Source organism: Ectopseudomonas khazarica, assembly GCF_004521985.1.
Classification (GTDB): domain Bacteria; phylum Pseudomonadota; class Gammaproteobacteria; order Pseudomonadales; family Pseudomonadaceae; genus Aquipseudomonas; species Aquipseudomonas khazarica.
Genome location: NZ_SBHZ01000020.1, coordinates 1 through 55,577, shown reverse-complemented (window position 1 = coordinate 55,577; position 55,577 = coordinate 1). Strand labels below are relative to the sequence as shown.

At 67.2% G+C, this 55,577-nt stretch carries 56 protein-coding genes, 1 tRNA gene, 1 pseudogene and 1 riboswitch (1 of these 59 running past the window's edge); of the genes and pseudogenes, 16 read left to right on the top strand and 42 right to left on the bottom strand.

All coding sequences use genetic code 11. The annotated features are described in order from the left end of the window. From EPK82_RS21580 to EPK82_RS21565, 4 genes are all read left to right on the top strand, one after another. Nucleotides 1–621, top strand: the 3' end of a protein-coding gene (locus EPK82_RS21580) for a S9 family peptidase (RefSeq protein WP_134677973.1). Its footprint begins 1,416 nt before the window's first position; 621 of the gene's 2,037 nt are visible here — the last part of the coding sequence; its start codon lies off the left edge, out of view; the stop codon is at nt 619–621. Continuing rightward, nucleotides 621–1,985, top strand: a complete 1,365-nt coding sequence (locus EPK82_RS21575) for a TIGR01777 family oxidoreductase (protein WP_134677972.1) — start codon at nt 621–623, stop codon at nt 1,983–1,985. Before EPK82_RS21580 ends, EPK82_RS21575 begins: the two co-directional genes overlap by 1 nt. A gap of 240 nt (nt 1,986–2,225) precedes the next feature. Further along, on the top strand, nt 2,226–3,848 hold the full coding sequence (locus tag EPK82_RS21570; protein ID WP_134677971.1) for a methyl-accepting chemotaxis protein: 1,623 nt from the start codon (nt 2,226–2,228) through the stop codon (nt 3,846–3,848). 142 nt (nt 3,849–3,990) lie between these two features. Further along, nucleotides 3,991–4,461, top strand: a complete 471-nt coding sequence (locus tag EPK82_RS21565; RefSeq protein WP_037053474.1) for a Crp/Fnr family transcriptional regulator — start codon at nt 3,991–3,993, stop codon at nt 4,459–4,461. On the opposite strand, the gene EPK82_RS21560 is transcribed toward EPK82_RS21565, so the two are convergent. Continuing rightward, complete coding sequence (locus EPK82_RS21560) at nt 4,458–4,766, bottom strand: hypothetical protein (protein ID WP_134677970.1); 309 nt, start codon at nt 4,764–4,766, stop codon at nt 4,458–4,460. The two genes, EPK82_RS21565 and EPK82_RS21560, sit on opposite strands and share 4 nt — an antisense overlap. A gap of 75 nt (nt 4,767–4,841) precedes the next feature. On the opposite strand from EPK82_RS21560, the gene EPK82_RS21555 reads away from it, so the two are divergent. After that, nucleotides 4,842–5,192, top strand: coding sequence for a YajD family HNH nuclease (locus EPK82_RS21555; RefSeq protein WP_037053485.1), 351 nt, complete (start codon nt 4,842–4,844; stop codon nt 5,190–5,192). Between the two features lie 3 nt (nt 5,193–5,195). On the opposite strand, the gene EPK82_RS21550 is transcribed toward EPK82_RS21555, so the two are convergent. From EPK82_RS21550 to rnd, 8 genes are all read right to left on the bottom strand, one after another. Further along, entirely contained in the window at nt 5,196–7,733 is a 2,538-nt protein-coding gene (locus tag EPK82_RS21550) for a TonB-dependent receptor (RefSeq protein ID WP_037053488.1), read from the bottom strand. Between the two features lie 97 nt (nt 7,734–7,830). Beyond that, nucleotides 7,831–8,781, bottom strand: coding sequence for a FecR family protein (locus tag EPK82_RS21545; RefSeq protein WP_134677969.1), 951 nt, complete (start codon nt 8,779–8,781; stop codon nt 7,831–7,833). Next, nucleotides 8,778–9,302 (bottom strand): RNA polymerase sigma factor, encoded by a 525-nt coding sequence (locus EPK82_RS21540; protein ID WP_134677968.1) that lies wholly within the window; start codon nt 9,300–9,302, stop codon nt 8,778–8,780. Before EPK82_RS21540 ends, EPK82_RS21545 begins: the two co-directional genes overlap by 4 nt. Nucleotides 9,303–9,429: 127 nt before the next feature. Continuing rightward, nucleotides 9,430–10,656 carry a hypothetical protein gene (locus EPK82_RS21535; protein WP_134677967.1) on the bottom strand — a complete coding sequence of 409 codons (1,227 nt, stop codon included), beginning with the start codon at nt 10,654–10,656 and terminating at the stop codon, nt 9,430–9,432. 100 nt (nt 10,657–10,756) lie between these two features. Beyond that, the gene (locus EPK82_RS21530; RefSeq protein WP_134677966.1) at nt 10,757–11,206 is read right to left on the bottom strand and encodes a YcgN family cysteine cluster protein; all 450 of its coding nucleotides are present in this window, start codon (nt 11,204–11,206) and stop codon (nt 10,757–10,759) included. A gap of 86 nt (nt 11,207–11,292) precedes the next feature. Further along, nucleotides 11,293–12,225, bottom strand: coding sequence for a D-2-hydroxyacid dehydrogenase (locus EPK82_RS21525; RefSeq protein ID WP_134677965.1), 933 nt, complete (start codon nt 12,223–12,225; stop codon nt 11,293–11,295). Nucleotides 12,226–12,228: 3 nt separating this feature from the next. Next, the gene (locus EPK82_RS21520) at nt 12,229–12,522 is read right to left on the bottom strand and encodes a YcgL domain-containing protein (protein WP_047589720.1); all 294 of its coding nucleotides are present in this window, start codon (nt 12,520–12,522) and stop codon (nt 12,229–12,231) included. Then, the gene (rnd, locus tag EPK82_RS21515) at nt 12,519–13,652 is read right to left on the bottom strand and encodes a ribonuclease D (RefSeq protein WP_134677964.1); all 1,134 of its coding nucleotides are present in this window, start codon (nt 13,650–13,652) and stop codon (nt 12,519–12,521) included. Before rnd ends, EPK82_RS21520 begins: the two co-directional genes overlap by 4 nt. Nucleotides 13,653–13,783: 131 nt before the next feature. Between rnd and EPK82_RS21510 the strand changes: the two genes are divergently transcribed. Continuing rightward, complete coding sequence (locus EPK82_RS21510; protein ID WP_134677992.1) at nt 13,784–14,845, top strand: SMP-30/gluconolactonase/LRE family protein; 1,062 nt, start codon at nt 13,784–13,786, stop codon at nt 14,843–14,845. Nucleotides 14,846–14,887: 42 nt separating this feature from the next. On the opposite strand, the gene EPK82_RS21505 is transcribed toward EPK82_RS21510, so the two are convergent. Together EPK82_RS21505 and gdhA are read right to left on the bottom strand one after the other, a co-directional pair. After that, nucleotides 14,888–15,568: a spermidine synthase gene (locus EPK82_RS21505; RefSeq protein WP_134677963.1), complete on the bottom strand. Its 681-nt coding sequence runs from the start codon at nt 15,566–15,568 to the stop codon at nt 14,888–14,890. Nucleotides 15,569–15,660: 92 nt separating this feature from the next. After that, the gene (gene gdhA, locus EPK82_RS21500; protein ID WP_134677962.1) at nt 15,661–16,998 is read right to left on the bottom strand and encodes an NADP-specific glutamate dehydrogenase; all 1,338 of its coding nucleotides are present in this window, start codon (nt 16,996–16,998) and stop codon (nt 15,661–15,663) included. Nucleotides 16,999–17,356: 358 nt separating this feature from the next. On the opposite strand from gdhA, the gene EPK82_RS21495 reads away from it, so the two are divergent. From EPK82_RS21495 to EPK82_RS21480, 4 genes are all read left to right on the top strand, one after another. After that, complete coding sequence (locus EPK82_RS21495; protein WP_134677961.1) at nt 17,357–18,253, top strand: sulfurtransferase; 897 nt, start codon at nt 17,357–17,359, stop codon at nt 18,251–18,253. Nucleotides 18,254–18,410: 157 nt separating this feature from the next. Next, the gene (locus EPK82_RS21490; RefSeq protein WP_037053528.1) at nt 18,411–18,890 is read left to right on the top strand and encodes a hypothetical protein; all 480 of its coding nucleotides are present in this window, start codon (nt 18,411–18,413) and stop codon (nt 18,888–18,890) included. 152 nt (nt 18,891–19,042) lie between these two features. Continuing rightward, a complete protein-coding gene (locus tag EPK82_RS21485; protein ID WP_037053532.1) occupies nt 19,043–20,317 on the top strand; it encodes an OmpP1/FadL family transporter in 1,275 nt (424 codons plus the stop codon). A 63-nt stretch (nt 20,318–20,380) separates the two neighbouring features. Beyond that, nucleotides 20,381–20,992: a response regulator transcription factor gene (locus EPK82_RS21480; RefSeq protein WP_037053534.1), complete on the top strand. Its 612-nt coding sequence runs from the start codon at nt 20,381–20,383 to the stop codon at nt 20,990–20,992. Here EPK82_RS21480 and EPK82_RS21475 read toward each other — a convergent pair whose 3' ends face one another. From EPK82_RS21475 to moaB, 22 genes and pseudogenes are all read right to left on the bottom strand, one after another. Then, nucleotides 20,993–22,741: a hybrid sensor histidine kinase/response regulator gene (locus EPK82_RS21475; protein WP_134677960.1), complete on the bottom strand. Its 1,749-nt coding sequence runs from the start codon at nt 22,739–22,741 to the stop codon at nt 20,993–20,995. Between the two features lie 12 nt (nt 22,742–22,753). Continuing rightward, nucleotides 22,754–23,815 carry a lipase secretion chaperone gene (locus EPK82_RS21470; protein ID WP_134677959.1) on the bottom strand — a complete coding sequence of 354 codons (1,062 nt, stop codon included), beginning with the start codon at nt 23,813–23,815 and terminating at the stop codon, nt 22,754–22,756. 45 nt (nt 23,816–23,860) lie between these two features. Beyond that, nucleotides 23,861–24,790, bottom strand: coding sequence for an esterase/lipase family protein (locus EPK82_RS21465; RefSeq protein WP_134677958.1), 930 nt, complete (start codon nt 24,788–24,790; stop codon nt 23,861–23,863). A 126-nt stretch (nt 24,791–24,916) separates the two neighbouring features. Continuing rightward, a pseudogene (locus tag EPK82_RS21460) lies at nt 24,917–25,468 on the bottom strand (glutathione peroxidase). Nucleotides 25,469–25,530: 62 nt separating this feature from the next. Continuing rightward, nucleotides 25,531–25,656 (bottom strand): hypothetical protein, encoded by a 126-nt coding sequence (locus EPK82_RS25140; protein WP_256663111.1) that lies wholly within the window; start codon nt 25,654–25,656, stop codon nt 25,531–25,533. Continuing rightward, nucleotides 25,653–26,858, bottom strand: a complete 1,206-nt coding sequence (locus tag EPK82_RS21455) for an MFS transporter (protein WP_134677957.1) — start codon at nt 26,856–26,858, stop codon at nt 25,653–25,655. Before EPK82_RS21455 ends, EPK82_RS25140 begins: the two co-directional genes overlap by 4 nt. A gap of 58 nt (nt 26,859–26,916) precedes the next feature. Further along, nucleotides 26,917–27,321 (bottom strand): MarR family winged helix-turn-helix transcriptional regulator, encoded by a 405-nt coding sequence (locus tag EPK82_RS21450; protein WP_037053548.1) that lies wholly within the window; start codon nt 27,319–27,321, stop codon nt 26,917–26,919. Nucleotides 27,322–27,394: 73 nt separating this feature from the next. Next, nucleotides 27,395–28,126, bottom strand: coding sequence for an adenosylcobinamide-GDP ribazoletransferase (locus tag EPK82_RS21445; protein ID WP_134677956.1), 732 nt, complete (start codon nt 28,124–28,126; stop codon nt 27,395–27,397). Then, nucleotides 28,123–28,695, bottom strand: coding sequence for a histidine phosphatase family protein (locus EPK82_RS21440; protein ID WP_134677955.1), 573 nt, complete (start codon nt 28,693–28,695; stop codon nt 28,123–28,125). Before EPK82_RS21440 ends, EPK82_RS21445 begins: the two co-directional genes overlap by 4 nt. Further along, nucleotides 28,695–29,750 (bottom strand): nicotinate-nucleotide--dimethylbenzimidazole phosphoribosyltransferase, encoded by a 1,056-nt coding sequence (gene cobT, locus EPK82_RS21435; protein ID WP_134677954.1) that lies wholly within the window; start codon nt 29,748–29,750, stop codon nt 28,695–28,697. Before cobT ends, EPK82_RS21440 begins: the two co-directional genes overlap by 1 nt. Next, nucleotides 29,747–30,268 carry a bifunctional adenosylcobinamide kinase/adenosylcobinamide-phosphate guanylyltransferase gene (cobU, locus tag EPK82_RS21430; RefSeq protein WP_134677953.1) on the bottom strand — a complete coding sequence of 174 codons (522 nt, stop codon included), beginning with the start codon at nt 30,266–30,268 and terminating at the stop codon, nt 29,747–29,749. The genes cobT and cobU overlap by 4 nt, the downstream gene beginning before the upstream one ends. A gap of 54 nt (nt 30,269–30,322) precedes the next feature. Then, nucleotides 30,323–31,774, bottom strand: a complete 1,452-nt coding sequence (locus EPK82_RS21425; RefSeq protein WP_134677952.1) for a cobyric acid synthase — start codon at nt 31,772–31,774, stop codon at nt 30,323–30,325. Then, complete coding sequence (gene cobD, locus EPK82_RS21420; RefSeq protein WP_134677951.1) at nt 31,774–32,784, bottom strand: threonine-phosphate decarboxylase CobD; 1,011 nt, start codon at nt 32,782–32,784, stop codon at nt 31,774–31,776. The genes EPK82_RS21425 and cobD overlap by 1 nt, the downstream gene beginning before the upstream one ends. Further along, nucleotides 32,777–33,685: an adenosylcobinamide-phosphate synthase CbiB gene (gene cbiB, locus EPK82_RS21415; RefSeq protein ID WP_134677950.1), complete on the bottom strand. Its 909-nt coding sequence runs from the start codon at nt 33,683–33,685 to the stop codon at nt 32,777–32,779. The genes cobD and cbiB overlap by 8 nt, the downstream gene beginning before the upstream one ends. Before the next feature lie 3 nt (nt 33,686–33,688). Then, entirely contained in the window at nt 33,689–34,342 is a 654-nt protein-coding gene (gene bluB / locus EPK82_RS21410) for a 5,6-dimethylbenzimidazole synthase (RefSeq protein ID WP_134677949.1), read from the bottom strand. Next, the gene (locus EPK82_RS21405; RefSeq protein WP_134677948.1) at nt 34,339–35,631 is read right to left on the bottom strand and encodes a cobyrinate a,c-diamide synthase; all 1,293 of its coding nucleotides are present in this window, start codon (nt 35,629–35,631) and stop codon (nt 34,339–34,341) included. The genes bluB and EPK82_RS21405 overlap by 4 nt, the downstream gene beginning before the upstream one ends. Continuing rightward, nucleotides 35,631–36,242, bottom strand: coding sequence for a cob(I)yrinic acid a,c-diamide adenosyltransferase (gene cobO, locus EPK82_RS21400; RefSeq protein ID WP_134677947.1), 612 nt, complete (start codon nt 36,240–36,242; stop codon nt 35,631–35,633). Before cobO ends, EPK82_RS21405 begins: the two co-directional genes overlap by 1 nt. A gap of 180 nt (nt 36,243–36,422) precedes the next feature. After that, a riboswitch (cobalamin riboswitch) is annotated at nt 36,423–36,632 on the bottom strand. Between the two features lie 39 nt (nt 36,633–36,671). Then, nucleotides 36,672–36,992, bottom strand: a complete 321-nt coding sequence (locus tag EPK82_RS21395) for a hypothetical protein (RefSeq protein ID WP_037053569.1) — start codon at nt 36,990–36,992, stop codon at nt 36,672–36,674. A 9-nt stretch (nt 36,993–37,001) separates the two neighbouring features. Next, a complete protein-coding gene (locus EPK82_RS21390; protein WP_134677946.1) occupies nt 37,002–37,526 on the bottom strand; it encodes a C40 family peptidase in 525 nt (174 codons plus the stop codon). A gap of 82 nt (nt 37,527–37,608) precedes the next feature. Continuing rightward, nucleotides 37,609–38,232, bottom strand: a complete 624-nt coding sequence (locus tag EPK82_RS21385) for a C40 family peptidase (RefSeq protein WP_134677945.1) — start codon at nt 38,230–38,232, stop codon at nt 37,609–37,611. A gap of 149 nt (nt 38,233–38,381) precedes the next feature. Then, a complete protein-coding gene (locus EPK82_RS21380) occupies nt 38,382–39,596 on the bottom strand; it encodes a molybdopterin molybdotransferase MoeA (protein ID WP_134677944.1) in 1,215 nt (404 codons plus the stop codon). Next, nucleotides 39,593–40,132, bottom strand: a complete 540-nt coding sequence (gene moaB, locus EPK82_RS21375) for a molybdenum cofactor biosynthesis protein B (RefSeq protein WP_037053578.1) — start codon at nt 40,130–40,132, stop codon at nt 39,593–39,595. Before moaB ends, EPK82_RS21380 begins: the two co-directional genes overlap by 4 nt. Before the next feature lie 66 nt (nt 40,133–40,198). Here moaB and mobA point away from each other — a divergent pair, with 66 nt between their 5' ends. The 3 genes from mobA to EPK82_RS21360 all read left to right on the top strand — a co-directional run bounded on the left by mobA (nt 40,199) and on the right by EPK82_RS21360 (nt 41,295). Further along, nucleotides 40,199–40,783 carry a molybdenum cofactor guanylyltransferase MobA gene (gene mobA, locus EPK82_RS21370; RefSeq protein ID WP_134677943.1) on the top strand — a complete coding sequence of 195 codons (585 nt, stop codon included), beginning with the start codon at nt 40,199–40,201 and terminating at the stop codon, nt 40,781–40,783. A gap of 91 nt (nt 40,784–40,874) precedes the next feature. After that, the gene (locus EPK82_RS21365; RefSeq protein WP_037053581.1) at nt 40,875–41,096 is read left to right on the top strand and encodes a YgdI/YgdR family lipoprotein; all 222 of its coding nucleotides are present in this window, start codon (nt 40,875–40,877) and stop codon (nt 41,094–41,096) included. A gap of 122 nt (nt 41,097–41,218) precedes the next feature. Then, a tRNA-Pro gene (locus EPK82_RS21360) sits at nt 41,219–41,295 on the top strand. Between the two features lie 84 nt (nt 41,296–41,379). Here EPK82_RS21360 and EPK82_RS21355 read toward each other — a convergent pair. Continuing rightward, nucleotides 41,380–41,616, bottom strand: coding sequence for a glutaredoxin family protein (locus EPK82_RS21355; RefSeq protein WP_134677942.1), 237 nt, complete (start codon nt 41,614–41,616; stop codon nt 41,380–41,382). Between the two features lie 48 nt (nt 41,617–41,664). After that, on the bottom strand, nt 41,665–42,807 hold the full coding sequence (locus EPK82_RS21350) for a DUF5610 domain-containing protein (RefSeq protein WP_134677941.1): 1,143 nt from the start codon (nt 42,805–42,807) through the stop codon (nt 41,665–41,667). A gap of 321 nt (nt 42,808–43,128) precedes the next feature. On the opposite strand from EPK82_RS21350, the gene EPK82_RS21345 reads away from it, so the two are divergent. Next, the gene (locus tag EPK82_RS21345) at nt 43,129–44,376 is read left to right on the top strand and encodes an OprD family porin (protein WP_134677940.1); all 1,248 of its coding nucleotides are present in this window, start codon (nt 43,129–43,131) and stop codon (nt 44,374–44,376) included. A 129-nt stretch (nt 44,377–44,505) separates the two neighbouring features. Further along, a complete protein-coding gene (locus EPK82_RS21340) occupies nt 44,506–44,778 on the top strand; it encodes a Rho-binding antiterminator (RefSeq protein WP_037053586.1) in 273 nt (90 codons plus the stop codon). A 32-nt stretch (nt 44,779–44,810) separates the two neighbouring features. Here the strand turns inward: EPK82_RS21340 and EPK82_RS21335 are convergent, their stop codons facing one another. From EPK82_RS21335 to EPK82_RS21310, 6 genes are all read right to left on the bottom strand, one after another. Continuing rightward, nucleotides 44,811–45,350, bottom strand: coding sequence for a DUF2058 domain-containing protein (locus EPK82_RS21335; protein WP_037053587.1), 540 nt, complete (start codon nt 45,348–45,350; stop codon nt 44,811–44,813). 126 nt (nt 45,351–45,476) lie between these two features. After that, on the bottom strand, nt 45,477–46,307 hold the full coding sequence (gene mazG / locus EPK82_RS21330) for a nucleoside triphosphate pyrophosphohydrolase (protein ID WP_134677939.1): 831 nt from the start codon (nt 46,305–46,307) through the stop codon (nt 45,477–45,479). Nucleotides 46,308–46,400: 93 nt separating this feature from the next. Continuing rightward, a complete protein-coding gene (gene relA / locus EPK82_RS21325; RefSeq protein ID WP_037053592.1) occupies nt 46,401–48,644 on the bottom strand; it encodes a GTP diphosphokinase in 2,244 nt (747 codons plus the stop codon). 133 nt (nt 48,645–48,777) lie between these two features. Beyond that, the gene (rlmD, locus tag EPK82_RS21320; protein WP_134677938.1) at nt 48,778–50,136 is read right to left on the bottom strand and encodes a 23S rRNA (uracil(1939)-C(5))-methyltransferase RlmD; all 1,359 of its coding nucleotides are present in this window, start codon (nt 50,134–50,136) and stop codon (nt 48,778–48,780) included. Beyond that, the gene (gene cysM, locus EPK82_RS21315; RefSeq protein ID WP_037053597.1) at nt 50,136–51,041 is read right to left on the bottom strand and encodes a cysteine synthase CysM; all 906 of its coding nucleotides are present in this window, start codon (nt 51,039–51,041) and stop codon (nt 50,136–50,138) included. The genes rlmD and cysM overlap by 1 nt, the downstream gene beginning before the upstream one ends. A 122-nt stretch (nt 51,042–51,163) precedes the next feature. Beyond that, complete coding sequence (locus EPK82_RS21310) at nt 51,164–52,126, bottom strand: siderophore ABC transporter substrate-binding protein (protein ID WP_134677937.1); 963 nt, start codon at nt 52,124–52,126, stop codon at nt 51,164–51,166. Nucleotides 52,127–52,593: 467 nt separating this feature from the next. Here EPK82_RS21310 and EPK82_RS21305 point away from each other — a divergent pair, with 467 nt between their 5' ends. Then, complete coding sequence (locus EPK82_RS21305) at nt 52,594–54,678, top strand: TonB-dependent receptor domain-containing protein (protein ID WP_134677936.1); 2,085 nt, start codon at nt 52,594–52,596, stop codon at nt 54,676–54,678. 129 nt (nt 54,679–54,807) lie between these two features. Here EPK82_RS21305 and EPK82_RS21300 read toward each other — a convergent pair. Further along, a partial coding sequence (locus EPK82_RS21300; protein WP_134677935.1) for a sensor histidine kinase occupies nt 54,808–55,577 on the bottom strand: 770 nt, incomplete at its 5' end.

Below are 55,577 nucleotides of genomic sequence, written 5' to 3'. Positions count from 1 at the left end.
GGCTTCATCTTCGCCATCGCCCACGTGCGCGGCGGCGGCGAGATGGGCGAAGCCTGGTACCGTGCCGGCAAGCTCGAGCACAAGCAGAACACCTTCGACGACTTCATCGCCTGCGCCGAACGCCTGATCGCCGAAGGCCTGACCAGCCCCGCACGCCTGGCGATCAGCGGCGGCAGCGCCGGTGGCCTGCTGATCGGCGCGGTGCTCAACCAGCGCCCAGAGCTGTTCGCCGCCGCCATCGCCGAGGTGCCCTTCGTCGACGTGCTCAACACCATGCTCAACCCGGACCTGCCGCTGACCGTCACCGAGTACGACGAATGGGGCGACCCCAACCAGCCCGAGGTCTTCGCCCGGCTGCAGGGCTATGCCCCCTACGAGAACGTCCGCGCCCAGGCCTACCCGGCCATCCTCGCCGTCGCTGGCTACAACGACAGCCGCGTGCAGTACTGGGAAGCCGCCAAATGGGTGGCCAGGCTGCGCGAGCGCAAGACCGACGACAACCTGCTGCTGCTCAAGACCGACCTGGACGCCGGCCACGGCGGCATGAGCGGTCGCTATCAGGGGATCCGCGACGTGGCGCTGGAGTACGCCTTCCTCTTGCGCGTACTGGATATCCGCTGATGCAGGGCCTGCTGTATCGCTGGCTGTTGCTGATGGGCGCGGGGCACGTGCTGCTGGGCATCGTGCTGGCCTTTGCCGCCCACCTGCCGCTGACCCAGGGTTACTTCGACTACCTGTACGCCGCCCGTGGCCTGCCCCTGCCGAGCCCCGAGCAGCAGGTGCCGCTGCGCACCCTGGTCGGCCTGTTCGGGCCCACCGTGGCCAGCTGGGGCCTGCTGTTCTGCGCACTGCTGGTGATCTACCGCCGCCACGGCCTGGGCCTGATCAAACCCGTGCTGATCGCCGCCCTGCTGCTGTGGAGCCTGCTCGACAGCGCCTTCTCCATCGCCTTCGGCTTCACCCTGCACGCCTACCTCAACGGCGCGGCCGCTCTGGCCATGGGCATCCCGCTGCTGGCCCTGAGGCCCGCCACCCGGCCACGTTCGCCGGCGCTGACACTGCGCCATGACAGCGGGCGTCGCCTGCGTGTGCTGATCACCGGCGGCAGTGGTTTCATCGGCAGCCCGCTGGCCACGGCGCTGAGCCAGGCCGGCCATGAGGTACTGATCCTGACCCGCGACCTGGCCAGTCTCGGCCAGGTGCGCGGGCGCATCAGTGCGCTGACCGACCTGGCGCAGATCGCCAGCGATGAGCGCATCGACTGCCTGATCAACCTGGCCGGCGAGCCATTGGCCGGGCAGCGCTGGAACCCTGCGCGCAAGCAACGCTTCCTGAGCAGCCGGCTCGACACCACCGACGCACTGCTGCAACTGGTGCAGCGCCTGGAGCACAAGCCCGAGGTGCTGCTCAGCGGCTCCGCCGTCGGTTACTACGGGCACTGGCAGGACGAGCCGCTCGATGAAGACAGCGAGGCGCACGATGGTTTCTCCCATCGGCTGTGCGCTCAATGGGAGGCCAGAGCCCTGCAGATGCAGGCGCTTGGCCTGCGCGTGTGCCTGCTGCGTATCGGCATCGTCCTGGGTCGCGATGGCGGCCCACTGGCCGAGTTCAAGCGCCCCTTCGAACTGGGTGTGGCCAGCCAGCTGGGCGATGGCCGGCAATGGATGCCCTGGATACACCTGGACGATGTTCTGGATATCTGCAGCTACCTGATGCGCACGCCACTCAGCGGCCCGATCAACCTCACCGCCCCCGAACCGGTCAGCCACCGGGACTTCTGCCAGGCGTTGCAGCGCCAGGTGCCCTGGGCGCGCCTGCGACTGAAGGTGCCGGCCGCGCTGGTACGCCTGCTGCTGGGCGAGATGGCCGACGAAGTCCTGCTCACCGGCCAGCGCGTGGTGCCGGCCCGCCTGCTGCAGAGCGGCTACCGTTTCCGCTACCCGCAGCTGCAACCCGCACTCCAGCAACTGCTCGCCAGGCGCTAGCCGCGCGCAGCGGCGGCCAAGGCTCGGCCAGCCCCCTGAAGCGGGTGCTGGCGCGGCACTCTCTCTGGCGTCAAAGCCCCGCCACACCTGGCCTGCTGCCACTTTTCAGCGACGAACGGTAACAAACCTGACCGTTCGACCAACTCGCCGCGCTGGCGGCGAAATCTGATCTAGGCTGAACGCACGGCGCTTGGCGATGGCCATGAGCCACCCTTTCCTGCTGCCAAGGAAGACCCTGCCATGAAGAGTTGGAAGATACGCACTCACCTGTTGCTGCTCGCCGGCGTTCTGCTCACCGCGCTGCTGGCCGTCGGCCTGCTCGGCCTGCATGGCCTCAAGACCACCGTCGGCGGCCTGCAGACCGTCTACCTGGACCGCGTGGTACCGCTGCGCGACCTCAAGCAGATTGCCGACCTCTACGCGGTGAACATCGTCGACGCCACGCAGAAGGCGCGCAGCGGCACCCTCAGCGGCAACGCCGCGCAACAGATGATCGAGCAGGCCCAGCAGCGTATCGCCGAGATCTGGAAAGCCTACCTGGCCACCCAGCTGATCGCCGACGAGCGGCGCCTGATCGACGAGATCACCCCCCTGATGAGCAAGGCACAGCAGCCCCTTGAGCAGCTGCAGAGCCAGCTCATCCGGGGTGACCGGGGCGAAATCGAGCGCTTCGCCAGCAACGACCTGTACCCGTTGATCGACCCGCTGTCGGCCAAGTTTTCCGAGCTGATCGAAGTCCAGCTCGGCGAGGCCAAGCGCCAGTACCTGCTGGGTGAGGCGGCCTACGCCAGGAGCCTGCGCCTGAGCCTGTTGCTGCTGGTGGTCGCGCTGCTGCTGGGCAGCGTGCACGTGCTCTACTTCAGCCGCCTGCTCGGCCGCCAGCTGGGTGCCGAACCCGGTGAGCTGGAGGCGATCAGCGCCCGCATCGCCTCCGGCCGCCTCGACGGCGCGCAGCAGGACGTCGGTGGCAGCAGCGGCGTGATGAAGTCGGTGCAGGCGATGCGCCACGGCCTGCACGACGTGATCGGCAACATCGGCGAAGCCTCCGAGGAAATCGAGTGCGCCACCCTGCAACTGGCCGCCTCCTCCGAGCAGGTGCTCAACAGCGCCAATATCCAGAGCGACACCGCAGCGGCGATGGCCGCCACGGTCGAGCAACTGGCGGTGAGCATCAACCACATCGCGGAGAGCGCCCAGCACACCCACGACCGCGCCCGCCAGGCCGGCGAGCTGACCGACAGCGGCCTGCAGGTGACCACCCAGGCCATCGAGGAAATCCGCCGCATCGCCTCGCTGGTGACGCAGTGCTCCGGCGACGTCGAGCAACTCGCCGCACAGTCCGGCAACATCGGCGCCATCGTCGACGTGATCCGTGGCATCGCCGAACAGACCAACCTGCTCGCCCTCAACGCCGCCATCGAGGCCGCCCGCGCCGGTGAACAGGGCCGTGGCTTCGCCGTGGTGGCCGACGAGGTGCGCAGCCTGGCCGCGCGCACCGCACAGTCCACCACCGAGATCGTCGCCCTGGTCGAGGCCATCCACAATGGCGTGTGCCAGGCCCGCGACAGCATGTCCGCGACCTGCTCGCGGGTGGACACCGGCCTGCAACTGGTGGAGAACAGCGCCACCACCATGGGCGAGATCCGCGTGGCGCTGGACGAATCGCTGCAGTCGGTGGGGCTCATCGCCACTGCCCTGCAGCAGCAACGCGCCGCCAGCGAACAGGTGGCGCAGAACGTCGAACAGGTCGCGCAGATCGTCGAGGAGAACTCCGCCGCGCAAGGCGGCATCGTCCAGGCCATTCGTGCCTTGCAGGGCATGTCCGAGCGCTTGCAGGGGGTGATGCGCCGCTTCAGTTTCTAGGGTGTCAGCGGGCGGCGCCGGTGAACGCGACGCCGCCCTGCCGGGTTTGCCTGCTGCCCGTCACATCGGCAGGAAGACGGGATTGGCAACGCCGAGTGCAAACGCTAAGGTCGCCAGCTCGTTCTTTCAGCGTGACGTCCCAATGTCCGATACCTCCCACCTGATCGACGCGATCCGCGACATGCTGCTCGACTGCGGCCTGTTCGACACCCTGGATCGCAGCGACGTGCAGACCGCCGCCGGCTACTTCAACCTCAATCGCATCAACGAGGGGACGGCGATCTTCAGCGAAGGCGACGCCGGTACCTTCATGTGCATCCTGGTCCAGGGCAGCGTCTCGATCCGCAAGAGCAATGCCAGCGGCGACGAGGTCGAGGTGACCCGCCTGCGCCGTGGCCGCGCCTTCGGCGAGATGGCCGTGCTCGACGGTGAACGCCGCTCGGCCAGTTGCGTGGCCACCTGCGACTGCGTGCTGCTGTCGCTGGGCAAGGACGCGCTGGACAAGATGCTGCAGGAAAGCCCGAGGACGGCCGCCCAGGTGATCCGCGCCATCGCCGTCGGCATGTCCAGGCGCCTGCGCATGGCCGACGGGCGCCTGGTCAACCAGCCCTAGTCGGTCTTCCGCGTCTCGCTCGCGCCTGGGCTGCGGCGCTCGTTGCCACCCTGCTGATTGCGCCGCAACTGCTGCTGCAGCGACTCCAGCGGCAGGTCCTTCGCCGGTGCGGAGCGCGGCGCCGGCAACAGCGGCGCCAACCCCGAGCGCCCGGCAGGCGTCTGTGCCGGCCTTGCATAAGGCTGGCTGGTGGTGGGCTGCGTCGACGTTTCCGGCATGCGCAGCAGCGGTGCGGATTGCCCCTCGGCCAGGGCCTGCCCCGCGAGCAACAGCAGAGTGGCCAGCCAGGGCCTGACATGCTTCATCGAAGACCTCCTGCGCGATGCGCTTTCGTTCTATTCTGGCAACACCCACCCACGAACGTTCCAGTGAAACGACTCATGACCACCAGCAAGCTCGACAAGATTCTCGCCGAGGCCCAGCAGCGCCGCGAAACCAGCTACCGGGAAAAGGCGCTGCGCATGTACCCGCACTTCTGCGGCCGTTGCGGTCGCGAGTTCAGCGGCAAGCGCCTGAGCGAGCTGACCGTGCACCACCGCGACCACAATCACGACAACAACCCGGAAGACGGCTCCAACTGGGAGCTGCTGTGCCTGTACTGCCACGACAACGAGCACCAGCGCCAGGTCGACCTGCACTACCAGAAAGAGGAAGCGGCCAGCGCCGGCTCTGGCAGCAAGGTCACGCACAAGGGCCTGGCCGGACTGGCGGATCTGCTGAAGAAGTCCTGATCGTCAGAAGAAGCGCGTCACGCTGATCTTGGCATTGCGCCCCTGGCTATAGGCACCGTCGCCGCTCAGCGCCGGTCGATAGAAGCGGTTGAACAGGTTGTCCACGGTCAGGTTGACCCGCGTGCCCTTGAGCCCCTTCATCGTCGGCGCCCACTCCGCGAACAGCCGGTGGGTGTCGTAGCTGTCGTTGTCGTGCTGATCCCACACGCTCTCGCCGGAGACATCGTAGAAGTCGCTGGGCAAGCGGTCGGTCTTGCGCACGAACTCGCCCTGCCAGCCCATCAGCAGGTCCGCCTCGGGCACCTTCAGGCCCAGCGTCGCGACCCACTTCGCCGGCGGCACATCACGGGCCCAGACGTCCGGCCCCCAGGGATTGCTGTAGGCACCGTCGTGCTTGCCGCTGACCCAGGCATAGGTGAGGCTGCCGAACAGGCGGTCGCTGTCGTAGTAGGTCTCCACCTCGAACCCCTTGAGCGTCACGCCTGGCAGGTTGCGGTAGTTGGACAACGGCAGGTATTCGCCGCACTTCGCGGAAATGGAGCCCCCCTCCGCAGCCTGGCGCTCGCAGGCGATGCTGCGCAGCTTGAAGATCTCGTCCTCGATCCGGTGGTGGAACACCGTCGTGCGGACCTGCAGGCTGTCGCCCTCGCGCAGCAGGTTGCCGAGGCTGACCACGCTGCCTGCACGCAAGGCGCGGATACGCTCGGCGTCCAGGCCGCGACTGGTTCCGCCGATGGTCGTGCTGTTCTGCAGCTCGTACTGCTCGTCGATCACCGGCGCGCGCCAGGTCCGGGCGTAGTCGGCGAACAGGGCGAACTCGTCGGTGACCCGCCAGAACAGCGACAGACGCGGCGACCAGCCCGTGTAGGTCTGCGCCCGATAGTCATGCCCGCGCTCGGGGTTGTTGTAGTTCGACGCCAGGTTTTCCTTGCCCTGGTTGCGCACCGTGTCGAAGCGCAATGACGGAGTGATGGTGAGGTCGCCCAGGGTGATCGCGTCCTGCAGGTAGGCGCTGCGCGAAGTCTGCGAGCCGCGCGGCATGAAGTAAGGCTGGAACCAGCCATAGTTGTACTGCGGACGATTGTAGGTGGACCCCGGCAGGTACATCAGCACGTCCCGCTTGTGGCCGTGCCAGGCCACCCCTGCGGTCAGCTCGTGGCCGAGTGCGCCGGTGTCGAAGCGGCTGGTGTTGCGCAGCTCGACGACCCGGTCCTGATAGTCCGTGCGCATCCACTTGCCACCGGTGGCCAGCGAGTAGCTGGCATCCTCGCCGCGCTCGTCGATCTGCTCGGTTTCGGACCACGAAGCCTTGAGTTCGAGGTCGATCCAGGGGTTGTCCAGTGGCTGGTAGCGATAGCGGCCGGCCCAGGTGGTGTCGGTCACCTCGCGATCGGCCATCAGCCGGCGCATGGCCGCCTCCAGGCTGCCGTAGCGGTCGATACTGTACTTGCTCGGCAGCAGGAAGCTGGCCGCGCTGAAGGGGACGAACTCGTCACTGCGCGAACGCATGAACGTCAGGCCGAAGCTGTGCTCGTCGTTCGGCCGGAAGTTGCCCTTGAGCAAGGCGCCATCGAGTTTCTTGTCGGTGAACGGATAGCGCTGCGGGTACTCGTACTCGGGTTCGAGCTGGATGTTCCCGGCCAGCTTCATGTCGCGGCCATCGCGTGTGGTCAGGTAGGCCAGGCCGTCGAAGCGGGCATCCTCGCTGCGGCCGTAGACCGCGCCGCTGTAGAGCTTCTGCTGGTCGTTGCTGTGATAGCCGTACTTGAGCATGGCGCCCAGGTCACGTCCCTCCTCGAGCAGGTCCGGGGCGTCCTTGGTCTCCATGTGCACGGTACCGCCGAAGCCGCCGTTGCCGGTGAACACCGAATAGGGCCCCTTCTCGACCTCGATGCGCTTGATCAGCTCGGGTTCGATGAACACCGTGCCCTGCTGGTAGCGCTCGAAGCCGCTCTTGGACGCGCCGTCGAGGCTGAACGGGACGTCCTCGGCATCACCCAGCCCCCAGATGTTGACCGTCTGCCCGCCCTGCTTGGACGACCCACCCATGCTCACGCCCGGCAGCGTCTGCAGCAGGCTGGGAATGTTCTCCGCCTGCTGACGCTCGATCTCCTTGCGCGTCAGCGTCGAGCGCCCGACGCTGGCCGAGTCGACCTGGCGACCGTCGCCCACGATGCTGACGGAGCCCAGTTCGATGGCGTTGGCCTCGTTCGTCGAGACCGGCATGCGGCGCACCACGAAGCTCCCCGCGGCCTCCACCAGCTCCAGGCCGCTGCCGCGCAGCAACTGCCGCAGCGCCTCGACGGGTTCGTAGCGCCCGCGCAGTGCGGGCCCCTGCAGCCCCTGGACCTGATCGCTCTCGAAGAAGATCTGCAGCTGCCCTTGCCGGGCCAGGGCCGTCAGCGCGCTGCCCAGGGGCTGCGCGGCCAGATCGAAATCACGTGGCTGCGCCTGGGCGGTTGCCCCCATCAGGCAACCGATCATCAGGGCGGCACCGGTGCGGGAACGCCACCAGGCACTGGGCGAAATGCGGGTTTTCATGCGGGTCTCCACTGCTTGCAACACCACCACGGCATGAGGTGGTTGGCATGGAAGACGCTTAAATGAAAAATATCCGCATATGAGAATGAAAATATTTTTACTCAGGTACACTGATGAGCCGAACGCTGCCATCGTCCAGCGGCTCGACCTTCACCGGCAGGAGCACCGGCAAGGCGCTGAGGAAGTCGTCGGGCCGCGCCAGATCGACGCTGCCGGACACCTGCCTGGCGGCCAGCGCGGCATCGCCGAACGACACCGGCGTCGCGCCGTACTGCGACAGCTCATCGAGCAGCTGTGCCAGTGGCCATTGCTGGAAGACCAGCCGCCCGGAGCGCCAGCTGGCCACTTCACCGTCGGCGACCCGCGAGCGCAGCAAGGTGCCCCGGTTGCCGTCGTAGACCGCGCGATCCCCTGCCAGCAGCTCGACCAGCGGGGCATCCGCGCGTGGCTGCAGGGCGACCCGCCCGCTCTCCACACTCACGGTCAGCAGCTCGCGGCCACGGCGCACGTCGAAGCGCGTACCGAGCACCTGCACGCTCCCCTCCCCGGCCTGCACCCGGAACGGCCGTTGCACATCCCTGGCCACCTCGAAGAACGCCTGCCCCTGCACCAGTTCGACCTCGCGCCGCTCCGCCAGCAGGCGCACCTCCAGGCGCGTGTTGCGATTGAGATGGATACGGCTGCCATCCTCCAGGGTCACCTCACGGGGCGTCTGCGGCCCGCTGACCAGGGTAAGTGCCCCATCCGGCGAGACATCCAGCCAGGCCGGCAGCAGCGCCAGCAGCACCAGGCAGGCGGCTGCCGCCAGCGAACGCCAGCGCCGCCGGGGCGCCGGGCGTTCAGCCGGAATCGGCGGCCTGGGCAGCTGGGCCATGTCCTGCCAGAGCAGCTGCAGGTCGGCGAACGCCTCGGCATGGGCGGGGTCGGCCGCCAGCCAGGCCTGCAGGTCGGCTTCGTCGCGGGCGCCGAAGGCATCGCCATGGCGCCGGGCGAACCAGAGGGCGGCCTGCTCGTCAGGCGACGCCGGGTCGACTCGAAGTTCGCTCATTGCTCATCCTTCCCTGAGTCAGGCGTCAGTTGCTGCCGGCAATGCAGCAGGGCGGCGGCGATGTGTTTTTCCACCATGCTCAGCGAGATGCCCATGCGCTCAGCCACCTGGCTCTGCGACAGGCCCTCGAAGCGGTGCAGGATCAGCGCCTCGCGCCGTCGCGGTGGCAGGCCCTCCAGGGCACGGGCCAGCTGACGCAGGCGCTGCTGCTGGTCGAGGCGTTCCAGTGGACTCGCTTGCGTGGCGGCGGTATCCGCGATCGCTTCCAGCGGCTCGCGCTGGCCCTGGCGCTGCTGGCGACGCCAGTGGTCACGCAGCAGGTTGCGCGCGATGTGAAAGAGAAAGGCGCGCGGCTGCTCGACGCCAGCGCGATCCCGCCAGCCCAGCCACTGGGCGAATGCGTCCTGAGCCAGATCGGCGGCATCGGCCTGGCTTTCCAGGCGTTTGCGGAAGAAGCGCGTCAGTTCCGTGTGGACGCTGCGGTAGACCGACGAGAAGGTGCCGCGAAACTGCTCATCCACGGACGGCACCAGCGGGCGCGGTGCAACAGACTGCCTGCACGAGGCCCCCTAACTGCATGAGGCGCCCGAAGGCGCCAATTAATGATAATAACTATCATTTAATAGCAGTTATCGTATGCAGGTCAACTCAACGCAGCAGGCGCGTATCCAGCGTCTTCGACGGACCACCGATGACATTCTCGGTGATGTCGATGAAATCCTGGGTACTGACCCGGTCCAGGCGCATGAGCCCGCGGGTCACGTCGTCCAGTGACAGGTTGCCCTTGTCCTTGGTCTTCTGCCGAATCTCGCGATCCAGTTCCTGCAGCAGCAGCACCGCACGCGCCGTCACCGGCCCGGTGGCGTGATCGGTGCGCAGGCTGTTGACCGGCTTGCTCCAGTCGATCAGCTGCTCGCGGATCTTCTGGTAACGCTCCTCGCTGATGCCGCCCGCGCGGCGCACCAGTTCGATGGCGTAGTACTCGGCCAGGCCCTCGGCGATCCAGTCGCTGCGCTCGCGCCCGTAGATGCGCCCGAAGACATGCACCAGCTCGTGCACCAGGGAGCTGGTGCCATTCTCGCTGACCAGCGGGCGATCGGCGTGCATGTAGTAGGAATTGGCCGCCGACAGGCCGCCACGCCACATCGGATCGCCGGCACCGACGATCAGCAGCTTGCTCGGATCACGCGGGAATACCTGCTGCAACTGCGGCCAGACGAAGGTGAGGAAGGTCATGATATCCATGCGCCGCATGCCCTCGCCCACCGGCGCGGAGATGGCGACTTCGGTATCGCCCAGGCGCGTGCGCCGGGTGCCGAGCTTGCCGGCGAGCATCCAGCCGGTCGGGCGGTCGAACTTGCGCTGCGCATTGTCGACGCGAAAGCGGTTCTTGCCGATGCGTGGCCAGCCGGTTTCCACGCTCTTCCAGCCCTTGGGCAGGTCGAACTGCAGGCGCGACACCAGTTCGGTCTTGTCCTGCTGATCGAGCTTGGCCGCCGGCACCAGGTCGTCGCCACGCAGCAGCACCCAGTCCTTGGTCATCCGCGCGTCATAGCGCCCCGACTTGCGCTCATGGTCGATCTGCACCCGGTAGCTGAGCACGCTCTTGCCCTTGCCCGGCTGCCACTTGCCGCGCCCGGCGACCTCCTGTGACCACTGGCCGTCGGTCTCGAAGTCGCTGTAGCGCCCATCGTCACCCAGGTTGAAATCCAGGCTGCGGACGCGCTCCCCCTTCTCCAGGGTGATGCTGACCTCGGCCTGATCGCTGTCCGGCAGGAAGCGCACGCGATAATCCAGATCGACCTTCTGGGTCGCGGCGAAGGCCGGCAGGCTCAGAAGCAGCAGAGACGATAACAACGGCAAGCGAAGGGACATCGAGCAACACTCCTGGTGCGGGAACTGGCGGCATATGACCGCGACGCCCCAGGGCAATTCCATGGGCGCCCGACAGATTTGCCACGAAGTGGCGAGGCAATCAACCCGCGCGGAAGATCAGGTGCTCTTCCCAGTCGTCCTCGGCGACGCTGTTCTCGCTGAGCATGCGTCCAGCCTGGGAGATGCGCTCGATATGCACCGCCTCCGGGTCACCGCATACCAGGTGATGCCACAGGGGCAGGTCCTTGCCCTCGCTGACCAGGCGATAGGCGCAGGTCGGTGGCAGCCACTGGAACTGGTCGGCCTGCGCCGGCGTGAGCTGGATGCAATCGGGCACGTGTTTGACCCGATTGGCGTAGTCGCTGCAGCGGCAGGTCTGCAGGTCCAGCAACTTGCAGGCGATGCGCGTGTAGTAGACGGCGCCGTCGTCTTCATCCTCGAGTTTCTGCAGGCAGCACAGGCCGCAACCGTCGCACAGCGATTCCCACTCGTTCTGGTCGAGTTGGGCGAGGGTCTTGCGTTTCCAGAAGGGTTCGACTTTGGCGGCCATGACGGCAGTATGGACTCGGCGGAGAAAAGCGCGGCAGTCTAGCTCGTGCGCCCGTCCGGGCCAAGCCGCGCGGGGCGAACGGCAGATCAATAGCCGCGACTGAAGTCCACCTCACCGCGCAGGGGCGCGGCGGCCTGCCAGCGCGACAGGTTGTCGAGGAACAGCGCGCTCATCAGCAACGGGTCGGTCGGTGCCGAACTGTGCCCGGTCAGCAACAGGCGCGGTGCCGCCCAGAACGGATGCCCGGCCGGCAAGGGCTCCTCGCGGCATACGTCGATCACCGCCCCCGCCAGTTGCTGCCGTTCCAGCGCGGCCACCAGATCGGCATCGACCACCGCCGTGCCGCGTCCGGCGTTGATCAGCAGCGCCTGCGGGCGGAAACGGGCGAACAGCGACGCGTCGTAGAGGTCACGGGTCGCGGGCGTGTCCGGCAGCAGATTGACCACGTAGTCGGCCCAGGCGCTCAAGCGGGGCAGCTCGTCCAGCGCCGCCACCTCGAGGAAGGGTGCCTGCTCGCGCGCCTGACTGGCCAGGCCACGCAGTTCCACGCCGAACGGCGCGAGAAACTCGGCCACGGCCTGGCCGATGTCACCGCAGCCGACCACCAGCACCCGGCGCCCGCGCAGGCTGCGTGGCTGGCCGTTGTCCCACTGCTGCGCGACCTGCGCCGCCAGCCGGGCGAACAAGCGGCGCTCATGCGCCAGCATGTGCCCGAGGACATACTCGGCCATGACCTGGCCGAAGATGCCGACGGCGCGGGTCAGGCGGTAATCACGAGGCAGGTCGGTCGCCAGCAGCGGCGTGATGCCAGCCCAGGTCGACTGCAACCAGTGCGGGCGCAAACCCTCGCGCAGCAGCGGCGTGAGCAGGTCCGGCTGGCCCAGCCAGACTTCGCACTGCCCGGCGGCCTCGCGCAAACGCGCCGGCTCGGCGCTCGCCACCAGCTGCAGATCGGGGTACGCACTGCGGACCTGCTCGGCATACAGCGCGTGCTTGTCTTCGGCGATCAGCAGGCGCATGACTCAGACCGGATCGTTACGGCACAGCAGCTCATCGGGCAGGTGCTGGATGTAATCCTCTTCGGGCGGCGGCATCTGCAGGTGATAGCCCTGCTTCTCGAGGTTCTCCAGCACCTGGGCGATGTCCTCGCGCGCCAGCTGACGCTCGGGGCTGAGCACCAGGTCGAAGGCATGCGCGGGCGGGCCGAACACGGCGAGCAGGCCTTCGGGCACGCGGGTCAGGGCATCGGCCTTGAGCACGTAGAGGTACATCTCGTTCTTGCGCGGGCTTTTGTAGATCGAGCAGATGCGTTTCACGCGGATTCTCCTTCGCTGGCCAGGCAGTCGAGCAGCGCCTGGCCCATCAACTCCCGGCGCCAGCCGCGCAGGGAATCGGGCAGTTGGTACGGACCGTTGGGGAAACCCGTTTTCAGCAGGGCTTCCAGGGTTTTCTTGCGCAGCATCAGCTCCGGCACGATATCCAGGCGCTCGCCCTCGCGCTGGCCGACGGCACGCAGTTTCTTCAGCAGTGCCGAGGCCTCGATCGGCAGCGGCTCGGGCAACGCCTCGGGCCATTGCTCGGGCGGCAATGCCGCCGCATCGCGAATCAGCTGCAGCAGGGTTTCACCATCCTGACGCACGGTCTTCGGGTGCATGTCCTCGATGCGCGCCAGGGCGACCAGGTTGTCGGGCTGCGTACGCGCCAGCGGCCACAGCGAATGCTCACGCAGCACCCGGTTGCGCGGCTGGTTGCGCGCACGCGCCTGTCGCTCGCGCCAGGCACACAGGGCGCGCAGCACCGCCTGCTGCTGACGGGAAAGCTTCCAGGCCAGCTTGGCATCGCGCCAGGCGTCTTCCGGATCGACTTCGCGGTGCAGGTTGCCCACCAGTTCGGCACCGTCCTCCAGCACCCACTCGACCTTCTGCGGCGCCAGGCGGGCGGACAGGGCGCGGTACACCTCCACCAGATGCAGCACATCCTCGGCGGCATAGCGCACCTGCAACGCCGACAGCGGCCGCTGCAACCAGTCGGAACGGGTCTCGCCCTTGGGCAGCTCGATGTCGAGCAAGGCCAGGACCAGGCGCGAATAGCCCATGGAGAAACCGAGGTTGAGGTAACCGGCCGCCAGTTGCGTGTCGAACAGCGGCGCCGGCAGGCTGCCGGTCAGGCGCAGGAACACCTCCAGGTCCTCGCTGCACGAATGCAGCACCTTGACCACGCTGGGCGCTTCGAGCAGCGCGGCGAATGGCGCCCAGTCGCTGATGCGCAGCGGGTCGATCAGGTAGGCGCCGTCGCCGCCGCTGACCTGCAGCAGCCCGGCGATGGGATAGAAGGTGTCGACGCGCATGAACTCGGTGTCCAGCGCAACGAAGGGCAGCGTCTGCCAGACGGCGCAGTGCTCGGCCAGGCTGGCGTCGTCGAGAATCCAGTGTATGTCGTTAGCCACGCGGCTCTCCCATGAACAATGGCGCGCAGTATATATGGCCTGGCCACTCGACGGGCAGCGAGCTGCCGCCGGAGGCTCGATCTGTGTAACCTGTGCCGCGCATCGCCCTCCGACACGGAAGAACAACAATGCTGAAGAAACTGCTCGCCCTGCCCGTCCTGCTGTTGCTCGCGGCAGCGCTCTACCTGGCGCTCACGCCCAGCCCCATCGCCCCCCTGCCCTGGGAAGCGCCCGAGGCACCACCGATGACCGCTGTACTGGAGCCCAACGACACCCTGATGAAAGCCGAGCTGCTGGCGCGCGGTCAGATCCACGGCCCGGAGGACACCGCGGTCGATGCCCAGGGCCGGGTGTACGCAGGCCTGCATGATGGCCGCGTCGTCCGCGTGCTGGCCGACGACAGCGTGGAAACCTTCGCCGATACCGGAGGCCGCCCGCTGGGCATGGACTTCGATGCCGCCGGCAACCTGATCCTCGCGGATGCCTACAAGGGCCTGCTGCGCATCGATCCGCAGGGCCGCATCGAGGTGCTGAGCACAGAGGCCGACGGCCTGCCCTTTGCCTTCACCGACGACCTGGACATCGCCAGCGACGGCATCATCTACTTCAGCGACGCCTCATCGCGCTTCCAGCAACCGGACTACCTGCTCGACCTGCTCGAAGCACGCCCGCATGGACGCCTGCTCAGCTATGACCCGAGCACCGGCGAGACCCGCGTGCTGCTCGATGGCCTGTACTTCGCCAACGGCGTGGCGCTGTCGGCCAACGAGGACTTCGTGCTGGTCAACGAAACCTATCGCTATCGCATCACCCGTTACTGGCTCAAGGGCGAGCGGGCCGGTCAGCATGAGGTGTTCATCGACAACCTGCCGGGCCTGCCGGACAACCTGCAAGGCGACCGCAAGGGCACCTTCTGGGTGGCCCTGCCGACGCCGCGCAAGGCGGACGCCGACTTCCTCCATCGCCACCCCTGGCTCAAGGCGCAACTGGCCAAGCTGCCACGCGCACTGTGGCCGAAGGCGATTCCCTATGGCTTCGCCATCGCACTCGACGAGAACGGCAAGATCGTCCGCAGCCTGCATGACACCAGCGGCACGCACCTGCGCATGGTCACGTCGGTGAAACCGGTGGGTGACTACCTGTACTTCGGCAGCCTGGACAACGACCGCATCGGCAAGCTGCCGCTTCACTGAGCGACGCAGCGGCCCTGCCCGTTGCAGGCACGGGCCGCTTGTTCAGACCTTCCGGGCGATCCAGATGGTGTGCCGCGTGCCGCGATTGCCGTGGGCATAGACCTGCACCGCCTCACCCTTGAAGCCCGCCTTGCGCACTTTCTCCGAGAAGGCCCGGTCAGCGCTGGACGACCACACCGCCAGCATGCCCCCGGGGCGCAGCGCCCTGGCGCACTGATACAGTCCGGGCATGCTGTACAGCCAGTCATTGCCCTTCTGGGTCAGCCCTTCCGGGCCATTGTCGACATCCAGCATGATCGCGTCGTAGCGTTGCTCGGCAGCCTGCAGCACCTTGGCGACGTCCTCCTGAATGATCAGCGCACGCGGGTCGCACAGCGGATGACCGGCTTTCGCGCCCAGCGCGCCACGGTTCCACTCGACCACTCCCGGCACCAGCTCGGCGACCTCGACCTCGGCGTCAGCCCCCAGGTGCTGCAGAGCCGAGGCCAGGGTAAACCCCATGCCCAGGCCGCCAATCAGCACCCGCGCCTGCGGGCGCCCGGCAATCTGCTTGCAGGGAATCGCGGCCAGGGCATCTTCCGAGCCGTGCATGCGTGTATTCATCAGTTGCCCGCCATCACCGCCGGCAATCTTGATGACGAAATCGTCCCCGTATTCGAACAGGTTCAATGCACCGTCCGTACCCGGGATCGGAGCGGTGTCGAGCAAAACGAAGCGTTTCATGCGGAGCGCAAACCTGCGTGACGAGCGATAAGGCAGGCAGCATGCCTGAATCGCCCGCCCGACACAGCAACGTCATCTGCAGCGAGGGTCGCTCAGACCACACCCTGCGCCAGCATGGCATCGGCGACCTTGACGAAGCCGGCGACATTGGCGCCCTTGACGTAGTTGATCCGGCCATTCTCCTCGCCGTGGTGCACGCAGGCGTGGTGGATGTTCTGCATGATGCCGTGCAGGCGTTCGTCCACCTCGCCGGCACTCCAGTGCAGGCGCATGGCGTTCTGGCTCATTTCCAGGCCGCTGGTGGCCACGCCGCCGGCGTTGGAGGCCTTGCCCGGCGCGTAGCAGATGCCGGCCTCGACGAACAGGTCCACGGCCTCCAGGGTCGAGGGCATGTTGGCGCCTTCGGCCACGCAGATGCAGCCGTTGCCCAGCAAGGCACGGGCATCCGTGCCGTTCAGCTCGTTCTGCGTCGCGCAGGGCAGCGCGATGTCGCACGCCAGGTTCCATGGGCGCTGCCCCGCGAGGAACTGCAGGCCATAGTGCTCGGCCATCTCGCGCAGCCGACCGCGACGCACGTTCTTCAGCTCCATCAGGTAGTGCCACTGCTCGGCGCTCAGGCCGGCCTCGGCATACAGCGTGCCCTCGGAGTCGGACAGCGAAATGACCCGACCGCCCAGGTCCATGACCTTCTGCGCCGCGTACTGGGCGACGTTGCCGGAGCCGGAGATGGCCACCCGCTTGTCGGCGAAACCCTGCCCGATGCGCTTGAGCATCTCCTGGGCGAAGTACACGCAGCCGTAGCCCGTGGCCTCCGGGCGGATCAGGCTGCCGCCGTAGCTCAGGCCCTTGCCCGTCAGCACCGAGCTGAACTGGTTGGAGAGACGCTTGTACTGGCCGAACAGATAGCCGATCTCACGAGCGCCGACACCGATGTCACCGGCCGGCACATCCAGGTCGGCGCCGATGTGGCGGTACAGCTCGCTCATGAACGACTGGCAGAAGCGCATCACCTCGCCTTCGCTGCGGCCCTTGGGGTCGAAGTCCGCACCGCCCTTGCCGCCGCCCATGGGCAGCGAGGTCAGGGAGTTCTTGAACACCTGCTCGAACGCGAGGAACTTGAGCACGCCGAGGTTCACCGAAGGGTGAAAGCGCAGGCCACCCTTGTAGGGCCCGATGGCGCTGCTCATCTGGATGCGGAAGCCGCGATTGACCTGCACCTGGCCGCGATCATCCACCCAGGGCACGCGGAACAGGATGGCCCGCTCCGGCTCGACCATGCGCTCGAGAATACCGGCATCGCGATAACGCGGGTTGGCTTCGAGGAAGGGCCACAGGCTGCGCACCACCTCCTCCACCGCCTGATGGAATTCTGGCTGATCAGGATCGCGCTGCTTCAGGCGCGCCAGGAAAGAATCGACGGACAACGACATGCGGCACCTCGACGCCACGCAGACAAAGTGGCCGGCACTCTATCAGGCGAAAAGGCACCAAAACAGATCAAAATGTCGCCTTGATGAAACTTTCAGGTGCACGGCGACATGAAACAGCAATGAATCACTGGTTTACAGAGGCCTGAAGCGCCCTGATACGCACCAAAAATACACATCAGGTTGCACTATTTTTGCCCGAAGACTCACGAGGCGGCGTGACGGAGCAGGTTCGCGCCTTGCGCGATGGGTTGCAGGCCCGGCATGAAATGGCTCCTTCCTGGCGGGGCATCGAACTGCGTGCGCCGGATTGGCCAGGCGGTATGATGCCGGCAAACGCGTACACGACACCGGAGGCTCCATGCCACTCGCTCAACTGATCAGCGCGCAACAGCTTCGCCAACGTCTGGGCCAGGAGAACCTGCTGCTCCTGGACTGCCGCTTCGCCCTCGAAGACCCGAGCTACGGGCGCCGCAGCTACCTCGACGGGCATCTGCCCGAGGCGCATTTCGTCGACCTGGAGCAGGACCTGTCCGCACCGGTGGTCAAGGGCGTCACCGGTCGCCATCCGCTGCCGGACCCCAGCACCCTGGTCGAACGCCTGCGCGCCTGCGGCCTGCGCAGCGACAGCCAGGTGGTGCTGTATGACGATGGCCCCGGTGCCTACGCCGCACGCGCCTGGTGGCTGCTGCTCTGGCTCGGCAAGCGCGATCACCTGTACCTGCTCGATGGCGGTCTCAAGGCCTGGCGCGAGGCCGGCTTCGAGCTGACCACGGCGCAGCCGGACAGCACCCCCGGCGATTTCCCCGCGCAACCCGACAGCAGCCTGCTGCTGAGCGCCGAGCAACTGGCGGCACGCCTGGACAGTCCCGACCTGACCCTGCTCGATGCCCGCGCGCTGCCGCGCTTTCGCGGTGAAGTCGAGCCGCTCGACCCGGTTGCCGGGCACATTCCACGGGCCCAGTGCGCGGCCTTCACCGACAACCTCGGGGCCGATGGCCGCTTCCTGCCCGCCGCGGCGCTGCGCGAACGCTTCGACGCGCTGCGCGGCGAGCGCCCGCTGGACGACCTGGTGGCCTACTGCGGTTCCGGCGTCACCGCCTGCCACAACCTGTTCGCCATGAGCCTCGCCGGCTACCCGCTGGCCGCGCTGTACGCCGGCTCCTGGAGCGAGTGGATCACCAATCCGGCGCATCCGATCGCCACCGGCGACTGGGCCCTGGCGCTAAGCACCAAAGGAAATATGCCCAATAACTGAAATCCGGAATCAATTTAAAAACAGCCCTTTACGGCTGAAATATCGCACTAGACTTGAAAATGAGCGGCTAACCCCGCTCCCGGTGGGGCCTTTATCGAAGAGCCACTAGAACAGCTGCCACGCGCCCGGCCCCACCGGCACCTTTAGCGAGGATGCCATGGGAATAGCCGCCTGCGACCTCAGCCAGCATGTGATCCGCCCTACCCTGCTCTACCTGCAACGTCACAGCGCAACGGCCGAAGCCCTGCTGCTGGGTGCCGCGGCCTGTCAGTCGGACCTCGGCAGCGCACTCGACACCCCACACGGCCATGGTCTCTATCGCATCAGCGAGCAACGCCACCTGGCGCTCTGGGACCAGCACCTGGCCCGTGACCCGGAGCTGGCCAGCCGGGTACGCGGCCTGGCCAGCCAGCACGCCTTCCTCGAGGCCCCGCACCTGGAGCTGACGGTCAACCTGCGCTACGCCACGGCCATCGCCTGGCTGCTGGTGGAAGCCGAGCAACTGGAGCTGCCGGCGGCCGACGACGTCCCCGCCCTGGGGCGGATCTGGTGCAAGGTGTTCCAGCCCTGCGGGCGCCAGACCGACTTTCTCGATGCCTGGCACCGGCACATCGACCAGGTCAGCCAGGTAGCCTGACCGATCGGACATGAAAGCATTGCGCCCATATCTGCGCAAAATTCAGACAATTGTCCGACAATACGCTCTATTTCGGGAACTTAAGCGCCTTGGCACAGGTCAGGAAAAACTGTAGCGTGCGCCCCCTCGCCCCACCACAGGAGCTTCCCCCCGTGAGCAAACGCCTTCTCAAGACAGGCCTGGCCGTCGCCATCACCGCCACGTCGAGCCATGGCTTCGCCAGTGGCTTCACCCTCAACGAGCAAAGCATTTCCGGTATGGGCACCTCGTTCGCAGGGCGCTCGTCGTCCGCCGATGACGCCAGCACCGTATTCGGCAACCCGGCCGGCATGTCGCGCCTGAAGCGCAGCGAGGTGTACTTCGGCGCCGCAGCCATTCATGCCAAGACCGATATCAGCCATGCCAGCGCCAGCGCCGGCCCGCTCTCCCTGTCGGGCAGCAACGACGGCGACATGGTGCCGACCACCGGCGTGCCCATGGGTTACTTCGTCAAGCCACTGGATGACAAGGTCGCATTCGGCCTCGGCATCTATGCACCCTTCGGCCTGATGACCGACTACGAGAACGGCTTCCAGGGGCGCTACTACGCCAACAAGAGCTACGTGCGCGTGATCACCATCCAGCCGACGCTGAGCTATCGCTTCAACGACCAGCTGTCGGTAGGTTTCGGCCCGACCTTCAACCATATCGAAGGCGAACTCAGCTCTTCCCTGCTCAACCCGCTGAGCCCCGGCCGCAACGATGGCGAGGTGAGGGTCAAGGGCGACGATACCGCCGTCGGCTTCAATGCCGGCGTGCTCTACGAGTTCAGCCCCCGCACCCGCGCCGGCCTGACCTATCACTCGCGCGTGAAGTACGAGCTGGAAGGCGACACCCGGGTCTCCGCCAGCGGCGCGCTGGCCGGCCTGTCCGGCAAGTACGACGCCAGCCTCGACCTGACCACGCCCGAGTCGGTGGACCTGTCGATCACCCATGACCTCACCGACGCCCTGACGCTGCACCTGGGCAGTACCTGGACGCGCTGGAGCCGCTTCAAGGAAATCCGTGTGGAGAACGATGCCGCCACGCTGCCGGCGAACCTCTCCACCATCGTCGAGGAGCAGAACTGGCACGACACCTGGGCCCACGCGATCGGCCTGTCGTACCGGGTCAGCCCGCAATGGACGCTGCGCACCGGTATCGCCGTCGACCAGTCGCCGATCAACAACACCGACCGCTCGCCGCGCGTGCCGTCCGGCGACCGCACCATCTTCAGCCTTGGCGCCGGCTGGAGCCCGACCCAGGACATGACCATCGACGTGGCCTATTCCTACCTGCAGGAAGAGACGGTGGACGTGAACCACCAGAGCTCGACCCGCGGCAGCTACAGCGCGCGCTACAAGAACAGCGCTCACGGCCTGGGGGCATCGCTCAGCTACCGCTTCTAATCGACGCCCGGCATTGGCTACACTCACGCGGCAGAACAACAAGAAAAGCCGCGTGAGTACATCATGACTGCCCTCTGCACCACCCTGCCCGAACACCTCCGCCTGTTGCTGGTCGACGACCACCGCATCTTCCTCGACGGCCTGTCCCTGGCCCTGTCGCCCCTCAGCCAGAACCTGCTGATCCACACCGCGCACAGCGCCGCGGAGGCGGAACAGTGCCTGCGCCAGCATGCATACGACCTGATCCTGCTCGACCTGCGCCTGCCTGACGAACCGGGCCTGGAGCTGTTGCAGCGCTGGCTTTCTCGAGGCGAAAGCACACCGGTGGCCATCCTCAGTGCCAGCGACTCGTCGCTGGATGCCCAGGCCGCCCTGGCCGCCGGCGCCCTCGGTTTCATTCCCAAGAGTGCCGACGGCAACGCCCTGCGCCAGGCGGTGACGCGTGTTCTGCTCGGTGAAACGCTGCCGGCGCCGAGCAATGCCTCTCCGCTCACCCCGCGCCAGCTGGAAATCCTCCAGCTGCTGGCCGAAGGCCTGCCGAACAAAGCCATCAGCCGCCAGCTGGGGCTGGCCGAAGACACGGTGAAGACCCACCTCAAGACGCTGTTCGAAACCTTCGCCGTGCACACCCGTACCGCCTGCGTCAGCGCCGCCCGGCAGCGCGGCTGGCTGTGATCAGCTGACGGCCTGGCGCACCTGCAACTGGGTCGCCAGCACCTGACGCAGACGAGCCGGCAGCAGCGGCTTGGCCAGGGGCATGACATGCGCCGGCAGGCAGCGCTCATGCAGCTCGGGGCTCAGGTCGGCGCTGATCAGCAAGGCCGGCAGCATCTGCCCGGCCGCCTCGCGCAAGCGCTCGATGGCCTGCAGGCCATCCTCCCGCCCGCCAAGGCGGTAGTCGCTGATCACCAGCTGCGGCGCTTCCCGGCTTGCCGCCTGCAACGCCGTCGCCAGGTCGGCACAGGCCTGTACCTCGCAGCCCCAGCGGCGCAGCAGGCCGGCCAGCGCCTCGCGCCCGGTGGCGTCGTCTTCGAGCAACAGTACTCGCCCGCGCAACGCCGTCGTCCCCTCACCGCGCGCAACCGGCAGCGGGATCCCGGCAAGCGGCAGACGCAGAACGAAGCGCGCCCCAGCGCCAGGCCGTGAATCCAGGCGCAGCGGGTGATCCAGTACCTGCGCCAGCTGCCTGACGATCGCCAGGCCAAGCCCCAGCCCGCGCTCGGCGTTGCGCCCGGGGTTGTCCAGCTGACGAAACTCTTCGAACACCAGCGCCTGCTCGGCCTCGCTCAGGCCCCGACCATCGTCCGCTATCTGCAGCGCCACGGCATCGCCGTCAGCCCGTGCGGTCACCTGCAGGTGCCGGGCCTGCGCGTGCAGCAGTGCGTTGTTGAGCAGGTTGCGCAGCAGGCGTTCCAGCAGCAGAGGGTCACTGCACACCCCCAGCTCAGCGCACTGCAGATCGAGTTGCAGCCCCTGCTGGCGTGCCTCCGGGGCCACCTCGGCAAGCAGACGTTCGAGCAGCGGGCGCAGCGCGAAGGCATGTGGCCGCGCCTGCACACCACCCGGCAAGGTCAGCCGGGTGTAGTCGAGCAACGACTGCAGCAGGCGCCCGAGCTGCTCCACCGATGCGGCCAGGCGCGCACTGATGCGCCGGGTCTGCTGGTCACCGCCCTGCTCCACCAGGTGTTCGGCATACAGGCCCATGGCATTGAGTGGCTGGCGCAGATCGTGACTGGCCGCCGCCAGCAGCCGCAGCTTGCGTGCGTCATCGTCCTCTGCCCGCTGGCGCGCCAGATCCAGCAGACGCAGGTTGAGCCAGGCGCCGCGCTGGCCATGTTCCTGCATGTAGGCGCCGACCGTACCGATCAGGTTGGCGCAGAACAGGAACAGCCCCTGATAGGCCAGTGCGCCACCGCTTTCGCCGAACACCGCGCCAAGGCCGGCGAACAGCAGACAGAAGCTCCAGCTGCACAGGCTGATCGCGCGAAACGACAGCCCCAGCAGCGCATAGCCGAACAGCAGGATGAGAAACAGGCCGTCATAGGGCATCGCCACGCCCTGCAGCCAGCACAGGTGCACGATCAGCGCGACGCTGACGCCATTGACCCAGTAAGCCGCCGCATAGACCGGCGGCACCCGGGCGAGTGGCGCAGCGGCACGGCGGCAGTAGAGAAACGACAGCAGGACCGCCGTCAGCGCCAGCACCCGCAACGGCAGGACCGACAGGCTGACCGACAGCGGCATGAGCAGGAAGTCCAGCAGCGCGTAGATCACCTGGAACAGCGCGGCAGTGGCGGCGATCAGCGGCAGGCGCCGGCGAATGCGCTGCACCCGGTGTTCGGCGAAGCCCGCCTCCAGCGGTGCGACGAAGCACAGCGAACGATAGCCACGGCGCTGCTGGGCCAGCAGCTGCTGCTCGCTCAACGCAGACGCTCCTCAGGGCGCGCCCGGCGACTCCAGCTGTTTGGCGGCGATGGCGTCATAGGTTTCCACACGGTATCGGTCTTCACTGGCGAACAGCCGCTCACGCAACTGGCGCTGCAGTTGCTCGCCATCCGTCGCACTCAGCCCCTGGCCCTGCAGGCCAGCCAGTTCGCTGCGGTAGGCCTGGTAGCGCTGCTGCCAGTCACGCTCGCGACGCTGCTCGGCCAGCAGGCGCTGCACGGTATCCGGATCATAGGTCATCGCCAGGAACTCGCGCACCTGTTGCTCGTCCGCCCCGTCGCGCCACAGCTGCTCGCTGTGCTGCAGCTGCTGCAACGCCAGTTGCTGGCGCTGTTCGCTCTCGCGCAGCGCCGTCGGTAGGCGCTCGCGCAACTGCTCGAGCAGTTGCGCACGCTGCCCCGCGTCGAGGTCGTCGCGCTGCTGCAGGGCCAGGCTGTCCAGGGTGTAGCGGGCGTAGGCCTGCTCCGCACCGAACAGCGCCTCCTGCGCCGCCGCGGAAAAATGGCCGCGGCGCAGCTCGTCGAGCTGAGCAAGGGCCGCCTGCAGCACCTGCAACTGTGCCTGCGGATCGGCTTGCTGCCGGCTCTGCAGCGGCTGCTGCAGCAACGCCATGCTGGCGCGCTTGTAGTCCAGGTAGTCACCCAGCAGGCCGATCAGCTGACCGAGGGCCGGTTCCTCCAGGCGAGCGCCAGCGTCGGCCAGCAGCACCTCGATCACCGCATCGAGACCGGACTGGTCGACGGCACTGAGGAAGTAGTCGAAGTAATCGCGCACGGCCAGGTCCAGCACCAGGTTGCCGGCCGCGTCGCTGCGCAGCTGGCCATCCACCGTGGTGCCGGCCAGGCTCGGCAGCGCCGTGGCGGCAGGTGCCTGGGCCATGCCGGAAACCCGCGCGGGGGCCACCGGCACCTCAGGCGACTGCACCGGCACAGCGCCGGGCTCAGCGCGCGCGGCAGCTGTTGCTGGCGGCAACGGGGCGGGCCAGCGCCAGTAGAACGTGAGGCCGCCGGCCAGGAGCACGGCAGCCAGGGAAAAACCGAGGAATCTGGACATGTCGCCTCGCTGCGGCGGAGCCAGGCCCCGCCGCACTCTTCAGGATCAGACGCCCTTGTTCTTCAGGCGGTTGGCATGCTGGCGATACAGCGACACCGGTTCGGTCCAGCCGCGAACCCCGAACAGGTGGTTGATCGCGTCGACGTGATTCATGTTGTAGCTGTCGCCGATAACCTGCCCCAGGTAGGTCGAGCAGACGCCGACCAGGCCGTCGTTCTTCTCGCTGCCGAAGACCAGGCCGGTGAACGCCAGGAACGGGTCGGCCGCGTCGAACACGTTGGTGTAGGCCGAGTTCCCCGTCCACGAGTAGTAGCGGATGCTGTGGCCACGAACGTTCTGCACCTCACTGGACTTGGCGCAGTAGCTGCTGCTGTTCACGCCCCAGGGATGGCGCGCATTGAGCGCGTTGGTCCCGGCCGTGGTCAGCGTGGCCAGGGCGTCGATGCCGCTCTGCGGATTGCTCGAGCCGGAGAGCAGGTTGATCAGGGCGCCCAGCGCGTTGGCGATGGCATTGGCGCCGCCTTCGATGCCGCTGCCGGGCGGGATCACGCCACGCACCACATCGGCCACCTTGGAGCCCTTGTTGACCCCGTTGACCGAGGTGACCGACGCCACCAGGTCCGGGCGCAGCGACGCCGCCACCCGTGAGGTCGGCGAGCCCTGGCTGTGGCCGATCAGGTTGACCTTGCCACCACCGGCCGCCGCCCAGGGCACGATCTGCCGCGCCAGCTCGGCGCCACGTTGCTCGCTGTCGTTGAACGCGGCGACGCTGGCGACATAGACCCGGGCACCGTCACGTTCGAGGTTCCAGGGGATGGTGTGGAAGTAGTTGACCAGGCCGCCGATGGTGTTGAAGCCGGTCACGCCGTGCACCAGCACGATCGGGTACCTGGTCCTGGTGTAATCGCCCGCCTGGGCCTCGACGGCGCCGAGCAGAGCGAGGGTGGCGATGGCAGCGGTATAGACGCGACGCATGGGTGCCTCCTTATTGTTCTTGTGGGCACGCCGGGGAACTGCGTCCGGCGCCTGGCCAGTCTAGGCAGGCGAGCGGATGCGGCCCATCGCCCAGATGGGTGAAGGGCCGTACAGCGAAGAGTGGGCTCAGGGTTGCGAGGCGATGGCCTTTTCCACGGCGGCGATCAGCTCGGGATCGTCCGGTTTGGTCAGGCTGGAGAAGCTCGCCACCACCTTGCCCTGACGGTCGACCACGTACTTGAAGAAGTTCCAGCGTGGCTGCCGGCTCTGCTCGGCGAGGCCCTTGAACAGGGCGATGGCGTCATCACCGGACACCGGCTGCGGTTCGGTCATGGTGAAGGTGACGCCGTAGTTGACGTAGCAGACGGTGGCGGTTTCCGCGCTATCGTCCGACTCCTGGCGGAAGTCGTCGGAGGGCACGCCGAGCACTTCCAGGCCCTAGTCCTGGTAACGCTGGTACAGCGCTTCGAGACCTTTGAACTGCGGCGTGAAACCGCAGAAGCTGGCGGTGTTGACCACCACCAGCGGCTTGCCGGCGAACTGACAGAGATCGACGCTGGCGCCCTTGCTGCGCAGCTTGGGCAGTTCGCCCTGCAGCAGCGCCGGGCATTCGGCGGCCAGCAGGGGCAGCGCGAGGCTGGAGAGCAGCAGGGAACAGGCGATGTGACGCAGTGACATGGCAGGAATCTCGGACGATGATGCGATCCGCTCACGCTACTCGCAGGCCACGCCTCAGGCAACTAGCAGATGCCGACGCCCAGTTGCAGCAGGGCCAGGCCACCCTGGCGCCAGCCCCACCAGGCCAGGGCCAGGAGCGCCCCCAGGCCCAGTGCCACGGCCGCGCAGAGCGTGACCTTGCTGCTCACGCCGGCACCGCCTGCAGGCGGGCCACCGGCACCTCGCGCACCGGCCAGTTCAGCGCGGCAGCCATCACGCTCAGGCCGATGGAAATCTGCCAGACCAGGTCGTAGCTGCCGGTATGGTCGTACAGATAGCCCCCCAGCCAGCCGCCCAGGAACGAGCCGATCTGGTGGAACAGGAAGACGATACCGCCCAGCATCGACAGGTTGCGCACACCGAACAGCGTCGCCACGGTGCCGTTGGTCAGCGGCACCGTCGACAGCCACAGCAGGCCCATCGCGATGCCGAACAGGTAGGCGCTCCACTGCGTCAGCGGTGCCACCAGGAACAGGCTGATGACCACCCCGCGCAGCAGATACAGGGCACTGAGCAGACGCGGCTTGGCCATGCGCCCGCCGAGCCAGCCGGCGATGTAGGTACCGAAGATGTTGAACAGCCCGACCAGGGCCAGCACGGTGGTGCCAGTCAGCGCCGGCAGGCCGTGATCCACCAGATAGGCCGGCAGGTGCACCGCGACGAACACCACCTGGAAGCCGCAGACGAAGAAGCCCAGTGCCAGCAGCCAGAAGCCGGAGTGGCTGGTGGCTTCACGCAGCGCCTCGACCAGCGTCTGCTCCGGACCATTGCTGGCCGGCGGCGGGGTCTCCCGGATCATGGCCGCCAGCGGAATCATCAACGCCACCAGCAGCCCCAGCGCCAGCAGGGCGGACGACCAGCCCAGCCAGCCGATCAGGCCCAGGGTGCCCGGCAGCATGGCGAACTGGCCGAAGGAGCCGGCCGCGGCGGCAATGCCCATGGCCATGCTGCGTTTTTCCACCGGTACGGCGCGGCCCACCACGCCGAGAATCACCGAAAACGAGGTGCCGGACAGGCCGATACCGATCAGCAGGCCGGCGCTGAGCGACAGGCTCAGCGGCGAATCGGCCATGCCCATGAATATCAGCCCGAGCATGTACAGCACACCGCCGATGACCACGGCCTTGCGTGCCCCGAAGCGATCGGCCAGCGCCCCGGTGATCGGCTGCGCCAGGCCCCAGATCAGGTTCTGCAGGGCGATGGCGAAGGCGAACACTTCACGTCCCCAGCCGAACTCGGCGCTCATCGGCGGCAGGAACAGGCCGAAGCCATGCCGGGTGCCGAGCGACAACGCGAGAATCAGCGATGCGCCGAGCAACAGCCAGGTGGAAGAACGCCATGCAGTTGTCATTGTTATCTCCAGCGAGCGGCCGTCAGTGGCCGCATGGGCAGTAAAAATCAGTCGACCCTCAGGCCAGGGCTTCCAGCAGTTGCATCAGTTCGGCACGCCGGCCCTCACCCAGCTGCAGGTTCAACTCCTGCTGCACCTGCTCCCAGAGCGGCAGCGCCTGGGCGATGCGTCGCTCTCCGGCATCGGTGAGGCTGACCTCACGGGCACGCAGATCGCGCGCCTCGCTCAGCTGCAGCAACGCCTGCTCCTCGAGCACCCGCAGGTTGCGCCCCAGGGTGCTGCGGTCCAGCCCCATGGCCTCGGCCAATGCGGAAATGCTCGGCTGGCCGAGGCGCTGGACATGCCGCAGCAGGGAAAACTGTGCGGCGCCCAGGCCGACGGCAGCGAGTGCGTCGTCATAGCGGCGGGTCACGCCGCGACTGGCGCGGCGCAATTGGGTACAGAGGCAAGAGGTCGGCAACATGGATACAGGTATATACCCGCATCACCGATTCGCACTCATACAGTTACAGGGCGTGTCGGCATAACAGTTGCGCTCAGAGGCTCAACGCGAGGACCAGCAGCATGCCGCACTCAGCCAGCTCGACCAGCGCGCCGGCGGTGTCCCCCGTCGTGCCGCCCAGGCGACGCAGCAACGCGCGACGCGTCCAGGCGAACAGCAACAAGGCGCTGGTCACGGCAAGCAGCGCCTGCCAACCGAACGCCAGCATCAGCAGCAGATGCACGGCCAGCACCCAGGGCAGTTGCTGGCGCGGTGCCTGCTCGACCAGCGCCTGCCCCAGGCCGCCGGCGCGCACGTAGGGCGTGGTCACCAGCAGCAGCGGCAGCAGGCTGCGCCCCAGCCAGGGCAGCAGAATCAGGCAGGCGCCCTGCCCGGCCTGCAACAGCGTCAGCAGCGCGGCGTACTTGAGCAACAACAGCAGCACCAGCACGACCACGGCAATCGGTCCGCTGCGCGGGTCCTTCATGATCGCCAGGGTCCGCTCGCGGTCGCCGAAACCACCCACCCAGGCGTCGGCGGTATCGGCCAGGCCGTCCAGGTGCAGCCCGCCACTGAGGCCGACCCAGAGGGCCAGAATGATCGCAGCCTGCAGCGGCATCGAGGTCTGCCCCAGCAGCAGGTGCGCCCCCCACAGCAACACGCCGAGCAGCAGCCCCACCAGCGGATACCAGAGCAGCGAGCGCCCCACCTGCGCGGGCGTCGGCATGCCGGGAAGACTGACCGGCAGGCGGGTCAGGAACTGCAGCGCGATCAGGAATGCACTCATGGCAACTCCAGCCACTGGCCATCGGCAGCGAGGCGCAGGCGGAAACGCTCGGCATAGCCGACGTTGACCTGCAGCAGGTCCTTTCTCGGCAGGCCACGCGCCCGCGCCAGCAGCAGGCGCATCACCCCGCCGTGGGTCACCAGCAGCAGGCGCTGACCGTCATGCGCCTGCGCCAGGCGCTGCAGGCTGCCCAGCACCCGCGCCTCGAAGCGCGACAGGGGTTCGCCATTGGGCGGCGTGAAGGCATAGGGGTCGGCCCAGAATTGCCCGAGTGCCTCGGCGTCGCTATGCATCAGCTCGGCGGCACTGCGCCCTTCCCAGTCGCCGAAGTGCAGCTCCTGCAGGTCGCGCTCGTAGTCCAGCGGCAGCGCCCGGGCCGCCGCCAGCTCTTCGGCGAAACGCGCACAGCGTTGCAGCGGCGAACTGATCAGGCGATCCCAGGGCCCCGCCTCCTGCACGGACCTGCGCAACTGCGCCCAGCCCTGTTCGGTCAGCGCATCGTCGAGGCTGCCACGCAGCCCGCCGCCCTGCTCGGTCTCGCCGTGGCGCAACAGTTCCAGGTACAGCATCAGGCCGGTTTCTCCGCCACGGCCGCCTCGGCGAAGGTGGCCATCTGGCCATGCAGCGCGCAGGCCATGCGCAGCAGCGGCACCGCCAGCGCTGCACCACTGCCCTCGCCGAGACGCAGGCCCAGCTCCAGCAGGGGCTCGGCGCCCAGTGCCTGCAGCACACGCACATGCCCCGGCTCGGCGCCATGGTGGGCGAACAGCAGCCAGTCACGGCACCCCGGATTCAGGCGCACCGCCAGCAGGGCCGCGACGCTGCAGATGAAACCGTCGACCAGTACCACCACGCCCTGCTGCGCCGCCGCGACATAGGCACCGACCAGCGCAGCGATCTCGAAACCGCCGAGGTGCAGCAGGGCCTCCAGCGGCCCGTCGAGTCGCTGCCGATGCAGCGCCAGCGCCGCATCGATGACCCGCGCCTTGTGCGCCACACCGGCAGGGTCCAGTCCGGTACCGGGGCCGGCCAGTTCGCTCGCCGGGCAATCCAGCAGCCAGCAGGCCAGCGCCGCCGCCGCCGTGGTGTTGCCGATGCCCATCTCGCCACCGACGAACAGGTCGCAGCCGGCGCTGCGCGCACGCTCGATGCTGTCGCGGCCGGCCTCCAGGCAGATCAGCGCCTGGGCCAGGGTCATGGCCGGCTCACGCGCGAAGTTCTGCGTGCCGGCGCCGACGTGCAGGTGGCGCACGCCAGGCAGCTGCGCCAGCGGCTCGGCGGTGCCCAGGTCGATCACCTCCAGCGCCGCGTCCAGCTCACGCGCCAGCACGCTGATCGCTGCGCCGCCGCCGACGAAGTTGGCCAGCATCTGCCCGGTCACCGCCTGCGGATAGGCGGAAACCCCTTCTGCCACCACGCCATGGTCGCCGGCGAAGATGGCGATCCACAGTTTTTCCAGGCCCGGCCGCTCGCGGCCCTGCAACGCGGCCAGATGAATGGCGATGTGTTCCAGCCGACCCAGCGAGCCCGTGGGCTTGGTCAATTGCTGTTGCCGTGCTTCGGCCTTGCTTCGCGCAACCCGATCACTGGGCTGACAAGGCCCCTGCCACCAGTGCAGACTCATAGCGCTTCCCCCTTCAGAACCATGGGCAGGCCGGCCACGGTGAAGACCACGCGCTGGCTGCGCTCGGCCAGCGCCTGGTGCAGCCAGCCGGCTTCATCGACATAGCGGCGGGTCAGCTCACCCAGCGGCACCACCCCCAATCCGCTTTCGTTGCTGACCAGCAGGATGCGCCCAGGCAACTGCCCGATGCAGGCCAGCAGCGCCTCGCGCTCGGCCGTCAGCCGCTGCGTATCCTCGAGCAGCAGCAGGTTGGTCAGCCACAGCGTCAGGCAATCCACCAGCAGGCAACGATTCGGCGCCGCCTGCTCGCGCAGCACGCGGGCCAGCGCCAGCGGCTCCTCGACCAGGGCCCAGTGCCCAGGCCGACGCGCCCGGTGCTCGGCGACGCGCGCCGTCATCTCGCCATCGAGCGCCTGGCTGGTGGCGACGTAGACCACCTCCAGGCCCGACTCGTCGGCCAGTTTCTCGGCCAGGCGGCTCTTGCCGGACCGGGCGCCGCCGAGGATCAGTTCAAGCATTTCCACTCCGTAAGGTGCGCGCTGCGCACCATTCAATAGCTCTGCCGCGCGGCCCTACTCCAGGCCGCACAATGCCCTGAGCCTGGCGCTATCCAGGTGCTGCTCCACCTGGTCGGCCAGGCGTTCGATGTCACGCTCGCGCAGGGCCTGGTAATCCACGTGCTGCACGTCGCGCAGGCCGGCCCAGCGCAACAGCGCCGCGAATGCCGCCGGCTGTTCGAACAGGCCATGCAGGTAGGTGCCGAGGACTTGTCCATCGGCGCTCAGCCCCCCGTCGTCGCGCCCGTCCTCGAGCCGCACGGCACCGTTGAGTCCCGGCCCCCGGCTGACCCCGGCATGGATTTCGTAGCCACTGACCTCGGCCTGCTCCAGGCACAGCTGGCCACGTACGTTGCGCAGCTGTTTCTCCGACTCCAGCAGCGTCTCGAAATCCAGCAGGGCGAGGCCGTCGCTGCTGCCAGCGGCACCCTCGAGGCCATGCGGGTCATGGATCTGCCGGCCGAGCATCTGCAACCCGCCGCAGATGCCCAGCAGCTTGCCGCCGTAGCGCAGGTGCCGGGCGATGGCCGCATCCCAACCCTGCTCGCGCAACCGCGCCAGATCGGCGCGCACGCTCTTGGAGCCGGGCAGAATGATCAGGTCGGCCGGCGGTATCGCCTGCCCCGGCCCGACGAAGCTCAGCTGCACCTGCGGATGCAGGCGCAACGGATCGAAATCGGTGTGATTGCTGATGCGCGGCAGCACCGGCACCACGACGCGCAGGGCCTGTTCGTTCTTGCGCTGCTGGCGGGTGTCGACGGCGTCCTCGGCTTCCAGGTGGAAGTCCATCAGGTACGGCAGCACGCCGAGCACCGGTTTGCCGGTGCGCTGCTCCAGCCAGTCCAGCCCCGGCTTGAGCAAGGCGATGTCGCCACGAAAACGATTGATCACGAAGCCCTTGACCCGCGCCTGCTCGCTGGCACTGAGCAGCTCCAGGGTGCCGACCAGATGGGCGAACACGCCGCCCTTGTCGATATCGGCGATGAGGATCACCGGGCAATCCACCGCTTCGGCAAAGCCCATGTTGGCGATGTCACCGGCACGCAGGTTGATTTCTGCCGGCGAGCCGGCCCCCTCGACCAGTACCAGTCGGTAGCCCTCGACCAGCCGCGCATGGGACTCCAGTACCGCCGCCATGGCCACCGGCTTGTAGCCGTGGTAGCTCAGCGCCTGCATGTTGCCGATGGCACGCCCGTGGATGATCACCTGGGCGCCCATGTCGCTGTTGGGCTTGAGCAACACCGGATTCATGTCGGTATGCGGCGCCAACCCGGCGGCCTGGGCCTGCACGGCCTGCGCCCGGCCGATCTCGCCACCGTCGGCGGTCACCGCCGAGTTGAGCGCCATGTTCTGCGGTTTGAACGGCACCACGGCGACGCCCTGACGCCGCGCCCAGCGGCACAGGGCGGTGACCAGCGTGCTCTTGCCGGCATCGGACGTGGTGCCCTGCACCATCAGCGTGGTCATCAGGGCGTCTCCTCGAGATTGGCCAGCATCGGCGCGCACTCCAGCAGGCCCTGCTCCAGGCGCTGCCAGCCACACTCGTCCGCCGGCAGACCGAAGCGCAGGCTGTCCAGCTCGGCGAACAGGCGCACCAGGATGCCGCGCCGCGCCAGCAGCTCGGCACAGGGCACCGCCCGCCGCGTGCAGCAGAACTGGAACAGCGCCGAGCCGCCGGTTGGCGGCATGCCGCAATCGCGCAGCAACGCGGCCAGGCGCTCGCCGTCGACCTGCAGGCGTTCGCGCTGGCGGCGCTGGCCCTCATGGTCGTTGAGCAGCGTCAGGGCCACGCTACGCGCCGGGCCGCTGACCGCCCAGGGACCGAGCAGGTTTTCCAGCTCGTCCAGCAGCGCCTGCGCCGCGAGCACGAACCCCAGGCGCAGGCCGGCCAGGCCGAAGAACTTGCCGAACGAGCGCAACAGGATCAGCCCCGGCATGTCGCTGTACGCCGCCAGGCTGTGCTGTGGGGTGCAATCCATGAAGGCTTCGTCGACCACCAGCCAGCCGCCGCGCTCGGCCAGCTGGTCATGCCAGTCGAGCAGGCGCGCCGGTTCGATCAGGCGCCCCGTCGGGTTGTTCGGGTTGACCAGCAGCAGCACATCGAGCTGCGGCAGGGCGCGGTGCACCGAACCCTCGCTGAGCCTGGTGATGCGATGCCCTTCGCGTCGCCAGGCCGCCGCATGCTCGGCATAGGTGGGGGCCAGAATGCCGACATTGCCTGGCTTGCGCAGACGCGGCAGGGCCTGGATCGCCGCCTGCGACCCCGCCACCGGCAGCAGGCTGGCGGCACCGTAGTAGTCGCGCGCCGCCTGCTCCAGGCCATCGTTCACCTCAGGCAGCCGCGCCCAGGCAGAACCGGGCACGGCGGGCAACTCCCAGCCATAGGGCGCCACACCGGTCGACAGGTCCAGCCAGTCTTCCAGGGCAATCCCGTAACGCTGCGCCGCTGCGCGCAGCCGACCACCATGCTCAAGCAATCCCTACCTCCCACAGCATCAGGCACAGTAGCCACAGCGCTACGCCGGCAACGACCCGATTCATCGCCCGCTCGATATCTCGCGCTCGCGGAGCCGGCCCCTCGCCCAGTCGTGGACGCTCATGCACCTCGCCGTGATACTCCGCCGCACCGCCCAGGCTGACGCCCAGGCTGCCAGCCCCCGACGCCATCACCGGGCCAGCATTGGGACTGTCCCACATCGGCGCCTGTCGACGCCAGCAGCGCAGCGCCAGGGCCACGTTGCCGAGCAGTGCGTAGGTCAGCGCCACCAGGCGCGCCGGGATGTAGTTGAGGACGTCGTCGATCTTCGCGGCGGCCCAGCCGAAACGCTCGAAGCGCTCGTTGCGATAGCCCCACATGGCATCGAGCGTATTGCTCAGGCGATACAGCACGACGCCGGGCGCCCCCGCGACGATGAACCAGAACAGGGCGGCGAAGACCGCGTCGGAACCATTCTCCAGGACCGATTCGGTACCGGCGCGCGCCACGCCCGTCGCATCCAGCGCGGCGGTGTTGCGGCTGACCATCCAGCCGACGCGTTCACGCGCGAGCGGCAGGTCACCCAGGCGCAGCGCCTGCGCCACCGGCAGCGCATGCTCGTACAGGCTGCGCAGCCCGAGGGCGAAGTACAGCGCGAAGATATCCACCGCCCATGCCAGGGAGGTCACCTGGGTCAGCAGCCAGGTGAGCAGTGTCAACGGCAGCACCGCCAGGCACCAGGCCGTGACACCGTGACTGCGCCAGCCGCCGCCGGCCGGATTGAAACGCTGTTCGAGGCGGCTGGCCAGGCGCCCGAAGGCAACCAGCGGATGCGCCCGGCGTGGCTCGCCCAGGGCGGCATCCAGAGCAACGCCCGCGCAGATGATCAGGGCCAGGCTCATCGCTCAGTCACCACGGACACCCCAACGGTTCTCGAACAACAGCTCCGCCAGTGGTCGCGGCGTCGCCCAGCCCTGCTCCACCAGCATGGGCTTTTCATAGAACGCCTCGACCGGTCCCAGGCACAGCAGCGCGACCGGCTTGCTGCCTGCGGGCATGCCCAGCAGCTCGGCCAGCGCAGCGGGATCGAACAGCGACACCCAGCCCAGCCCCAGGCCTTCGGCGCGTGCCGCCAGCCACAGGTTCTGGATGGCGCAGGCGACCGAGGCCATGTCCATTTCCGGCAAGGTGCGTCGCCCGAAGATGTGCTTCTCGCGGCCGTCCATCAGCGCTACCGCGAGCAGCTCGGCACAGTCACGAATGCCCTCGACCTTCAGGCGCATGAACGCGTCCGAGCGCTCGCCCAGGGCTTCGGCGGTACGCACCCGCTCCGCCTCCACCAGTTCATGCGCCTGCTGGCGCAGCTGCGGATCGCTGATGCGCAGGAAGCGCCAGGGCTGCATCAGGCCGACGCTGGGCGCGTGGTGCGCGGCCTCCAGCAGGCGTGCCAGCACCTCGGGCGGCACCTGGCCACCGGCGAAGTGGCGCATGTCACGGCGCTCGCCAATGGCACGGTACACCGCCGCACGCTCCAGCGCAGAGAAGGCGTGATCGCTCATGGACGCAACAGCGCGGCGGCCGCCTCCGGATTGGATGGCAGGTAGAAATGGATGTAGCTGGCGGTGAGCCGGCCGAGCCGGTAGACCGCCTCGGCCACCGGCTTGCCGTTCGGGCAGCGCGCCTGCGCGTGCGGCGTGAGCGGGCTGTCCAGCCGTGAGTGGTGATAGGTGTGGCCGCGCAGCAGGCCTTCCGCCAGCTCGACCTCCTGCAACGCCAGCGCGGTCAGGCGCGGCTGCAGGGCCGCGCTGCCGGCAAGCAGGCCGAGCATGCGGCCACTGGCGCCCTGCTTGTCACGCAGCTCGTCGAGCAGGTAGAGCATGCCGCCGCATTCGGCGAGCAGCGGCTTGCCGGCCTGATGATGGGCACGAATCGCCGCCGCCATGGCCTGGTTGGCTTCCAGCTCGGCCAGGTACAGCTCGGGGTAGCCACCTGGCAGGTAGAGGCTGTCCACCTCGGGCAAGGCGCTGTCGGCGAGCGGCGAGAAGTAGTGCAGCTCGGCGCCCAGCGCCTGCAACAGGTCGAGGTTGGCCTGGTACAGGAAGGCGAATGCCGCGTCCCGCGCCACGCCGATGCGCACGCCGGCAAGCAGGGGGCCTGGCTCATCGATCACTGGTGCGGCGAAGCTGACTGACGGCGGCAGATCGACGTCGGCACTGGCCGCCAGGGCATCGGCGGCGGCATCCAGCCGGGCATCGAGATCGGCCAACTCGGCGGCCTGCACCAACCCCAGGTGGCGGCTGGGCAGCTCCACCGCCGCGCTGCGCGGCAGGGCACCGAACCAGCGGATCGTCTCCGGCAGGGCATCACGCAGGATTTCGCCGTGGCGCGTGCTGGCGACGCGGTTGCCGAGCACGCCGGCAAACGGCAGGTCCGGTTGGAAGGTGGCCAGGCCATGGGCCAGTGCGCCGAAGGTCTGCGCCATGGCGGCGCCATCGATCACCGCCAGCACCGCTACGCCGAAGTGACGCGCCAGGTCGGCCGCCGAGGGCTTGCCGTCGAACAGGCCCATCACCCCTTCGATCAGGATCAGGTCGGCTTCGCAGGCGGCCTGCCACAACAGGCGGCGACTCTCGGCCTCGCCGACCATGGCCAGGTCGAGCTGGTACACCGGCGCGCCGCTGGCACGGGCATGGATCATCGGGTCGAGGAAGTCCGGGCCGCACTTGAACACCCGCACCCGCCGCCCCTGGCGCGTATGCAGGCGCGCCAGCGCAGCGGTGACGGTGGTCTTGCCCTGACCGGAGGCCGGCGCGGCGATCAACAGCGCCGGACATTGACGTGCGCTCATCAGAATTCGATGCCCTTCTGCGCCTTCACCCCGGCCTTGAACGCATGCTTGACCAGGTTCATCTCGGTGACCGTATCGGCGGCCTCGATCATCTCCGGCAAGGCGCCCCGCCCCGTCACCACCACATGCTGCAGCAGTGGCCGGGCTTCGATATCGGCCAGTACCGTGGGCAGGTCGAGATAACCGTGCTTGAGGGCGATGTTCAGTTCGTCCAGCACCACCAGGCCGACGGACTCGTCGGCGAGCAGGCGCCGCGCCACGTTCCAGGCGTCCTGCGCCTTGGCGATGTCACGCTGACGGTCCTGGGTCTCCCAGGTGAACCCCTCGCCCATCACGTGATAGCTGACTTCCTCGGGGAAACGGCGGAAGAAGGTTTCCTCCCCGGTGCTGGCTGCGCCCTTGATGAACTGCACCACGCCGACCCTGATGCCATGCCCGAGGGCCCGGGCGACCATGCCGAAGGCGCTGCTGCTCTTGCCCTTGCCGTTGCCGCTGTGCACCAGCAGCAGACCGTACTCGTCCTGGGCCTGGGCGATCTTCTCGTCGATCAGGGCTTTCTTGCGCTGCATGCGCGCCTTGTGGCGCTCATCACGTTCGACGGACTCGCTCATGCTCTGCTCCTGTACATCACGCGCCGGCAAGGTCGTGCACGGCGCGAACGGCAACCAGAAGAAGAGACGACGATGCGCACGTCCCATCCAGGCGCCAATGGCTGGTCGGGCATGCGGAAGACAGAAAACACGAACGCCCCGGTGCAACCGGAGCGCTGGCCGGACAACGCCCTCCGCGATGCCGTGAAACTGCGACAGGCCGGTCTCCGGGCTCGTGAGCGAACCAAAGGTTCAACACCGCGCCTTCCCGTGCACTGCACAGTGGCCTATGGCGGCGTACGACTCACCTACCGTTGCGGGGGCAGCGCCGGCATTGGAACCGGCTTCCCTGTTTCACCCTCTCGACCGCCGCTGGCGGCGATTCAGGGCACCTGAAGCAAGGCGCGCAGGTTAGAGGCTGTCCGCCCTGCGCGTCAACGCCGAAGCTGCTCAGTGCCTGGGCGTGAAGCCTGCCGGCTTGCGCGCCAACCACTCGACGAAGGTGCGCAAGCGCTCGTCGCCCAGCAACGCTTCCCGAGTGTTATAGGTCAGTGCCAGCTCCTTTTCGCTGAACAGGCGGTGAATCTGGTTATGGCACGCGCGACAGACCCACAGCGTGGCGCTGATGCGCTCATGCCGGGGATAGCGTTTCTGTACGTAGGCCTTGTCATGCAGCGCCCGGGGAATCAGATGATGGCGCGTCAAGGCCACAGGGCGAGCGCAAAGCTCGCACGCTTCAGGCTGCGGCGGCAGACGAATGGGATCGGCCATTGGCAGGGGTCAGGGGTTGTGCGCCAGCTCCGGCGTGATGACCCGCTTGGCATCCAGATAGACACGCTGCCAGTAGACGTTGTCGAGGCTGTCCAGGCGCACGGTGCCGCCGCTGGACGGCGCATGCACGAAGCGCCCCTCGCCGACATAGATGCCGGCATGACTGACGCTGCGCCCGCCGTTGGTGGCGAAGAACACCAGGTCGCCACTTTGCAGGGCATCACGGCGGACATCGGGGGTGCGCATAGCGCTGAGCTCACGCGTCGAGCGGGGCAGGCTGATCCCGGCGGCGTCGCGGTAGACATAGCCGATCAGGCCACTGCAATCGAAGCCGCCCTCGGGCGTGTTGCCGCCATAACGGTAAGGCGTACCGACCAGGCCGAGCGCACGAAACAGGACATCCTCGGTACCGCCCTGATAGGCCGAAGAAGCGCTTGGCGGTATGTAGACGGGCTGGGGAGCGGGAGCGTGGCTGCTGCAGGCACTCAGCAGCAGCGCGAAGGAAACGAGGGCAACACGGGTCGTGACGGGCATGAGCGAGGCGATCCTGAGCCTGGACAGGCTCTACTCTGCCGCCTCGGGCGTGGTGGCGCAACCCTGCGGTTACGCCGCCCCCTCAGGGATGGGCCTTGGTCGAGGCCTGCTCGTCTTCTGTCGAAGCCAGCGCCAGCACGCGCTTGGCCTCCATGTAGCTGCGCTTCCAGTAGCTGTCGTCCAGGCTGTCGATGCGCACGCCACCGCTACGGCTGCTGCTGGAGTGGATGAACTGGTCATCGCCCAGGTAGATGCCGGCATGGCTGACGCGACCACGCCCCCGGTTGTTGAACAGGATCAGGTCACCCGGCTCCAGGTCGGCACGCGCCACCTTGGGCGCATCCAGCTTGATCAGCTCACGGGTGGAGCGCGGCAGCTCCAGACCCACTTCTTCGCGGAACAGGTAGCCGACGAAACCGCTGCAATCGAAACCGGACTGCACCGAGGTGCCGCCGTAGCGATAGCGGGTGCCGATCAGCGAACGCCCGAGATCGAGCAGGCTGTCGGCCAACTGCGGCATTTCATAGGGTTTGTCATCGACCAGTGCGGCGACGTCATCCTCTGCCGGCTCGCTCTGCTGAGCCTGTACAGGGGCGACGGGCCGGGCCGAGGTTTCGCCGCTCTGCGGCTGCGGCGTATGGCCCGCACAGGCGGCGAGGAACAGGGTGAGTGCAACAGGCACGAGGGGTGCGAAGCGCTTCAGCATGGGCACGACCGTGTCGAGGGAATTCATATAAGTGCGCGACTATGCCCTCTATATGACCCATTTGCAAATTCTATCGTTGCAATTGTGACTCCGTAGTCTCACCACACCATCTAACGCGCCCAGCCAGGCAATGGTCGGGCGCGTGTCGCTCAGCCCAGAATCTCGCTCAGCGGGATGAAACGCAGCATGTCCCCTTCGGCGAGGGTGCTGCCCTCCATGACTTCCGCCAGGCCCTCGGCCCAGGCCGCACTGCGCAGCACGCCGGAACTCTGATTGGCGTAAGGCACCACCCGGCCGTGCTCCAACCGCGCCCGCAGGTACTCGCGGCGCATGCCCGGCTTGCTCCAGGTGAAGCCCGCCGGCAGCGGGAAACCCAGCGGCTCGACCCGCTGAACGCCAAGGCGGCGCAGCATGTAGGGGCGTGCGAGCAGGCCGAAGGTGACCAGCGTCGAGGCCGGATTGCCCGGCAGACCAATTACCGGCACGCCCTGGTAATGACCGAAGGTCAGCGGCTTGCCCGGCTTGATCGCCAGCTTCCACAGCGCCAGCGCGCCCGCCTCGCGCAGGGCCAGGCCGAGGAAGTCAGCCTCCCCGACGGAAACGCCACCGGTGGACAGGATCAGGTCGACCTCGCCCAGAGCACCCAGCGCCGCGCGGGTACGCGGCAGGTCGTCCGGCAGAATCCCGGCGTCAGTCACCGCACAGCCCAGGCGCTGCAACCAGGCGATCAACAGGCGTCGGTTGCTGTTGTAGATCTGCCCCGGCCCCAGTGCCTGGCCTGGCTCGACCAGCTCATCGCCGGTGGAGAGCACCGCCACGCGCAGGCGCCGGCGCACCGGCAGTTGCGCCACGCCAAGCGATGCCGCCAGCCCCAGTTCGACCGGGCCCAGGCGGGTACCTGCCGGCAGCACGCACTCGCCCCTGCGCGTCTCCTGGCCTTGCGCACGCACGTTCTGGCCGACCCTCAGCGTTTCGCGGAACACGGCCCGCCCGGTATCGTCCAGGTCGACGTTCTCCTGCATTTCCACCGTGTCGGCGCCCTGCGGCAGCGGCGCACCGGTGAAGATCCGCGCACAGCTGCCCGGCTGCAGCGGCGCGGGCGCCGATCCGGCCTGAATGCGTTGACTCACGGGCAGCGCCTGGCCATTCCAGTCGGCCAGACACAGGGCATAACCGTCCATGGCGCTGTTGGCCCAGGGCGGCAGATCCAGCGCCGCGATCAGCGGCTCGGCCAGCACGCGGCCATCCGCCTCGGCCAGCGCGACCGACTCGATCTGTTCCACGGGCGCCGCGTCGGCCAGCGCCAGAAGGCGCTCCAGTGCCGCCTCCATGGGCAGCAGGCCGGGCTTGTCGCAAGCACTCATCCGCGCGTCTCGCAGGCGCCGACCTCTTTCAGGTGCGGCACGAAGTTGCACGGACGATGACGCGCATCCAGCTGCTCGGCGAGGATGCCGTCCCACGCGGTACGACAGGCATTGGTCGAACCCGGCAGGCAACAGACCAGCGTACCGTTGGCCAGGCCGGCCAGCGCGCGCGACTGGATGGTGGAGGTGCCGATATCGGCCACGGATATCTGCCGGAACAGCTCGCCAAAACCATCGACCTGCTTGTCCAGCAGACAGGCGACGGCCTCGGGAGTACTGTCACGCCCAGTGAAACCGGTGCCGCCGGTGATCACCACGACCTGCACCTGATCCTCGGCGATCCAGGTCGCGACCTGGGCGCGGATGCGGTACAGATCGTCCTTGAGCAGGACGCGCGCCGCCAGCTGGTGCCCGGCAGCGCTCAGGCGATCGACCAGCAATTGCCCGGAGGTATCGGTATCCAGAGTGCGCGTGTCGCTGACGGTCAGTACGGCAATGTTCAGCGGCACGAAAACCGCGTCGGCCTTGTGGTTCATGGCAGGCATCCAATTGGTAGACAATGGGCGACGTTATATCACACCGCCCGCCCCGGAGACCGCCGCATGCCTACGCCCAATGCCCTTGCCAACTGTTCGGTGCTGTTGCTCTCCGGTGGTCGCGGGCAACGCATGGGCGGGCAGGACAAAGGCCTGCTGCACTGGCACGGCCGCCCGCTGATCGCCTGGCTGCATGAACTGGCCAGGCCGCTCAGCGACGACCTGATCATTTCCTGCAACCGCAACAACGAGCGCTATGCCCCCTACGCCGACCAGCTGGTGGCCGATCAGGGGCAGGATTTCCAGGGCCCCCTGGCGGGCATCCGCGCCGGCATGGCCGCCGCTCGCCATCCACAGATGCTGGTACTGCCCTGCGACGCCCCCCTCGTCGACGCAGCGCTGCTCGACGCCCTGCTCGCGCAGGCGGGCAGCCGGCCGGTGGTCGTCCGCCAGGGCGCGTACTGGCAACCGCTGTTCTGCCTGCTCCCCACTCACCTGCGGGACGACCTCGAGCGCGCCTGGCAGTCGGGTGAGCGCAGTCCCCAGCGCTGGTTCGGCAGGCTCGACCCCATTGCCGTCGACTGCCCGCTGGACGACCCACGCCTGGCCAACCTCAACACGCCGGAAATTCTTGCCGCCACCGCACGCTGACGCTGAAACCGACGCCCTCAGCGGAACTCATGCGGCCGTTTCACGTCAGAGCGAAGGTATGGCACCCCATTCGTACCCAAGGAGACAGACCATGACCAAACGGACCCTTCCCGCCCTGCTGCTGGTGATCGGTTTCGCGGCCCTCGCCGGTTGCGCTTCGCCGTCGGTGATCACCCTCAACGATGGCCGTGAGATCCAGACCGTGGACAAGCCGACATATGACGAAGAGTCGGGCTTCTACGAGTTCGAACAGCTCGATGGCAAGCGCGCCACGATCAACAAGGATCAGGTTCAGACGGTCAAGGAACTCTGAGGCGAGGCGCTACCGACGCGCACCTGGTGCCAAGCCTGAACGGATGATGGCCATGCCGGCCGGAAGTTTTTTCAGGCTAACCCCTTGTGCAGTAAAAGTTTTTCGGTAGAATACGCCTCATTCGGAGTGTAGCGCAGCTTGGTAGCGCGTCTCGTTCGGGACGAGAAGGTCGCAGGTTCGAATCCTGTCTCTCCGACCAAATCAAAAACCCGCCTGTCAAGGCGGGTTTTTTTATGCCTGGCATTCCTGCCAGCCGCAGATCGGCACGGCGGCCAGCGGGCCTTCAGCGCAGAAAGGCCACCACTTCCTCGGCATCGAACGGCCAGTTCAGCTCAGCGCCGGTATCGCAGCGGCGCAGCACCGGAATGCGCAGGCCGTAAGACTCGACCAGCCCTTCATGCTCGGCGATATCGATCAGCCCGACCAGCAGGCCGTTCTCGACGAACGGCATGAGCAGCGCCTCGGCCACCTCGCACAGATGGCAACCCAGGGTTCCGAAAAGTTGGCATTCAGGCTTCATGAGCGCACCTCACTGTCAGCAAGGTGCGCAGTCTAGCACCGCGCGGCATCAGCTCGCGTCGTCGCCACTCTCGCCAGCCTCGCCGGCGAGCAGCGACTGCAGGCCGTCGAGCAGGTTGCGGTTGAGACTGTCGGCCTTCTCCAGGCGCGGCAGGTCGAAGCGCTCGTCGAGCGAGAAGCCCCCCTTGAGCAGATCCTTGAGCATGCCACCGGCATCCTGAGCCAGGTCGCCAGCGCTGCGCAGTGCATCGAGCAGGCCCTGGGCGTAGTCCTGCAAGCCGCTGTTGACCGCACTGGCACCCTGCCCGCCCACGGCGCCGTAGGCATCGGTGGCCTGGCGCACGCTGGTCTGGGTCAGGCGCAACGACATCGATGCCAGCTGCTCGCCGTCCATGTCCAGCGCCATGGCGCGGTCGAAGGCTCCGGACAGATCACCGGCATAGAACTTGTCGGAGAGGTCCTGCACCTGGCTGAACAGCTTTTCCAGGGCCTTGATCTCGTCATCGTCCAGCTCACCTTCCACACTGACCTGCCAGCCGCCGATCTGCAGGCTGCCGGACTGACTGCTGGCCACCAGGCTGCTGGAACTGCCGTCGCTCGCCGCGGCGAAGCTGCTTTGCGACCAGCTGGCCGAAGCCTGCGCCACGGAGACGCGCAGGCGATCGCCATCGCGCGTGGTGATGGCCAGGTCGAAGGTTTCCGCCTGCGCGCTGAAACGCTCGCTGTATCCAGCGACCGCAACGCTGTCCGCAGTGCTCGGGGTTGCCGCGCCAAAGCGCTTGTCGAGATCGCCCAGGCCATCCTGGATACGCGAGTAGGTGTCATCGATGTCACTGGCCACCTGGCCACCCAGCACGCCCATGCCGTCGAGAATCTTGCGCGCATCGGCGAAACCCTTCTCGATACCTTCGCGCGCCTGCGCCAGCAGTTGCTCCAGCCGGGCCGGATCAGCCCCGGCCGCGGCCTCGCTCTGCAGGCGCTGCTCGACGAAGCCAAGCACGCGCCCCGCTACCTTCTCCGGCGTGTAGTCGTCACGCTTACCATTGAGCGCACCGGGCTGCAGCCCCAGCTTGTCGGCAAGACGGTTGGCCAGCGTCGCCTGTGCATCGGCGGCGTTGTTGCGCGCAGCGGCCGACTGGCTGGCATGCGCGGTGCGTGAAGCGGCGGAGTTGAAGGAGCTCAGAGGATTCATGGCCGGGTACCCAGGCAGGTGATCTGCCGAACTTAACGGCCGCGCAGCAGCAAGCTTTAGGGCTGATCGACCAACGGTTGGCGGTTTTTTCTCGCTGCCCGTGCACTCAGCGGCGCTTTCCCGATCGGCGGTCGAAGCGCGAAAGGCGCCCGTCACCACGCGCTAGAGCCTCGCAGCCCTGAAAGCCCCGGCAGGCCCCAGGCCCCGCCAGACTAAAGTCTTACAGTCGCCGAATAACCGAAGTGCTTTATTTCATGGCGCCGTAACGGGTCGGTCACAGAGTGGCCGCCCGCTAATAACAACAACGAGGAGACAACAATAATGAGCAAGACTCCCCTCGCCCGCGCCGTGGCCCTCGCCACGCTGGGCGCCAGCCTCACACTTCCCGGCCTGGCACAGGCCGACTTCATCGGTGACAGCAAGGCCACACTCGAACTGCGCAACTTCTACATGAACCGCGACCTGCGCGACACCACCGCCGCGCAGCAGTCCAAGCGCGAAGAATGGGCGCAAGGCTTCATTCTCAAGGCCGAATCAGGCTTTACCGAAGGCACCGTGGGTTTCGGTCTGGACGCTTATGCCGGCCTGGGCCTGAAGCTCGACTCCTCGGATGAACGTGCCGGCACCAACCTGCTGCCCAACGGTTTCGGCGATGAAGGCCCGGACGAATATTCCGAGGCGACCGGCGCGGTCAAGGTGCGCATCTCCAAGACCACCGGCAAGGTCGGCGGCCTGATGCCCAAGCTGCCGATCGTCTCCTCCGGCGACTCGCGCCTGCTGCCGCAGGTGTTCACCGGTGGCATGATCACCTCGCAGGAGCTCGCCGGGCTGACCCTCAACGGCGGCCAGCTGCGTGAAGTGAACTTCCGCAACTCCACCGACAGCCAGGACATCACCGCGAGCAACGTCGGCGGCAAGAGCGACCGCTACAACTTCGCCGGCGGCGACTACAAGTTCAACGGCGGCAATACCACCGTCGGCCTGTGGTACGGCGAGCTGGAAGACATCTACGACCAGAAGCTCTACAACCTGATCCACGTGCAGCCCATCGGCGACTGGAAGCTGGGCGCCAACCTGGCCTACTTCGATTCCCAGGACAACGGCCGCAAGCTTGGCGGCGACGTGGACAACGACCTGACCTCGGTCAACCTCTGGGCCGGCATCGGTGCGCACACCTTCCGCCTGGGCTACCAGAAGGTCGGCGGCGACAACGCCTTCCCCTTCCTCTCCGAGACCGATCCTTACATCGTCAACTACCTGCAGATCCTCGACTTCACCCGCAAGGACGAGAAATCCTGGCAGGCCCGCTATGACATCAACTTCGCCAGCTATGGCGTCCCGGGGCTGAGCGCGTTCGTCCGCTACGTGACCGGCGACGGCTTCGATGGCGTGGGTGGCGCGAGCGGCAAGGAATGGGAACGCGACGTGGACATCAGCTACATCATCCAGGAAGGTCCGCTGAAGAACCTGGGCGTGCGCTGGCGTAACGCGATGGTGCGCTCCAACGCGAGCATCGGCGACCTCGACGAGAACCGCCTGATCGTCAGCTACACCATTCCCCTGCTGTAACCACCCGGCACCGACGGAGCGCCGCGACCTGCTGCAGGTCGCGGCGTTTTTCATGGCGAAGAAGACGGCAGAGCGTGCCGCCCGGGCGGTTCCCGGCTAGGCTCAGCGCAGAGCACGAGGAGTGACGCGATGGACGACTACCAACCGCTGGCCTGCGACCTCTACGACTACTTGGAAATCGCCTGCCTGCATGGCTATCAGCTGGACGTGGAGCTGGTCGACGGCACGCGCCTGCAAGGCCGTGCGCTGACCACGGAAACCGCGGCGAGCAAGGAAGAGTTCCTGCTCCTGCGCACGGCCGACGGCGAACAGCGCCTGCGCATGGATCGCCTGCTGGCGATCACACCGCAGGACGCAGGCGCCAGCTTCGGCCGTGTGCTGCTGGGCGGCAAGCGCTGCTGAGCGCTACGCGCCCGACGCCCCACGCCGAAGCATCACCACATCAGGTCGTCAGGAATCTGGTAGGCCGCGTAGGGATCGTCGGCATCCGGCTCTTCGACATGGGTATTGAGCAAGACGATGCGCGAGGCATCGCGCTCCTGGATCTTCAGCGCCGCCTCGCGCGGGATGACTTCATAACCGCCGCCGTGGCGCACGATGGCCAGCCAGCCGTTGGACAGCTTGTTGCGCACCATGTTGTTGACCGGCAGGCGCTTGACCTTCTTGTCGTCGACGAAGTTGTAGTAGTCCTCGCCATCGAGCTTGGGCAGGCGCGAGCGCTCGATCAGTTGCTTGACCTGCGCCACGCGGGCCTTCTGCTCGGCCTTCTCCTGCTGCTGACGATTCAGCTCCTGGTCGCGTGCCGCCTTCTCCGCCTGCGCCTGCAGGGCCGCCTGGCGGGTGCTGTCATCCAGTTCGGCCTGCCCCTTGTGCGCCAGACGTTTCTGCTTCTGCTGCTGCTTGCCAACCTGCTTGGCCTGTTTTTCATTGACCAGCCCGGCTTTGAGCAGCTGGTCGCGCAGGGAAAGACCCATGACTAAAGATCCCGAACATGATGTTGTTGCAGCGGCGCGCGGCACCGCCATTTCGAAGCGCCCAGCATAATGGCTAACCGGCCCTGGCTCCAGCCGCACGGGCCGGATGCATGCCGGGATACCCGATCAGCAACCGGGCGCCAGCTTCTCCAGCCTCTTCGCTTCGCCCCAGAGCGCGTCCAGCTCCTCCAGCGAGCAGCCATCCAGACGCCGTCCGGCTTCGCGCACGCTCTGCTCGATGAAGCGGAAGCGCCGCTCGAACTTGCCGTTGGCGGCGCGCAGCGCAGCCTCGGGATCGACCTTGAGGTGACGCGCCAGGTTGGTGACGACGAAAAGCAGATCGCCGATTTCCTCGGCCACCGCCTCGGCATCGTTCTCGCTCATGGCCTCCAGCACTTCGTCCAGCTCCTCGCGCACCTTGTCCACCACCGGCAGGGCCTCGGGCCAGTCGAAGCCGACCTGCGCCGCACGCTTCTGCAGCTTGGCCGCGCGGCTCAGCGCCGGCAACGCGGTCGGCACGTCATCGAGCAGGGACAGCTGCTCGGGCACGGCGGCCTTCTCGGCGCGCTCCTCGGCCTTGAGCTCCTCCCAGCGCTGCTTGACCGCCGCCTCCTGCAGCCTGGCTGCATCCGGCGCGCCATACAGGTCGCCGTCGGGAAACACGTGCGGGTGCCGGCGGATCAGCTTGGCGGTGATGCCATCGACCACCCTGGCGAAGTCGAAACGCCCCTCCTCCTGCGCCAGCTGGCTGTAGTAGACCACCTGGAACAACAGGTCGCCGAGTTCACCCGGCAGATGCGCGAAGTCGCCGCGCTCGATGGCATCGGCGACCTCGTAGGCCTCTTCCAGGGTGTAGGGCACGATGCTCGCGTAGCTCTGCTTGAGGTCCCAGGGGCAGCCGTACTGTGGGTCACGCAGGCGCGCCATGAGGTGCAGCAGGTCGTCGAGTTGGTACATGGAAACTCCTGGGCGGCAAGCTGAAAGCTTCAAGCCACAAGAGAAAGCGGCGGACCACCTTTCACCTGCGGCTTGTTGCTCGAGGCCTGCCGCTCAATTGGCGCGATGACGGCGCGCCTCGATAATGTTGGGCAACTGGCCGATACGCGCCAGCAGGCGGCCGAGCGCATCCAGGCCGGGGATCTCCACGGTGATCGACATGGAGGCGGTGTTGTCCTCCTTGTTCGAACGGGTGTTGACCGCCAGCACGTTGAGCTTCTCGTTGAGCAGCACCTGGGTCACGTCACGCAGCAGACCGGAGCGGTCGTAGGCCTTGATGACGATCTCCACCGGGTAGGTCTGCACCGGCACCGGGCCCCAGCTCACCTGGATCATCCGTTCCGGCTCGCGCCCGGCCTGTTGCAGCGCCGTCGGGCAGTCCTGGCGGTGAATGGTGACGCCGCGCCCCAGGGTGATGTAGCCGACGATGGGATCGCCCGGCAGTGGCTGGCAGCAACCGGCCATCTGCGTCAGCAGGTTGCCGACCCCCTGGATCTGGATATCGCCACGCTTGCCCGGCTTGAAGCCCTGGGCCTTGCGCGGGATCAGCTCGAGCTGCTCGCTGCTGCGCTCCGGCTCGACCAGCTGCTGGGCCAGGTTGACCGCATGGGCCAGGCGCACATCGCCTGCGCCCATGGCCGCGAACAGGTCCTCGGCGGTCTTCAGGTTGGCCTTTTCCGCCAGCTTGTCGAAGTCCACGCCGAGCAGCGCCAGGCGTGCCAGCTCGCGTTCGAGCAGTTGCTTGCCGGCGGCGACGTTCTGGTCGCGGTCCTGCAGCTTGAACCAGTGCACGATCTTCGCCCGCGCCCGGCTGGTGGTGACGTAGCCCAGGTTGGGGTTGAGCCAGTCGCGGCTCGGCGAGCCCTGCTTGCTGGTGATGATCTCCACCTGCTCGCCGGTCTGCAGGCTGTAGGTCAGCGGCACGATGCGCCCGTTGATCTTGGCGCCACGGCAGTTGTGGCCGATCTCGGTGTGCACGCGGTAGGCGAAATCCAGTGGCGTGGCGCCCTTGGGCAGGTCGATGGCATGGCCGTCGGGCGTGAACACGTAGACCCGGTCCGGCTCGATGTCGACGCGCAGCTGCTCGGCCAGGCCGCCGATGTCGCCCAGTTCCTCATGCCACTCGATGACCTGACGCAGCCAGGAAATCTTCTCTTCGTAGTGGTTGGAGCCGGACTTGACGTCGGTGCCCTTGTAGCGCCAGTGCGCGCAGACGCCCAGCTCGGCTTCCTCGTGCATGGCGTGGGTGCGGATCTGCACCTCCAGCACCTTGCCTTCCGGGCCGAGCACGGCGGTATGCAGCGAGCGGTAGCCGTTCTCCTTGGGGTTGGCGATGTAGTCGTCGAACTCCTTGGGAATATGCCGCCACAGGGTGTGCACGATACCCAGCGTGGTGTAGCAGTCACGCACCTCCGGCACCAGCACGCGCACCGCACGCACGTCGTAGATCTGGCTGAACTGCAGGCCCTTGCGCTGCATCTTGCGCCAGATCGAATAGATATGCTTCGCCCGGCCGCTGATGTCGGCCTTGATGCCGGTGGCTTCCAGCTCCTGGCGCAGGTGATCCATGGCGTCGTTGATGTACTGCTCGCGATCCAGACGACGCTCGTGCAGCAGCTTGGCGATCTGCTTGTACTGCTCGGGCTCCAGGTAACGGAAGGACAGGTCCTCCAGCTCCCACTTGATATGGCCGATGCCGAGGCGGTGGGCCAGCGGCGCATAGATGTCGAACACCTCGCGCGCCACCCGCTGGCGCTTCTCCTCGTCGGCTTCCTTGACCGCGCGAATCGCACAGGTGCGCTCGGCCAGCTTGATCAGTGCCACGCGCACGTCGTCGACCATGGCCACGAGCATCTTGCGCAGGTTCTCCACCTGCGTCTGCGAGCCGACCACCACCGATTCGCGCGGGTTGATACTGGCGCTGATCGCCGCCATGCGCAGCACGCCTTCGATCAGCTTGGCCACCACCGGGCCGAAGCGCTGGTGCACCGCGGCCAGGGTGATCTTGCCCTCGCGTACGCCGCGATAGATGATCGCGGCGACCAGGGAATCCTGATCGAGCTTGAGATCGGCGAGGATTTCCGCGATGTCGAGGCCGGCACGGAAGGTCGAGCCGCCTTCGCTCCAGTGATGCGGGGTGGTGTTGGCCTGCTGCTCCAGATCGCGGGCGAACTCGCAGGCCTCGTGCAGTGCCTGACGATCCAGCGCCGGGTCGACGCTGGTGACATGATCCAACCAGGCCTCGAGATTGATGCTGCCGTCATCGTTGACTGGCTGATGCGCTCTCACCTGAACCATCGTCTTACCTTCCCTACGGTGCGCATACGCCGCACCGAGCAGTCGCCGGCCTTCTCTGAGCCGGTCGGATTAACTGAAAGAACGTGCATCCTGCACATCCCTGCGACACCGAACGTGCCGCCTTGTCCCGAACCTAAGGCTCGGCTATCTCGAATAACGCCATCGCCTCGACATGCGCGGTCTGCGCGAACATGTCGAGAATCCCGGCACGTCGCAGGCGGTATCCCTGCCGGACCAGTTCGGCGGCATCGCGCGCCAGGGTGGTCGGGTTGCAGGATACATAGACCAGGCGCCGGGCGCCCAGCTCGCGCATGCCGCGCACGACCTGCAGCGCACCGTCGCGCGGCGGGTCGAGCAGCACCGCGGAGAAACCGCCGCGCGCCCAGGCCTCGTCGGCCAGCGGCTTGGACAGGTCGGCACGGAAAAAGTGCGCATTGCCCAGGCCATTGTTCGCGGCGTTGGCGGCGGCTCGCGCCACCATCGCCTCGACCCCTTCCACGGCCACCACCTCGGCAGCCTGACGCGCCAGCGGCAGGGCGAAATTGCCCAGCCCGCAGAACAGATCCAGCACGCGTTCATCCGTCTGCACTGCCAACCAGTCTAGCGCCTGCGCGACCATCGCCTCGTTGACCGGACCGTTGACCTGCACGAAATCCCCGGGGCGATAGGCCAGTCGCAGCTGCCAGCGCGGCAGCTCGAAGCCCAGTTCGGCGGCCGCGTCGTCCGCCTGTGGCTGCCCGTCGCCCTGCAACCAGAGCTGCGCGGCATGCTCGTGACAGAAGCGGCGCAGACGGGCCAGATCGGCATCGGTCAGCGCTGCGGTATGCCGCAGCAGGACGGCTTCGGCGGTGCCACTGAACAGCTCGACGTGACCGACTGCCTGGGGTTTCTCCAGGCTGTGCAGCAGCGCCGGCAATGCCTGGAAAATGGGTTGCAAGGGCTGTACCAGTACCGGGCAGTCATCGATGGCGACGATCTCCTGGCTGGCCTCGGCGCGGAACCCGACCTGCAGCTGACGCGCCTTGGCATCCCAGCGCACGGCAACGCGTGCCCGACGCCGGTAGCCCAGCTCGGGGCCGACCAGCGGCGCCGCCCACTCCTCCGGCTGCACGCCACCCAGGCGCGACAACTGCTCGGCCAGCGTGCGCTGTTTCAGGGCAAGCTGCTCGGCATGAGGCAGGTGCTGCAGGTTGCAGCCGCCGCAGCGCTCGGCATGCGCACAGGGCGCGACCCGTCGTTCGCTGCTGGCGGCGATGATGCGTTCGGCACGGGCCTCGACGGTCTGGCTGCGCGCGCTCAGCACCCGCGCCTCGACCTCTTCGCCAGCCAGGGCACCGCTGACGAACCAGGTGCGCCCGGCCTCGAAGGCGATGCCGCGACCGTCACCCGCCAGCCGCTCGATGGTGAGTTTCTGCTTCTTGCCGACCGGTACCTGCGTCGCCCGACTGCCGCCGCTGGGCTGGAAGCGCAGGTTGGAGCTGCGTCTGGCCATCAGTTCGTCGGTTCTTCGTAAACGCCAGTGGACAGGTAGCGGTCGCCGCGGTCGCAGATGATCGCCACCAGCACGGCGTTCTCCACCTGCTGCGACAGGCGCAGCATGCCGGCCACCGAACCGCCGGAGGAAACGCCGCAGAAGATGCCTTCTTCACGCGCCAGACGCCGCATCACGTGCTCGGCCTCGGCCTGGCCCATGTCCATCACCTGATCGACACGCTCGGCCTGGTAGATCTTCGGCAGGTATTCCTGCGGCCAGCGACGGATGCCGGGAATGGCCGAGCCTTCCTGCGGTTGCAGGCCGACGATCTGGATCGCCGGGTTCTGCTCCTTGAGGTAGCGCGAGGTCCCCATGATGGTGCCGGTGGTGCCCATCGAGCTGATGAAGTGGGTGATGGTTCCGCCGGTCTGGCGCCAGATTTCCGGGCCGGTGCCGCTGTAGTGCGCCTCGGGGTTGTCGCCGTTGGCGAACTGGTCGAGCACCTTGCCACGGCCTTCGGCCTGCAGTTTCTCCGCCAGGTCACGCGCGCCCTCCATGCCCTCCTCCTTGCTGACCAGAATCAGCTCGGCGCCGTAGGCGGTCATCGCCCATTTGCGCTCGGCGGTGGAGTTGTCGGGCATGATCAGGATCATCTTGTAACCCTTGATCGCCGCCGCCATCGCCAGGGCGATGCCGGTGTTGCCGCTGGTGGCTTCGATCAGGGTGTCGCCTGGCTGGATGTCGCCACGCAGCTCGGCACGGTTGATCATCGACAGCGCCGGACGATCCTTGACCGACCCGGCCGGGTTGTTGCCTTCCAGCTTGACCAGCAGGGTGTTGCTGGTCTCACCAGCCAGGCGTTGCAGGCGCACCAGAGGCGTATTGCCGATGCAGTCGGCGATGGTGGGGAATTGCAGGCTCATGGGGTGTGCGAATCCAGACTGACGCAAAGGGGCGTCATGATACGCCGAACCCGTGGCTTCATCACGCCATGATCCATGTCAGGGCGTGATGAAGCCGATGCCCGCAGCGGCAGGCGCTGGCTTCACGGCGCCGCCGCGAAATCCTCCAGGGTCTTCATCAGTCCCTGATAACCCCCCGTGGCGATGTACCAGGTGGCCGGATCGAGATAGAACACCCGGCCCTGGGTCCAGGCCGTGCTGGCGGCGACAGCCGGGTGCGCGGCGAGCGTCTGCGCCGCCTTGCCTTCGCCACCGGTCGCGGCACCGCGATCCAGGATCACCAGCCAGTCCGGCTCGGCCTGCAGGGCGGCAGCCAGGCGCGCCTTGTGCCGTTCGCGCAGCTGCATGGCCTCTGGCGAACCGGGCGCCGGGCGGCCCTGCGGCAGGGATGCCGGGTCGACCGGCGGGGCAACGGACGTCGTGCCCAGCACCTCGGCGAGCATGCCGAAACGCTCGCCTGGCGCATGCACCATCAGCGCATCGTTGACGGTGAACAGCGTCAGCGTAGCGAGCCCCTGGCTCTTCTCGTGCGTCGCCGCCAGCGCCTGTTGCAGCTCGGCATCCAGCCGGGCAGCCCGCGCCTGGCGGTCGAAGATGTCGCCCAGCAGCCGCAGGTTCTGCCGCACCCCGGCGACGAAGGCATCCGGCGCGATGCTCAGGTCGAGGGTCGGCGCCAGCTGCGCGAGTTTCGCGTAAGCGCCACTGGAACGCCCGGCAATGATGATCAGGTCCGGGCGGAGGGCTTCCAGCGCGGCATAGTCCGGCTCGAACAGGGTGCCGACATTGACCACCTCACGCCCCGCGTAGGTGTCTTTCAGGTACTCGGGGCCGGCCATCTGCGGCACCCCGGCCGCCGACACGCCGAGTGCATCCAGCGTATCCAGGGTGGCCAGGTCGAACACGGCAATCCGTTTGGGAGCCTCGTTCAGCGTCAGGCCACCCTGCGCATGATTGACCGTCAGTGGATAGGCGCCATGGGCAGACGCCAGGGCCAGCAGGGCGAACGCGGCGACCAGGTGGGTCACGGCGGAGCGAAGCGACGACATCTCACTCTCCTCGTTGCAATGGACAGGTAGCGGGCGCGTACGCCGCATGCGGGCGTCGCCTCGGCTACATGCGCCCCGCCCAGGCGCCGTCGAGGGTACAGCAGCGATTGCGCAATTGATATTGAGCCGCATTCGGATTTACACCTCGCCGGAACCAGGCCCACGGGCCCTCTGCCGTGCAGGGCTGCCGGGGTGCGCGGAATTTACAAAGTGCAAATGTATAGTTTGTAAATCACATTTACTCGCAGATGAGTATTCATATCATTTGCGACCTGTCCGCAGCTTACCGGCAGATTGCCAGCGGCAAGACCTGCCCGGACATGGGCGCCCCAAGCAGCACTCGCCCGTATCGCGTCACGCCTCCGAACAGCCGCCGGGACGATCTGCCCTGCGCCGCCGGAGACGCGCCGTCGCTCTGCAAGCACGCCGACACCCGGGCCATCCTGATTTCCGTAGGAGCTATTCGCATGTCACGCACGCGCCACCCGTTCACTGCTCGTTGCAACCCACAGTTCCAGAAAACCCTGCTGGCCGTCGCACTGACCTCGGTCGCCTCCACGACCGCCGCCGCGCAGGCATCCGATCAGGTGAAGCTCAATGACGTGGTCGTGACCGCCTCGGGCTTCGAGCAGAGCATCAAGGATGCGCCGGCCAGCATCAGCGTGATCTCGGCCGAAGAGCTGAAAAAGCGCTCCTATACCGATGTCACCGATGCGCTGAAGAATGTCGCCGGCGTGCAGATCGCCGGGGGTGGCGTCGAGCGCTCGGTCATGATCCGCGGCATGACGGCCGGCTACACCCTGTTCCTGATCGATGGCCGTCCGGTGCAGGGCAACGACGCCTTCGGCCTGAACGGCACCCAGGCGGGCACGCCGATCAACTTCCTGCCGCCGATCGAGGCCATCGAGCGTATCGAGGTCATCCGCGGCCCGGCATCCTCGCTCTATGGCTCCGACGCCATGGGCGGCGTGGTCAACATCATCACCAAGCGGATCCACAACGAGTTCGGTGGCAGCATCACCGCCGAATACTCGATGGCCGACAGCAAGAACGACGTCAACGAGGATGGCTACCAGACCAGCGCCTACCTGAATGCGCCGCTGATCCGCGATGTGCTGTCCCTGCAGCTCAATGGCTCGTTCCTGCACCAGGATGAGAGCCACCTCATCGGGGAGGACGACAGCGGCGCCACCGACCCGCGCTACAGACGCAGCAACGCTGGCGGCAAGCTGGGCTGGAACATCGACGAACAGAACCTCGTCACCTTCAACTACAACGAGGGCCGCCAACGGCGCTGGGCCAACCCCGGCAAGAGCCTGCCGCAGGCGGACGACGCCACCTTCACCGACTCGATCCAGCGCACGTACGCGATCACCCACGAAGGCCGCTACGGCAACCTGCTGAGCGACAGCTACATCAATTACGACCACTCCGAGAACCTCAGCCGCCTGAACGCCACGACCGGTGAAGGCATCGAGTACAGCGTGCTGACGGCCAATACGCAGGCGACCTACTTCGCCGGCTCGCACGCCCTCACCGCGGGCCTGACGCACAAGTACGAGAAGCTCGAGGACGGCGCCAGCAGCGGGCTGCGCGAGCCGGTGGTGGCGGACGCCAACGCGGTGGTGGAGATGGATCGCTACCAGAACTCCCTGTTCCTGGAGGACAACTGGAGCCTGACCGATGCCCTGACCCTGACCCTGAGCGGTCGTTTCGATGACAACCAGGCCTATGGCAGCGAGTTCAGCCCGAAGGTCTACGCGGTCTATCGCCTGAATGACAACTTCACCCTCAAGGGCGGCGTGACCACCGGCTACAAGGCGCCGGCCCTGCGCCAGAGCGCCACCGACTACGGCGCCACCTCGAGGGGCGGGGTGATCATCGGCAACCCCGATCTGATCCCGGAAACCAGCGTCAACCGCGAACTGGGGATCGGCTACGAGAACTTCGACCTGGGCCTCAGCAGCACCCTGACCGTCTACCAGATCGACTACGAGGACAAGATCAACCGCACCGGCCGCATCTGCGCCCAGAACGTCGCCTGTACCTACAACGGCACCACTTACCCCGCCCACCAGTACGGTTATACCGCCTACGAGAACGTCGACGAGGCCGAACTGAGAGGCGTCGAGTTCACCCTCGACTACCAGATTCTCGACAACCTCACCTACCGCCACAGCTACACCTACACCAGCACCGAGCAGAAGTCCGGGCAGTACAAGGGAGAGCCGCTCAACGACGTGGCCAAGCACATGTTCAATGCCTCGCTGGACTGGCAGGCGAGCGAGAAACTGAACCTGTGGACCCAGATCAACTACCGTGGCGAGACCTCCGGTCGCTGGCAGACCGGCACCAGCGGCTCCAGCAGCAACGGCGTGACCTACCCCGCCTACACCTTCGCCGACGTCGGCCTGGTGTACAAACCCAGCCGCGACCTGAGCCTCAAGTTCGGTATCTACAACGTCACCAACAAAGAGGTCACCACCGATGAGGACTTCGCCTACAACCTCGATGGCCGACGCTACGTGTTCGGCCTGACGCAGAACTTCTGAGGCGACGGGACCCGCCCTGCACGCAGGGCGGACGTCCATGCACAGACGCATCGTCAAGCCGTCACCGGGTTCGCGTGGCGGTCGCCGTATTCAGGTCGATAACCGGCTGGCGCAGCCCAGTCAGGTGAGTCAACCGAGCGCCGAATTCGCCCGGGCCGCCACTGGCGCCTGCTGCTGAGGTGCGGACTCGCCAGGGTCCGCCGGCAAACGCAGATGGATGCGCAACCCCGCTTCCGGGCTCTTTGCCCACAACTGGCCGCCCTGCAGTTGCACCATGCTGCGCGCGATGGCCAGACCGAGGCCGTAGCCATCGCCACCTGGGCGCGCCGCGTTGAGGCGGGTGAAGGGACGAAAGATCGCTTCCAGCGCCTGTTGCGGCACGCCTGGCCCCTGGTCCTCGACGCACAGCCACCAATGATCCCCTTCGCGCCGGCCGCTCAGGCGTACCACCCCACCCTCGGGGGAGTGGCGAATCGCGTTGCGCAACACGTTCTCCAGCGCCTGCGCCAGGCCGTTGAGGTGCCCGCGCACGACGCAGTCGGCTGGCAGATCGCAGGGCAAGCGCTGGATGTCCCAGCCCGACTCGAAGCCGGCATTCTCGCGCAGCACTTCCCAGAGCCGGCCGATATCGATCGGCTCCAGCGGCAGGCTGGGCCGTTCGGTATCCAGCCAGACCAGCTCGAGGGTGTCGCCGATCAGCTTCTCCATGCCGTCGACCTCACGCTCCAGGCGCTGGCGCAGGGCGACGATATCCTGCTCGTGCTCGCCGGCGACACGCAGCCGGCTCAGCGGCGTGCGCAGCTCGTGCGACAGGTCACGCAGCAGCTGACGCTGAAAGGTCAGCGTATTCTGCAGGCGCCCGGCCATGTGATCGAAGGTCCGCGCCAGCTCTCCCAGCT

Excerpts from the sequence above, each read along its gene's own strand:
- EPK82_RS21575 (WP_134677972.1), top strand. The coding sequence starts at position 621 with ATGCAGGGCCTGCTGTATCGCTGGCTGTTGCTGATGGGCGCGGGGCAC.
- EPK82_RS21570 (WP_134677971.1), top strand. The coding sequence starts at position 2,226 with ATGAAGAGTTGGAAGATACGCACTCACCTGTTGCTGCTCGCCGGCGTT.
- EPK82_RS21565 (WP_037053474.1), top strand. The coding sequence starts at position 3,991 with ATGTCCGATACCTCCCACCTGATCGACGCGATCCGCGACATGCTGCTC.
- EPK82_RS21560 (WP_134677970.1), bottom strand. The coding sequence starts at position 4,766 with ATGAAGCATGTCAGGCCCTGGCTGGCCACTCTGCTGTTGCTCGCGGGG.
- EPK82_RS21555 (WP_037053485.1), top strand. The coding sequence starts at position 4,842 with ATGACCACCAGCAAGCTCGACAAGATTCTCGCCGAGGCCCAGCAGCGC.
- EPK82_RS21550 (WP_037053488.1), bottom strand. The coding sequence starts at position 7,733 with ATGAAAACCCGCATTTCGCCCAGTGCCTGGTGGCGTTCCCGCACCGGT.
- EPK82_RS21545 (WP_134677969.1), bottom strand. The coding sequence starts at position 8,781 with ATGAGCGAACTTCGAGTCGACCCGGCGTCGCCTGACGAGCAGGCCGCC.
- EPK82_RS21535 (WP_134677967.1), bottom strand. The coding sequence starts at position 10,656 with ATGTCCCTTCGCTTGCCGTTGTTATCGTCTCTGCTGCTTCTGAGCCTG.
- EPK82_RS21530 (WP_134677966.1), bottom strand. The coding sequence starts at position 11,206 with ATGGCCGCCAAAGTCGAACCCTTCTGGAAACGCAAGACCCTCGCCCAA.
- EPK82_RS21525 (WP_134677965.1), bottom strand. The coding sequence starts at position 12,225 with ATGCGCCTGCTGATCGCCGAAGACAAGCACGCGCTGTATGCCGAGCAG.
- EPK82_RS21505 (WP_134677963.1), bottom strand. The coding sequence starts at position 15,568 with ATGAAACGCTTCGTTTTGCTCGACACCGCTCCGATCCCGGGTACGGAC.
- gdhA (WP_134677962.1), bottom strand. The coding sequence starts at position 16,998 with ATGTCGTTGTCCGTCGATTCTTTCCTGGCGCGCCTGAAGCAGCGCGAT.
- EPK82_RS21495 (WP_134677961.1), top strand. The coding sequence starts at position 17,357 with ATGCCACTCGCTCAACTGATCAGCGCGCAACAGCTTCGCCAACGTCTG.
- EPK82_RS21490 (WP_037053528.1), top strand. The coding sequence starts at position 18,411 with ATGGGAATAGCCGCCTGCGACCTCAGCCAGCATGTGATCCGCCCTACC.
- EPK82_RS21480 (WP_037053534.1), top strand. The coding sequence starts at position 20,381 with ATGACTGCCCTCTGCACCACCCTGCCCGAACACCTCCGCCTGTTGCTG.
- EPK82_RS21470 (WP_134677959.1), bottom strand. The coding sequence starts at position 23,815 with ATGTCCAGATTCCTCGGTTTTTCCCTGGCTGCCGTGCTCCTGGCCGGC.
- EPK82_RS21465 (WP_134677958.1), bottom strand. The coding sequence starts at position 24,790 with ATGCGTCGCGTCTATACCGCTGCCATCGCCACCCTCGCTCTGCTCGGC.
- EPK82_RS21455 (WP_134677957.1), bottom strand. The coding sequence starts at position 26,858 with ATGACAACTGCATGGCGTTCTTCCACCTGGCTGTTGCTCGGCGCATCG.
- EPK82_RS21450 (WP_037053548.1), bottom strand. The coding sequence starts at position 27,321 with ATGTTGCCGACCTCTTGCCTCTGTACCCAATTGCGCCGCGCCAGTCGC.
- EPK82_RS21445 (WP_134677956.1), bottom strand. The coding sequence starts at position 28,126 with ATGAGTGCATTCCTGATCGCGCTGCAGTTCCTGACCCGCCTGCCGGTC.
- EPK82_RS21440 (WP_134677955.1), bottom strand. The coding sequence starts at position 28,695 with ATGCTGTACCTGGAACTGTTGCGCCACGGCGAGACCGAGCAGGGCGGC.
- cobT (WP_134677954.1), bottom strand. The coding sequence starts at position 29,750 with ATGAGTCTGCACTGGTGGCAGGGGCCTTGTCAGCCCAGTGATCGGGTT.
- cobU (WP_134677953.1), bottom strand. The coding sequence starts at position 30,268 with ATGCTTGAACTGATCCTCGGCGGCGCCCGGTCCGGCAAGAGCCGCCTG.
- EPK82_RS21425 (WP_134677952.1), bottom strand. The coding sequence starts at position 31,774 with ATGACCACGCTGATGGTGCAGGGCACCACGTCCGATGCCGGCAAGAGC.
- cbiB (WP_134677950.1), bottom strand. The coding sequence starts at position 33,685 with ATGAGCCTGGCCCTGATCATCTGCGCGGGCGTTGCTCTGGATGCCGCC.
- bluB (WP_134677949.1), bottom strand. The coding sequence starts at position 34,342 with ATGAGCGATCACGCCTTCTCTGCGCTGGAGCGTGCGGCGGTGTACCGT.
- EPK82_RS21405 (WP_134677948.1), bottom strand. The coding sequence starts at position 35,631 with ATGAGCGCACGTCAATGTCCGGCGCTGTTGATCGCCGCGCCGGCCTCC.
- cobO (WP_134677947.1), bottom strand. The coding sequence starts at position 36,242 with ATGAGCGAGTCCGTCGAACGTGATGAGCGCCACAAGGCGCGCATGCAG.
- EPK82_RS21395 (WP_037053569.1), bottom strand. The coding sequence starts at position 36,992 with ATGGCCGATCCCATTCGTCTGCCGCCGCAGCCTGAAGCGTGCGAGCTT.
- EPK82_RS21390 (WP_134677946.1), bottom strand. The coding sequence starts at position 37,526 with ATGCCCGTCACGACCCGTGTTGCCCTCGTTTCCTTCGCGCTGCTGCTG.
- EPK82_RS21385 (WP_134677945.1), bottom strand. The coding sequence starts at position 38,232 with ATGCTGAAGCGCTTCGCACCCCTCGTGCCTGTTGCACTCACCCTGTTC.
- EPK82_RS21380 (WP_134677944.1), bottom strand. The coding sequence starts at position 39,596 with ATGAGTGCTTGCGACAAGCCCGGCCTGCTGCCCATGGAGGCGGCACTG.
- moaB (WP_037053578.1), bottom strand. The coding sequence starts at position 40,132 with ATGAACCACAAGGCCGACGCGGTTTTCGTGCCGCTGAACATTGCCGTA.
- mobA (WP_134677943.1), top strand. The coding sequence starts at position 40,199 with ATGCCTACGCCCAATGCCCTTGCCAACTGTTCGGTGCTGTTGCTCTCC.
- EPK82_RS21365 (WP_037053581.1), top strand. The coding sequence starts at position 40,875 with ATGACCAAACGGACCCTTCCCGCCCTGCTGCTGGTGATCGGTTTCGCG.
- EPK82_RS21355 (WP_134677942.1), bottom strand. The coding sequence starts at position 41,616 with ATGAAGCCTGAATGCCAACTTTTCGGAACCCTGGGTTGCCATCTGTGC.
- EPK82_RS21350 (WP_134677941.1), bottom strand. The coding sequence starts at position 42,807 with ATGAATCCTCTGAGCTCCTTCAACTCCGCCGCTTCACGCACCGCGCAT.
- EPK82_RS21345 (WP_134677940.1), top strand. The coding sequence starts at position 43,129 with ATGAGCAAGACTCCCCTCGCCCGCGCCGTGGCCCTCGCCACGCTGGGC.
- EPK82_RS21340 (WP_037053586.1), top strand. The coding sequence starts at position 44,506 with ATGGACGACTACCAACCGCTGGCCTGCGACCTCTACGACTACTTGGAA.
- EPK82_RS21335 (WP_037053587.1), bottom strand. The coding sequence starts at position 45,350 with ATGGGTCTTTCCCTGCGCGACCAGCTGCTCAAAGCCGGGCTGGTCAAT.
- mazG (WP_134677939.1), bottom strand. The coding sequence starts at position 46,307 with ATGTACCAACTCGACGACCTGCTGCACCTCATGGCGCGCCTGCGTGAC.
- relA (WP_037053592.1), bottom strand. The coding sequence starts at position 48,644 with ATGGTTCAGGTGAGAGCGCATCAGCCAGTCAACGATGACGGCAGCATC.
- rlmD (WP_134677938.1), bottom strand. The coding sequence starts at position 50,136 with ATGGCCAGACGCAGCTCCAACCTGCGCTTCCAGCCCAGCGGCGGCAGT.
- cysM (WP_037053597.1), bottom strand. The coding sequence starts at position 51,041 with ATGAGCCTGCAATTCCCCACCATCGCCGACTGCATCGGCAATACGCCT.
- EPK82_RS21310 (WP_134677937.1), bottom strand. The coding sequence starts at position 52,126 with ATGTCGTCGCTTCGCTCCGCCGTGACCCACCTGGTCGCCGCGTTCGCC.
- EPK82_RS21305 (WP_134677936.1), top strand. The coding sequence starts at position 52,594 with ATGTCACGCACGCGCCACCCGTTCACTGCTCGTTGCAACCCACAGTTC.